The 56,240-nt window shown below is 39.1% G+C and carries 64 protein-coding genes, 3 pseudogenes and 2 riboswitches (1 of these 69 only partly in view); of the genes and pseudogenes, 53 read left to right on the forward strand and 14 right to left on the reverse strand.

Going from position 1 to position 56,240, the window contains the following annotated elements; all coding sequences use genetic code 11:
• A protein-coding gene (locus ACZ43M_RS04260) for an endonuclease/exonuclease/phosphatase family protein (RefSeq protein ID WP_464506199.1) crosses the window boundary here: on the reverse strand, positions 1–270 show its start. Its footprint begins 585 nt before the window's first position; only the first 270 of its 855 coding nucleotides appear in the window; its start codon is at positions 268–270; its stop codon lies beyond the left edge, outside the window.
• A 439-nt stretch (positions 271–709) separates the two neighbouring features.
• Here ACZ43M_RS04260 and ACZ43M_RS04265 point away from each other — a divergent pair, with 439 nt between their 5' ends.
• From ACZ43M_RS04265 to ACZ43M_RS04295, 7 genes are all read left to right on the forward strand, one after another.
• Complete coding sequence (locus ACZ43M_RS04265; protein WP_464506200.1) at positions 710–1,048, forward strand: hypothetical protein; 339 nt, start codon at positions 710–712, stop codon at positions 1,046–1,048.
• 33 nt (positions 1,049–1,081) lie between these two features.
• Positions 1,082–1,546 carry a hypothetical protein gene (locus ACZ43M_RS04270; RefSeq protein WP_464506201.1) on the forward strand — a complete coding sequence of 155 codons (465 nt, stop codon included), beginning with the start codon at positions 1,082–1,084 and terminating at the stop codon, positions 1,544–1,546.
• A gap of 73 nt (positions 1,547–1,619) precedes the next feature.
• Positions 1,620–1,748 carry a hypothetical protein gene (locus tag ACZ43M_RS04275; RefSeq protein ID WP_464506202.1) on the forward strand — a complete coding sequence of 43 codons (129 nt, stop codon included), beginning with the start codon at positions 1,620–1,622 and terminating at the stop codon, positions 1,746–1,748.
• Entirely contained in the window at positions 1,739–2,212 is a 474-nt protein-coding gene (locus ACZ43M_RS04280) for an HNH endonuclease (protein ID WP_464506203.1), read from the forward strand. Before ACZ43M_RS04275 ends, ACZ43M_RS04280 begins: the two co-directional genes overlap by 10 nt.
• 251 nt (positions 2,213–2,463) lie before the next feature.
• Positions 2,464–3,174, forward strand: coding sequence for a hypothetical protein (locus ACZ43M_RS04285; protein ID WP_464506204.1), 711 nt, complete (start codon positions 2,464–2,466; stop codon positions 3,172–3,174).
• 33 nt (positions 3,175–3,207) lie between these two features.
• The gene (locus ACZ43M_RS04290; protein ID WP_464506205.1) at positions 3,208–3,450 is read left to right on the forward strand and encodes a hypothetical protein; all 243 of its coding nucleotides are present in this window, start codon (positions 3,208–3,210) and stop codon (positions 3,448–3,450) included.
• 627 nt (positions 3,451–4,077) lie between these two features.
• Positions 4,078–4,656, forward strand: coding sequence for a biotin transporter BioY (locus ACZ43M_RS04295; RefSeq protein WP_464506206.1), 579 nt, complete (start codon positions 4,078–4,080; stop codon positions 4,654–4,656).
• 178 nt (positions 4,657–4,834) lie between these two features.
• On the opposite strand, the pseudogene ACZ43M_RS04300 reads toward ACZ43M_RS04295, so the two are convergent.
• Positions 4,835–5,610: pseudogene (locus tag ACZ43M_RS04300) on the reverse strand (tyrosine-type recombinase/integrase); the annotation flags it as partial.
• Between the two features lie 308 nt (positions 5,611–5,918).
• A riboswitch (PreQ1 riboswitch) is annotated at positions 5,919–5,961 on the forward strand.
• A gap of 49 nt (positions 5,962–6,010) precedes the next feature.
• Between ACZ43M_RS04300 and queC the strand changes: the two are divergent.
• From queC to ACZ43M_RS04330, 6 genes and pseudogenes are all read left to right on the forward strand, one after another.
• The gene (gene queC, locus ACZ43M_RS04305) at positions 6,011–6,676 is read left to right on the forward strand and encodes a 7-cyano-7-deazaguanine synthase QueC (protein ID WP_464506207.1); all 666 of its coding nucleotides are present in this window, start codon (positions 6,011–6,013) and stop codon (positions 6,674–6,676) included.
• A complete protein-coding gene (gene queD / locus ACZ43M_RS04310) occupies positions 6,676–7,158 on the forward strand; it encodes a 6-carboxytetrahydropterin synthase QueD (protein ID WP_464506208.1) in 483 nt (160 codons plus the stop codon). Before queC ends, queD begins: the two co-directional genes overlap by 1 nt.
• Positions 7,151–7,876 carry a 7-carboxy-7-deazaguanine synthase QueE gene (queE, locus tag ACZ43M_RS04315; protein ID WP_464506209.1) on the forward strand — a complete coding sequence of 242 codons (726 nt, stop codon included), beginning with the start codon at positions 7,151–7,153 and terminating at the stop codon, positions 7,874–7,876. Before queD ends, queE begins: the two co-directional genes overlap by 8 nt.
• Positions 7,877–7,950: 74 nt before the next feature.
• On the forward strand, positions 7,951–8,490 hold the full coding sequence (gene folE, locus ACZ43M_RS04320) for a GTP cyclohydrolase I FolE (RefSeq protein ID WP_464507948.1): 540 nt from the start codon (positions 7,951–7,953) through the stop codon (positions 8,488–8,490).
• Between the two features lie 178 nt (positions 8,491–8,668).
• The gene (locus ACZ43M_RS04325; protein WP_464506210.1) at positions 8,669–9,109 is read left to right on the forward strand and encodes a cell wall hydrolase; all 441 of its coding nucleotides are present in this window, start codon (positions 8,669–8,671) and stop codon (positions 9,107–9,109) included.
• Between the two features lie 62 nt (positions 9,110–9,171).
• Positions 9,172–9,899, forward strand: a pseudogene (locus ACZ43M_RS04330) (transposase); the annotation flags it as partial.
• Here the strand turns inward: ACZ43M_RS04330 and ACZ43M_RS04335 are convergent.
• Positions 9,833–10,117 (reverse strand): redoxin domain-containing protein, encoded by a 285-nt coding sequence (locus tag ACZ43M_RS04335; protein ID WP_464506212.1) that lies wholly within the window; start codon positions 10,115–10,117, stop codon positions 9,833–9,835. The pseudogene ACZ43M_RS04330 and the gene ACZ43M_RS04335 sit on opposite strands and share 67 nt — an antisense overlap.
• Positions 10,118–10,622: 505 nt before the next feature.
• Here ACZ43M_RS04335 and ACZ43M_RS04340 point away from each other — a divergent pair.
• Both ACZ43M_RS04340 and ACZ43M_RS04345 read left to right on the forward strand, forming a co-directional pair.
• Positions 10,623–11,096 (forward strand): CBO0543 family protein, encoded by a 474-nt coding sequence (locus ACZ43M_RS04340; RefSeq protein ID WP_464507949.1) that lies wholly within the window; start codon positions 10,623–10,625, stop codon positions 11,094–11,096.
• Entirely contained in the window at positions 11,086–11,547 is a 462-nt protein-coding gene (locus ACZ43M_RS04345; RefSeq protein ID WP_464506213.1) for a CBO0543 family protein, read from the forward strand. The genes ACZ43M_RS04340 and ACZ43M_RS04345 overlap by 11 nt, the downstream gene beginning before the upstream one ends.
• A gap of 211 nt (positions 11,548–11,758) precedes the next feature.
• On the opposite strand, the gene ACZ43M_RS04350 is transcribed toward ACZ43M_RS04345, so the two are convergent.
• Both ACZ43M_RS04350 and ACZ43M_RS04355 read right to left on the reverse strand, forming a co-directional pair.
• Complete coding sequence (locus ACZ43M_RS04350; RefSeq protein ID WP_464506214.1) at positions 11,759–12,694, reverse strand: sigma factor; 936 nt, start codon at positions 12,692–12,694, stop codon at positions 11,759–11,761.
• A 216-nt stretch (positions 12,695–12,910) separates the two neighbouring features.
• Positions 12,911–13,963, reverse strand: coding sequence for a M14 family zinc carboxypeptidase (locus tag ACZ43M_RS04355; RefSeq protein ID WP_464506215.1), 1,053 nt, complete (start codon positions 13,961–13,963; stop codon positions 12,911–12,913).
• Between the two features lie 363 nt (positions 13,964–14,326).
• Between ACZ43M_RS04355 and ACZ43M_RS04360 the strand changes: the two genes are divergently transcribed.
• The 9 genes from ACZ43M_RS04360 to ACZ43M_RS04400 all read left to right on the forward strand — a co-directional run bounded on the left by ACZ43M_RS04360 (position 14,327) and on the right by ACZ43M_RS04400 (position 22,694).
• Positions 14,327–14,971: a GntR family transcriptional regulator gene (locus ACZ43M_RS04360; protein ID WP_464506216.1), complete on the forward strand. Its 645-nt coding sequence runs from the start codon at positions 14,327–14,329 to the stop codon at positions 14,969–14,971.
• Positions 14,972–15,008: 37 nt separating this feature from the next.
• On the forward strand, positions 15,009–16,208 hold the full coding sequence (locus tag ACZ43M_RS04365; protein WP_464506217.1) for a CaiB/BaiF CoA transferase family protein: 1,200 nt from the start codon (positions 15,009–15,011) through the stop codon (positions 16,206–16,208).
• 55 nt (positions 16,209–16,263) lie between these two features.
• Positions 16,264–17,166 carry a hydroxymethylglutaryl-CoA lyase gene (locus ACZ43M_RS04370; protein WP_464506218.1) on the forward strand — a complete coding sequence of 301 codons (903 nt, stop codon included), beginning with the start codon at positions 16,264–16,266 and terminating at the stop codon, positions 17,164–17,166.
• Positions 17,167–17,306: 140 nt separating this feature from the next.
• Entirely contained in the window at positions 17,307–18,362 is a 1,056-nt protein-coding gene (locus ACZ43M_RS04375) for a TRAP transporter substrate-binding protein (RefSeq protein WP_464506219.1), read from the forward strand.
• 88 nt (positions 18,363–18,450) lie between these two features.
• The gene (locus ACZ43M_RS04380; protein ID WP_464506220.1) at positions 18,451–18,957 is read left to right on the forward strand and encodes a TRAP transporter small permease; all 507 of its coding nucleotides are present in this window, start codon (positions 18,451–18,453) and stop codon (positions 18,955–18,957) included.
• Positions 18,954–20,234: a TRAP transporter large permease gene (locus ACZ43M_RS04385; protein WP_464506221.1), complete on the forward strand. Its 1,281-nt coding sequence runs from the start codon at positions 18,954–18,956 to the stop codon at positions 20,232–20,234. Before ACZ43M_RS04380 ends, ACZ43M_RS04385 begins: the two co-directional genes overlap by 4 nt.
• Before the next feature lie 181 nt (positions 20,235–20,415).
• Positions 20,416–21,183, forward strand: a complete 768-nt coding sequence (locus ACZ43M_RS04390) for a SurA N-terminal domain-containing protein (RefSeq protein ID WP_464507950.1) — start codon at positions 20,416–20,418, stop codon at positions 21,181–21,183.
• A 282-nt stretch (positions 21,184–21,465) separates the two neighbouring features.
• Positions 21,466–22,026 carry a CBO0543 family protein gene (locus tag ACZ43M_RS04395; protein ID WP_464506223.1) on the forward strand — a complete coding sequence of 187 codons (561 nt, stop codon included), beginning with the start codon at positions 21,466–21,468 and terminating at the stop codon, positions 22,024–22,026.
• A gap of 278 nt (positions 22,027–22,304) precedes the next feature.
• Positions 22,305–22,694, forward strand: coding sequence for a CBO0543 family protein (locus ACZ43M_RS04400; RefSeq protein WP_464506224.1), 390 nt, complete (start codon positions 22,305–22,307; stop codon positions 22,692–22,694).
• A 39-nt stretch (positions 22,695–22,733) separates the two neighbouring features.
• Here ACZ43M_RS04400 and ACZ43M_RS04405 read toward each other — a convergent pair whose 3' ends face one another.
• Entirely contained in the window at positions 22,734–24,062 is a 1,329-nt protein-coding gene (locus ACZ43M_RS04405) for an IS3 family transposase (RefSeq protein ID WP_464505451.1), read from the reverse strand.
• A 496-nt stretch (positions 24,063–24,558) separates the two neighbouring features.
• Here ACZ43M_RS04405 and ACZ43M_RS04410 point away from each other — a divergent pair, with 496 nt between their 5' ends.
• The 6 genes from ACZ43M_RS04410 (at position 24,559) to ACZ43M_RS04435 (ending at position 27,612) form a co-directional block, all read left to right on the forward strand.
• Positions 24,559–24,804, forward strand: coding sequence for a spore gernimation protein GerQ (locus ACZ43M_RS04410; protein ID WP_066255762.1), 246 nt, complete (start codon positions 24,559–24,561; stop codon positions 24,802–24,804).
• 16 nt (positions 24,805–24,820) lie between these two features.
• Positions 24,821–25,189: a spore coat protein gene (locus tag ACZ43M_RS04415; RefSeq protein WP_335420585.1), complete on the forward strand. Its 369-nt coding sequence runs from the start codon at positions 24,821–24,823 to the stop codon at positions 25,187–25,189.
• An 18-nt stretch (positions 25,190–25,207) separates the two neighbouring features.
• Positions 25,208–26,344, forward strand: coding sequence for a zinc-dependent alcohol dehydrogenase (locus ACZ43M_RS04420; RefSeq protein ID WP_464506225.1), 1,137 nt, complete (start codon positions 25,208–25,210; stop codon positions 26,342–26,344).
• A gap of 17 nt (positions 26,345–26,361) precedes the next feature.
• Entirely contained in the window at positions 26,362–26,556 is a 195-nt protein-coding gene (locus ACZ43M_RS04425; protein ID WP_464506226.1) for a hypothetical protein, read from the forward strand.
• A gap of 18 nt (positions 26,557–26,574) precedes the next feature.
• A complete protein-coding gene (locus tag ACZ43M_RS04430) occupies positions 26,575–26,874 on the forward strand; it encodes a spore coat protein (protein WP_464506227.1) in 300 nt (99 codons plus the stop codon).
• Between the two features lie 303 nt (positions 26,875–27,177).
• Entirely contained in the window at positions 27,178–27,612 is a 435-nt protein-coding gene (locus ACZ43M_RS04435) for an ASCH domain-containing protein (protein ID WP_464506228.1), read from the forward strand.
• Between the two features lie 216 nt (positions 27,613–27,828).
• Here the strand turns inward: ACZ43M_RS04435 and ACZ43M_RS04440 are convergent, their stop codons facing one another.
• A complete protein-coding gene (locus tag ACZ43M_RS04440) occupies positions 27,829–28,923 on the reverse strand; it encodes an L-dopachrome tautomerase-related protein (protein ID WP_464506229.1) in 1,095 nt (364 codons plus the stop codon).
• Between the two features lie 45 nt (positions 28,924–28,968).
• The gene (locus ACZ43M_RS04445) at positions 28,969–29,097 is read right to left on the reverse strand and encodes a hypothetical protein (protein WP_464506230.1); all 129 of its coding nucleotides are present in this window, start codon (positions 29,095–29,097) and stop codon (positions 28,969–28,971) included.
• A gap of 201 nt (positions 29,098–29,298) precedes the next feature.
• Here ACZ43M_RS04445 and ACZ43M_RS04450 point away from each other — a divergent pair, with 201 nt between their 5' ends.
• From ACZ43M_RS04450 to ACZ43M_RS04475, 6 genes and pseudogenes are all read left to right on the forward strand, one after another.
• Positions 29,299–30,552: an ATP-binding protein gene (locus tag ACZ43M_RS04450; protein WP_464506231.1), complete on the forward strand. Its 1,254-nt coding sequence runs from the start codon at positions 29,299–29,301 to the stop codon at positions 30,550–30,552.
• Positions 30,553–31,082: 530 nt separating this feature from the next.
• Positions 31,083–31,472: a BlaI/MecI/CopY family transcriptional regulator gene (locus ACZ43M_RS04455; RefSeq protein ID WP_464506232.1), complete on the forward strand. Its 390-nt coding sequence runs from the start codon at positions 31,083–31,085 to the stop codon at positions 31,470–31,472.
• Positions 31,472–33,268 (forward strand): BlaR1 family beta-lactam sensor/signal transducer, encoded by a 1,797-nt coding sequence (locus tag ACZ43M_RS04460; protein ID WP_464506233.1) that lies wholly within the window; start codon positions 31,472–31,474, stop codon positions 33,266–33,268. Before ACZ43M_RS04455 ends, ACZ43M_RS04460 begins: the two co-directional genes overlap by 1 nt.
• Positions 33,269–33,324: 56 nt before the next feature.
• A pseudogene (locus tag ACZ43M_RS04465) lies at positions 33,325–33,411 on the forward strand (penicillin-binding transpeptidase domain-containing protein); the annotation flags it as partial.
• Positions 33,412–33,714: 303 nt separating this feature from the next.
• Entirely contained in the window at positions 33,715–34,620 is a 906-nt protein-coding gene (gene bla / locus ACZ43M_RS04470; RefSeq protein WP_464507951.1) for a class A beta-lactamase, read from the forward strand.
• A 263-nt stretch (positions 34,621–34,883) separates the two neighbouring features.
• Positions 34,884–35,273 (forward strand): VOC family protein, encoded by a 390-nt coding sequence (locus tag ACZ43M_RS04475; RefSeq protein WP_464506234.1) that lies wholly within the window; start codon positions 34,884–34,886, stop codon positions 35,271–35,273.
• A 100-nt stretch (positions 35,274–35,373) separates the two neighbouring features.
• Here the strand turns inward: ACZ43M_RS04475 and ACZ43M_RS04480 are convergent, their stop codons facing one another.
• Entirely contained in the window at positions 35,374–35,937 is a 564-nt protein-coding gene (locus ACZ43M_RS04480; protein WP_464506235.1) for a CBO0543 family protein, read from the reverse strand.
• Between the two features lie 285 nt (positions 35,938–36,222).
• Here ACZ43M_RS04480 and ACZ43M_RS04485 point away from each other — a divergent pair, with 285 nt between their 5' ends.
• From ACZ43M_RS04485 to ACZ43M_RS04500, 4 genes are all read left to right on the forward strand, one after another.
• A complete protein-coding gene (locus tag ACZ43M_RS04485; protein ID WP_464506236.1) occupies positions 36,223–36,702 on the forward strand; it encodes a DinB family protein in 480 nt (159 codons plus the stop codon).
• A 291-nt stretch (positions 36,703–36,993) separates the two neighbouring features.
• On the forward strand, positions 36,994–37,548 hold the full coding sequence (locus ACZ43M_RS04490) for a GNAT family N-acetyltransferase (RefSeq protein ID WP_464506237.1): 555 nt from the start codon (positions 36,994–36,996) through the stop codon (positions 37,546–37,548).
• Positions 37,549–37,611: 63 nt separating this feature from the next.
• Positions 37,612–37,917, forward strand: coding sequence for a hypothetical protein (locus ACZ43M_RS04495; protein ID WP_464506238.1), 306 nt, complete (start codon positions 37,612–37,614; stop codon positions 37,915–37,917).
• A gap of 84 nt (positions 37,918–38,001) precedes the next feature.
• A complete protein-coding gene (locus tag ACZ43M_RS04500) occupies positions 38,002–38,382 on the forward strand; it encodes a VOC family protein (RefSeq protein WP_464506239.1) in 381 nt (126 codons plus the stop codon).
• A 104-nt stretch (positions 38,383–38,486) separates the two neighbouring features.
• Here the strand turns inward: ACZ43M_RS04500 and ACZ43M_RS04505 are convergent, their stop codons facing one another.
• Positions 38,487–39,137 (reverse strand): YczE/YyaS/YitT family protein, encoded by a 651-nt coding sequence (locus tag ACZ43M_RS04505; RefSeq protein ID WP_464507952.1) that lies wholly within the window; start codon positions 39,135–39,137, stop codon positions 38,487–38,489.
• A 454-nt stretch (positions 39,138–39,591) separates the two neighbouring features.
• On the opposite strand from ACZ43M_RS04505, the gene ACZ43M_RS04510 reads away from it, so the two are divergent.
• The 4 genes from ACZ43M_RS04510 to ACZ43M_RS04525 all read left to right on the forward strand — a co-directional run bounded on the left by ACZ43M_RS04510 (position 39,592) and on the right by ACZ43M_RS04525 (position 41,583).
• Positions 39,592–40,080, forward strand: a complete 489-nt coding sequence (locus ACZ43M_RS04510) for a MarR family winged helix-turn-helix transcriptional regulator (RefSeq protein ID WP_464506240.1) — start codon at positions 39,592–39,594, stop codon at positions 40,078–40,080.
• A gap of 65 nt (positions 40,081–40,145) precedes the next feature.
• A complete protein-coding gene (locus tag ACZ43M_RS04515; RefSeq protein WP_464506241.1) occupies positions 40,146–40,622 on the forward strand; it encodes a hypothetical protein in 477 nt (158 codons plus the stop codon).
• A 116-nt stretch (positions 40,623–40,738) separates the two neighbouring features.
• The gene (locus ACZ43M_RS04520) at positions 40,739–40,921 is read left to right on the forward strand and encodes a DUF2187 family protein (protein ID WP_464506242.1); all 183 of its coding nucleotides are present in this window, start codon (positions 40,739–40,741) and stop codon (positions 40,919–40,921) included.
• A gap of 173 nt (positions 40,922–41,094) precedes the next feature.
• Entirely contained in the window at positions 41,095–41,583 is a 489-nt protein-coding gene (locus ACZ43M_RS04525; RefSeq protein WP_464506243.1) for a DinB family protein, read from the forward strand.
• Positions 41,584–41,971: 388 nt separating this feature from the next.
• Here the strand turns inward: ACZ43M_RS04525 and ACZ43M_RS04530 are convergent, their stop codons facing one another.
• Together ACZ43M_RS04530 and ACZ43M_RS04535 are read right to left on the reverse strand one after the other, a co-directional pair.
• Positions 41,972–42,934 (reverse strand): DUF4097 family beta strand repeat-containing protein, encoded by a 963-nt coding sequence (locus ACZ43M_RS04530; RefSeq protein WP_464506244.1) that lies wholly within the window; start codon positions 42,932–42,934, stop codon positions 41,972–41,974.
• 4 nt (positions 42,935–42,938) lie between these two features.
• Entirely contained in the window at positions 42,939–43,451 is a 513-nt protein-coding gene (locus tag ACZ43M_RS04535) for a DUF1700 domain-containing protein (RefSeq protein ID WP_464506245.1), read from the reverse strand.
• A gap of 201 nt (positions 43,452–43,652) precedes the next feature.
• On the opposite strand from ACZ43M_RS04535, the gene ACZ43M_RS04540 reads away from it, so the two are divergent.
• The 9 genes from ACZ43M_RS04540 (at position 43,653) to ACZ43M_RS04580 (ending at position 53,799) form a co-directional block, all read left to right on the forward strand.
• Positions 43,653–44,846 (forward strand): sensor histidine kinase, encoded by a 1,194-nt coding sequence (locus ACZ43M_RS04540; RefSeq protein ID WP_464506246.1) that lies wholly within the window; start codon positions 43,653–43,655, stop codon positions 44,844–44,846.
• A complete protein-coding gene (locus tag ACZ43M_RS04545) occupies positions 44,847–45,500 on the forward strand; it encodes a response regulator (protein ID WP_464506247.1) in 654 nt (217 codons plus the stop codon).
• A gap of 594 nt (positions 45,501–46,094) precedes the next feature.
• Positions 46,095–46,198, forward strand: a riboswitch (SAM riboswitch).
• A gap of 107 nt (positions 46,199–46,305) precedes the next feature.
• Positions 46,306–47,355, forward strand: coding sequence for an LLM class flavin-dependent oxidoreductase (locus tag ACZ43M_RS04550; RefSeq protein ID WP_464506248.1), 1,050 nt, complete (start codon positions 46,306–46,308; stop codon positions 47,353–47,355).
• Between the two features lie 18 nt (positions 47,356–47,373).
• The gene (locus ACZ43M_RS04555) at positions 47,374–48,330 is read left to right on the forward strand and encodes an ATP-grasp domain-containing protein (RefSeq protein ID WP_464506249.1); all 957 of its coding nucleotides are present in this window, start codon (positions 47,374–47,376) and stop codon (positions 48,328–48,330) included.
• A gap of 235 nt (positions 48,331–48,565) precedes the next feature.
• A complete protein-coding gene (locus ACZ43M_RS04560) occupies positions 48,566–49,927 on the forward strand; it encodes an MATE family efflux transporter (protein ID WP_464506250.1) in 1,362 nt (453 codons plus the stop codon).
• A gap of 267 nt (positions 49,928–50,194) precedes the next feature.
• Positions 50,195–50,644, forward strand: coding sequence for a C40 family peptidase (locus ACZ43M_RS04565; protein WP_464506251.1), 450 nt, complete (start codon positions 50,195–50,197; stop codon positions 50,642–50,644).
• A gap of 234 nt (positions 50,645–50,878) precedes the next feature.
• The gene (locus ACZ43M_RS04570) at positions 50,879–51,454 is read left to right on the forward strand and encodes a DeoR family transcriptional regulator (protein WP_464506252.1); all 576 of its coding nucleotides are present in this window, start codon (positions 50,879–50,881) and stop codon (positions 51,452–51,454) included.
• A gap of 13 nt (positions 51,455–51,467) precedes the next feature.
• A complete protein-coding gene (locus ACZ43M_RS04575) occupies positions 51,468–53,123 on the forward strand; it encodes a copper resistance CopC/CopD family protein (protein ID WP_464506253.1) in 1,656 nt (551 codons plus the stop codon).
• Between the two features lie 25 nt (positions 53,124–53,148).
• Positions 53,149–53,799, forward strand: a complete 651-nt coding sequence (locus ACZ43M_RS04580) for a YcnI family copper-binding membrane protein (protein ID WP_464507953.1) — start codon at positions 53,149–53,151, stop codon at positions 53,797–53,799.
• A gap of 210 nt (positions 53,800–54,009) precedes the next feature.
• Here ACZ43M_RS04580 and ACZ43M_RS04585 read toward each other — a convergent pair whose 3' ends face one another.
• Positions 54,010–54,660, reverse strand: coding sequence for a hypothetical protein (locus ACZ43M_RS04585; RefSeq protein ID WP_464506254.1), 651 nt, complete (start codon positions 54,658–54,660; stop codon positions 54,010–54,012).
• A gap of 15 nt (positions 54,661–54,675) precedes the next feature.
• Positions 54,676–56,055: a selenium-binding protein SBP56-related protein gene (locus ACZ43M_RS04590; protein ID WP_464506255.1), complete on the reverse strand. Its 1,380-nt coding sequence runs from the start codon at positions 56,053–56,055 to the stop codon at positions 54,676–54,678.
• Between the last annotated feature and the right edge of the window lie 185 nt (positions 56,056–56,240).

The raw sequence follows: 56,240 nt of genomic DNA on the forward strand, positions 1-56,240 counted from the left end.
ATCCTCGAAATTGCTGCGTGTGCCATAATGCCGATCCACTTCTTGGATTCCCACAACGTCAGCCTGTTTCTCGGTAATCAAGTCCGCAATTCTTTGAAGATCAAGGACATTATCGTCTCCTACTCCATGGTGGATATTGTACGACATTACCTTCAAGTTAACCTCGTTCCCCCTTGGAAACTCAGATTCAGATGCTTGTGCTGGAATGCTGCTAACGGTTAAGAACGCTAGCACGATGGCAGCAATAAAACTTGTGAAAATTTTCCTCATTTTTGTAATCCCCTTTACTAAGTATTTTGAACCAACTGTCACTGTTAATTGGAACCTGCTCTGTGATGCCTCCTTTCTGGGTAAATTCTCTAGGTGGATATCTCGGGGGAGTATATTGAAAAAGCATAAAGCTTCTCCAAGCGTAGTGTAGGAAAAGAAGGAACAACAAAAAGGCAGGGGAACACGATGAAAAGGCCAATCCTTTTCACGTGCCGCCCTGCCTGATCGAATCAGTAACATGCGCATAATGTTATTTATGGAAAATTATAACTATTAATAAAGGTTATTTAAAGAGGAAAACGGCCTATTTCAGGCTGGGGCTAGAGTGGGATGAGAAACGTGAATTTCTTTTTAAGTAGTTGATTTTTATGAAAATAATATACCAGTATTTGCTATAATATGACTAAATATGGTGGATTGTGTTTAAGGGAGTGGAAGAATGGAAGCAAAAGTATTATGGAGTAATCTGTTAAAACAAGCTCAGGCAACGGAATTTGAAATACATACAGTACCCAGGAATCAAAGTACGCCTTTATGGTTCCAAGTGGGAGTTCAAGGGCACTATTTAATCATTAGTAAAGCGAAAAGAAATAGCCCAAGTGTCAGGATTTCCAAAGAGAGAAAAATCAGCTACAAGGATTTTGAGTTTGTGTTTGGTTTCTATGATAGATGGTTAAAAGGGGAGGCTGGAGTCGGGCAAGTAGCAGCACAAAAATCTCAGAACACTGCTTATATCTTCGCCCTCATTTCTGCTGTGGCTAAACAGGTAAGAATATAATCACTTGAAAATGTAGGAATGGGGTCGTGTTTCATGGATAAATCGTCCTTTAAAACAAGATTTATGGATTTGCTCAAAGCAGATGTGGAGGTTCTCACACAAGAAAGCAAAATCAAGTATATGAAAAAGTGGCTGCGGGAAAATGAGCAGGACCAACAAAGTCATACTGAGGTATTAGATAAACAAGAAGGTTTAAAAGTAGGGATATTAGTAAATACAACCATCAAAAAATTAGTAGCTTCCCAATCTCTTTCTAACGAGATGATCGTTTTGCTGCAGGATGAAAGGTACAGTAAAAATACCTTTGATATTAATTTTCCTTTTTTGAAAAAAGTGAAATGGAGAACCTCATTATCTGAACAAAGAAAAGTAAATGGCTATAACCGATATTGGAAAGATGAACTCTTGATTAACGGTGAAAGATATTTTGTATGTAGCCAATGGTATGAACGAAATAAGCCTAGGTTTTTCAAATGGCTTAATAACTTTGAAGATTAATCCAAAAGAGTTTCAAGTATAAAACATCAGTGTGAAGAAATAATTTGCAGAACGTACATTAGGAGATTTGTAGATGAGTGTGTTAAAGGTTTTTCAAATGCCGAAGCAAGTAAATATAACTGCGAGAAGTTCTAGTATTACTAATTCATTTGTAAATGGGATTATCCATACATTTATCCGACTGAAGAAGAAGTGGAGCTAGCACTTCAAATCCTTGATTTAAGTGCTGACAACCTAAGGTGTGCCTACTGTGGAGATAAATCAACTGAATGGGATCATCTTCGTCCTATAGTGAAAGGTAAAAAGCCAACAGGATATATTTCTGATATTTATAATCTTGTACCCGCATGTGGGAAATGTAATCAATCCAAAGGAAATAAACCTTGGAAGGATTGGATGATAAGTAATGCGAAGTTGTCCCCAAAAACAAGAGGGGTGCGAGATTTAGAAGCGAGAATTGAGCAGCTTTCAAATTATGTAAAATGGGGAAATGTAAATCCGATAGATTTTGAGTCAATTGTGGATTCAAAAATGTGGGAAAAGCATTTGGAGAATTGTGAAAAGCTGCATCAAGATATGAAGCAAGCTCAGGAACTGGCTATGATCATTAAACATAAAATAAGCGATGCTCTTCAGACAAAGGGAAACGATTGGAACCTGTTTTAGTACTGGTCATTTCTGTACTAAGGGATCCGGGAGAAGCAGGAAATTTGACTATGGATGTCGAATTACTTGTACAAAAACTTTAAAACTTCCTGCTTACTCAGGCAATCAAAAATTTTGCGATAATTCCTTAGAAGTAATTCCTTTAGATTAAAATTCCGTTTACTTATAAAGTGCTTCGAAACTTGAGCAAAACTTCCGATTGCCTATATTAGAACCGTCCCCCTGGAGACATCATAATCTAGGTGAAAAATATGTTTGTGAAAGTTTATCAGTATCATATTCAAAAAGATAAAGTAGAAGAATTTCTGGATTTTCAGGAAAAGGCGGCAAAGATTTACGGCAGGTTTTTGGACTTCCATACGATGTATCTAAACAGCAAAGAAGATGAAACAAAATGGTTTGAGATTACAAGATATAAAGACGAAGCGGAATACAAAAGGAGCTTGGCTGTAATAAATGAACAGGAAGAAATCCAAGAGTTATTCGCAGCATTCCAATCCCTTTTAGTCTCTGAAAAGAGAGAGATTAGCGATGAGGATTTTAGCGTAGGGAAAGAAATTGTAACAGCCGGCTGTTCAGAAGGAAACAATGGGGAAGTCGTCACTCCACAAAGAATCCCGGAGGAATTGTTCGGAAGGATCATTCAGAAATTGGGAGTAACTCTCCCATACCACTGCCGTGGAATCAAGATTACAGATGAGCTGATTAAAGCGGCTGTAGAGTCTCTAAATGAAGCCCCAGCAAAATGGCTGCTGCAGAATAGTCGGAATGAGGTAAGAAGAAGAACCCCGGAAGGATTGGATTTAGAAATAAAGAAGAAAATGGACTTTGATCTTAGAACCGCAAATATTATTTCGGATATCCTAGCCGAGGCAGGTATTGTGAGGATTGCGGATGTGGTTAACCCTAAAACTGGGCGAAAGGTGAAAGCAACACAATTATTAGCAGAATGGACCTGGTAAGAAGCCGGAACGATAACGAACGGGAGTGATACTATGAACCACTATCAAGCTATTATTTTAGCATTGGATGCCTTAGGCGGAGAAGCTACCATTAGGGAAGTGAATGAGTGGATTAAAACCAAGTACCCGAATACATGGAAGGATGCAGGGACAAATCTGGCTGATATGGTTCCTGAATTGTTAGGTGGGAATAAGTCATCAAATGTAAGTGATGAATATCGGGTTTTGGAGAGGGTATCACCGGGGCGGTATCGGTTTTTTTCAAAAGGTAAATAATTGCGAGTGACAAGTATATTAATCAATTTGGCAGGAAGAAATACTTGAGTGAAAATAGGTATCCTGTTTAGTTTGTTGAATATTAACAATTATCAGTTAAAAAGGTTGCCCCCAAGGAAAATAGGAAGCCAAGGAGAGACCTTGGTTTAAAATTTGCTTTGCTTACTCCAGAAATTGCACTATATGCGGAGGATGGTGCAAACATTATGATTAGTCCGGTTGGATAGAGAACCACCTCAAAGTGATGACAGAGACCAATTAATAAAAGGGAAATAATCGTTAAACATCTTTAATTGAAGTTTAGACTTAATTACATACATTACAAATTTATTATTAAGAAAGGGTTACTGTGGCTATCGTTTTTTTCTTGTTGGACTAACGTGGGCATTACTGGAACAACGGTAATGCTTTTTCTTATTGAAGTAACGGGACAGTTTAGTTCAACAAGTTGGATGAAATGCCATTTCTTTTTATGTTTCATTTGAAAACCTCTCAAGATAATTCAAAATAAATCCTCGGAGGTGCACTGGCACCTCTTTTTTTGGGTTGACAAATTTTTTAAATATAAATATAGTTTAATTGTTAACCAAATACAAAAATTAGTTTACATTTGAAGGGGAGAATCAATTGACAAATCCACAATTGAAATTAAGAATGATGATTGTGACAGCACTTTTTGCTGCAATCATTGGCGTAATGGCTCAAATTACAATTCCACTTCCGCTCGTTCCAATTACAGGCCAAACCCTTGCCATTGGCTTAGCAGCAACAATCCTAGGTTCTCGTTATGGAACCTTATCGGTCATTTTATATTTAATTATTGGTTCTGCAGGAGTACCTGTATTCGCTGAATTTTCAGGTGGAGTTTCAAAGCTTATCGGACCCACTGGAGGTTATTTAATTGGCTTCCTTCCAGCTACCTTCCTAATCGGATGGTTTATGGAAAAAACAGCCTTCAACTTCAAGAATGCTGTGATTGCTAATAGTATTGGAATGCTAGTTACTTTGGCATTCGGCACTACTTGGCTAAAGATTGCTGCCGAGCTTTCTTGGCCAGCTGCTTTTGCAGGAGGATTTACTCCGTTTATCATTGTTGGATTAATCAAGGCTGCCCTTGCTTCGTGGATTGGTGTCTTAATTCGAAACCGATTAACTTCTGCTAGGCTATTGTTTTCAGAAAAAAAAGACCAAACAAAATCAGCCTAAAAAACTTTAATGTTTGTAGTTTATGCTTCAGATCCATCGCAGGGAAAGGCTAATAAACTCTTAATTCTGCCGTAAATGTGTTCCAATCAGTGCAAATAAAGCTTTATTATTTATGCAACTAACGAGTGCAATAGTGAAAAGGCAGCGGAATAATCCGTTGCCTTTTGCCAACTCATTACTAAAAGTATTTTTTATAAAATTCTCTTCTAATACTCCCACTTAGCTGAGCATATATCCGAGTGGCTTCGCTTTTTTCGTGCCCTAGTAAACTTTGAATAACATCAATGGGAGCTCCGTTGTTCAATAGGTGTGTGGCATAGCTATGGCGTAGTTGGTGTGGATGGATTTCTTTGTTGATTGCTGCACGACTTGATTTCTTTTAATGATATACCTCATCTGTCGAATACTCATTTTATGTGGGTGACGTTCAGTAACAAAAATAGCTGGGTCCGTATCCTGGCGGAGATCAAAATATCGTTTGAGCAAGATTTCACACCGTATATTAAAATAGACCTCCCTTTCCTTATCATCCTTTCCAAGGACAATGGCAGAATGATTTGACCAATGAATAGACTTCTTTTCTAGTGAAACTATTTCACCTATTCAACAACCTGTTGAAAACATAAATTCGAATAATGCTTTTTCCATTGGGGTAAAACAGGCTTCTCTCAAATGTTCAATGCTCTTTCCGTTGAAAATTTTGGAATCCGTTTTCCTTGTTTAGGTTCTTTGATTTTCGCAGCTGGATTTTTAATTATATATCCTTCCTCGTGTAACCAGCGAAATATGGATTTTAATGAAGTGAATTCGATGAGCTAAACTTGATGACTTTAGGTGTTCACTACATTTTGCTAGGTATTCCTTCAACTGTTCAGTCGTTACAGATTCAATATTCACATCGTTAAAGTGTTTGGTGAGCAGCTTAAATTGGAGCTTGTACGCTTTTAATGTCTTGTCTCAATCAGTTATACAATGGAGTGCCTTTATGGAGTTTTTAAATGAAACCCAGATTACTTAATGGTGATAATAATTTTCTGTATTTAAGGAGGGACATAAGAGAAAATATTGAAAGAGCAAAAATACGAATAAACAACCCATCTGGTGGTTTTTAGAAGATCTTAGCTGACAATTTACTCAAACATTCTTCGTGTTACCCTGGCTTTCATAAGTTTGACATATCGAATTTTGTCGAAAAATGAATGAAAAAATTCTTTGTATAGTTTATAATGGATTAATCATATATATTATAAATCCGTCTATGGACGGTAGAGGTTCTAGCTACCCTCTCAAAAAAACTAAGGAAACAGCACTGCTTCTTTAGGCGTGCTGTTTTTTTATTGGAAGGAGAAAAACAATGTTAAAGAAAGAAAAAGCGGTAGTGGTTTTTAGTGGGGGCCAGGACAGTACGACATGTCTGATTTGGGCTATGGAACAATTTGCTGAAGTTACGGCCGTTACGTTTGACTATAACCAAAGGCACATCATAGAAATTGAAAGTGCTAAAAATATAACAAAAGAGCTTGGCATCATACACCATATCCTAGATATGAGCTTGTTAAATCAGCTTGCCCCGAACGCGTTAACCCGGGACGACATCGAAGTGAAGGATGGGGAAGACGGAGGGTTGCCTTCGACCTTTGTACCGGGAAGGAACTTGCTCTTCATGTCCTTTGCAGGGGTACTGGCAAGCCAGATTGGCGCGAAGCATATCGTTACCGGTGTTTGTGAAACTGATTTTAGCGGATATCCTGATTGCCGTGATATTTTTGTAAAGTCGCTGAATGTCACTCTTAATCTATCGATGGACCAAAACTTTGTCATTCATACTCCATTAATGTGGCTTAATAAAGCTGAAACCTGGAAACTGGCAGATGAGCTTGGTGCATTTGATTTTGTTAGGGAAAAGACACTGACTTGCTATAACGGGATCATTGCTGACGGCTGCGGCGAATGCCCTTCCTGCAAGCTCAGAAAAAAAGGCCTGGATGATTATATGGCAGAACGGGATGGTTTGGTTTGATGTACGGGTTTAGGATTGTCGATAAGCTGCAAAAAATTGATGAAGATATTAAACGTGACCAATTGAGATATCATTTGAAACGGGTTTTGGTCAGCAAGGAATTTACCTTTGATGCTGCGCATCATTTACATGACTATGAGGGAAAGTGCAAAAACCTCCATGGGCATACTTACAAAGTCATTTTTGGAATCAGCGGGTTCGTGGATGAGCGAGGGCTGATGATTGATTTTGGCGAAATAAAGGAAATCTGGAAAACCGAGATTGAGGTTTTCCTAGATCATCGATATTTGAACGGAACACTCCCGCCGATGAATACAACCGCCGAAAATATGGTTGTCTGGATCTACGAAAAAATGGCTGAATTGCTCAATAGAGAGGATCGTGCCGAACAATATAAGGGAGCACGGGTGGAATTTGTACGGCTTTTTGAAACTCCTACAAGTTATGCCGAAGCAAGAAGGGAGTGGATGGAGGTTGAGTAAGATTCCTGTCATGGAGATATTCGGGCCCACTATCCAGGGCGAAGGGATGGTCATGGGCCGTAAGAGCATGTTTGTGCGGACTGCCGGATGCGATTACAAGTGTTCCTGGTGCGACTCCGCTTTTACGTGGGATGGTTCTGAAAAAGAACGGATCCGAATGATGTTACCCAGAGAGGTTTTTCAGGGGCTAAGGGAACTTGCAGGGGATAATTTCAACCATGTGACAATCACAGGCGGAAATCCGGCACTAATTGGGGAGGCAATGAAAGAGTTTATCGAACTCCTTCATCAATCCAATATTGAAGTTGGCTTGGAGACCCAGGGAAGCAAGTGGCAGGATTGGTTTTACCTTATAAATGATTTGACGCTTTCACCTAAACCGCCGAGCAGCGGCATGAAAACCAATCTTGAGCTTCTGGATGATATTATTCAAAAATTAAGGGACTCCAACTCTAATTTTTCGCTGAAAATAGTCGTGTTCGATGATGCGGATTTCGAATTTGCCAGAATGTTAAATATGCGGTACATGAAATTTAACATTCCATTCTTCCTTTCGGTTGGAAATAGCAACCCCGGCGAGGATGGGGATATATCAGGAAGGTTGCTCAAGTCGCTGGACTGGCTTTGGGGTAAGGTTATAAATGAACCAGAAATGAACAATGTACGTCCTTTGCCGCAGCTCCATTCTTTGGTTTGGGCAAACAAGCGAGGTGTTTAAAGTTGAACCTGTCATATGAAGAATCAAGAGAAACGAAAGTAAATCAACTCGACGATAAGAATAGAAAAGTCGCTATCGCCTACCATTTTAAAAAGATTATGGAAGAATTGGGACTTGACCTGTCCGACCCTTCTCTAGAGGATACTCCCAAAAGAGTGGCGAAGATGCTTGTGGATGAAACTTGCCATGGCTTGTTCTCGGAACCGCCAGCAGTAACTACCTTTCCATTGGATGAAAGCACGACAAGGGATCTGGTTATCATTCGAGACATCCCATTCAATTCATTGTGTGAACACCATTTCCAGCCGTTTATTGGTACGGCTACAATTGCATATCTGCCTGGCAATAGAATTATGGGACTGTCAAAAGCAGCCAGAGTAGTAGATTACTATGCCTCCCGTCCACAAGTCCAAGAGCGGCTCACCGGGCAAATCGCGGATTTTCTAATGGCTGAATTACAAGCAAACGGAGTATTGGTAATGGTCCAGGCAGAACATATGTGCATGTCTGTAAGAGGAGTTAAAAAACACGGTTCAACAACACTGACTACTGCCATTAGGGGAGACATTGAAAAACAGGAGGTTATTTCTTCTTTACAACTGGATAGGAGATAAGTCCTTGGACTCAGAGGTTAAGTTTAATTTATATTTAGTTGAATAAAGGTATGAAAAGAATGCAATAGTTTTCATTTTACTTATAAACTGAAAACATTAAAAACTAATCATTCTTATTATATAAACAATGACATGAATGTAGGCTGTTTTTCATACTATATTTTTTTGGGGTGGAAAAATGCCTAGAGTAAGTTACCGAAGTTCAGACGTTGACTTAATGGCAAGGATGATGAGAGCAGAAGCCGAAGGTGAAGGACAACAGGGAATGTTATATGTAGGAAATGTAATTGTGAATCGTCTTGTAGCAGATTGTATAGACTTTAAGGGTTTAAGAACAATTAACCAAGTTATTTTTCAAGTACAAGGAGGAAATTTCTCCTTTGAAGCAGTTCAAAAAGGGAATGTATTTTATCAGAGAGCGAGAACTGCTGAAAGAAGATTAGCCAAAAAGAATTTGGATTATTGGAGAGACCACCCAGCGAAATATGCTCTTTGGTATTTTAATCCACATGCTCCATGCCCTCCAACATGGTACGGTCAACCTCAATCTGGTCAATTTAAAGAACATTGTTTTTATGAACCAAAACCTGGAACATGTGATAGTGTTTATCGCGGTTAAGCTTACTCTTTAAGTAAGCTTTCAGACTGTCGACGAATTCGACTATAATCGGATTTGTCGACGGTCTTTTTTTGGGGGCAATTGTCACTCTAGGGAATATCCATGATAGCGTCATTTTAGAGCCACTGCTTGAGAAGGTAATTGAAAAACACGGGGAACCCGAAGCTGTTGCTGCTGATGCTGGATACAAAACACCTGCTATTGCTCAATACGTATTTGAAAATGTTATGACTCCTGCTTTACCATATACACGCCCTCGTACGAAAGAAGGCTATATGAAAAAACATGAGTATGTTTATGATGAATACTACGATTGATATATTTGTCCGCAAGGACAAATACTGAAATATGCAACGACGACGAAGAATGGAAAGCGTCAATACTTCTCTAATCCGCTTGAATGCCAAAATTGTCCATTGCTTTCAAAATCACACAGAATAAAGAAAATAAAAAATTGATTGAGCGGCATGTGTGGGAGCATTACATAGAAGAAACTGATCATCTTCGTCATACACCAGAGAATAAAAACATTTATGCAAGACGGAAAGAAACGATTGAACGTGTCTTTGCGGATGCTAAGGAAAAGCATGGTATGCGTTGGACAACCTTAAGAGGTTTAAAAAAATTGTCCATGCAAGCGATGCTTACTTTTGCTGCCATGAACTTGAAGAAGATGGCAAGCTGGACCTGGAAGGGTTCAGAAATGGAGTATTTATTAGAAAATTATTTTAGTTTTTTGTATTCCTTTTTGATTTCTTCTACCGTAGAATCAATCTGTTCTCCCCAATGATCGTTAATAGTTTTGAAGATTACCTTACCGTGCTGATCAATCATAGCGTATCCTCTGTATGCCACATCACCATTCTTCATCCCGATAAAATCAATTAATTCTAAGTTTGGGTCTGAAACAAAGGTAAGGCTTCGCCCATAATTATTTTCTAATTCTTTGTATAACAGTGGTTGTTCTTCGGGCAAATCTTTACTAAGCACGTAAGTTTCAACATCCATGCCTTCTAACTTATCAAGATTTTCATGCAACTGAACCAGTTGCTGATGGCAGAGTCCTCAGGTGTATGAGGTAATAAAAAAGAAAAGGTAAGGTAACGAACAATCAACAAATTCAATCAAGATCATCATTTCAATTGTGATTGTCCTGATTTTGGGCATTGGTTTATTCTTGCTCTTTGGAAGGAAAAAATAGATTGGATATTTTTTTCCGTTATTTGAAATCGGAAGTTATCTCGTTTTTTCGATTTTAATCGGACCTGTTGCTTGGTTTTCAAACGATCAACAAAAATGGCCCAAATTTCTACGGTGGTTCCCCCTTAAGGGTGTCACTTTTCCATTGATGAAGCCCCTTTTTATTGCATATTTGAGTAACAAAAAAAACGTCTGGATTACAATAAAAAATGAACTTTGGTGGATAATACTTATATTGGTATTAAAAAATTCGATGCTTTATCGGAAAGGGAATTTCTGAGCTATGCTGATGGAATATGTAATTTTGGTAGCAATGTGGTGGTTCGGAATTGTTGGCTTTATTTTGTTTATCCCACAAAAGGATCGGCGTAAGGGTTTGTTGGCATTCTTATTGTTTCAAGCAATCATTTGGATTTGTGATATGCCTTCTTTTACATATGGTTTGTTAAGTGCGCCTGTACGGCTTTTACCTAAAGCGACAGATCTTTCTGTTACTATCAATTACTTCTTTTATCCCGTATTGTTTTCCATCTATTACGTCCATAATAGAGCAAAACGTAGTCGATGGTCTCGATTTACCTATTTTTTTGTTTGGGTCTCTATCATCACCTTATATGATGTTGTTCTCGAGAGGTATACCGATTTATTAGAATATGGACGCATGACGTGGTTTGGGATGTGGCTTTACATTGGTTTTCTCTTTTACGTAAGTCAAGTCGGCTGTAATTGGTTCTATAAGGTAAAGCCTTGTTATAACTCACACGTTGGAGGAACTTATGAGGATTGAATGGTGGCTCTTGTTATTAATGTACGTAATAGCAACAAGTATTCTTTTTTTCATACCGAAAAATAAAATCCCACTAGCGGTAGTGGCATTTTTGTTCACACAGCTTATTACTTTTATTATAGGTCTAGTGGTCGTACAGTTGGGACTGCTTGAATACCCTGTTCGAACATTTGCGACAATCAATCGGGCAAGCTTCGACTATGAGTATTATTTCTTTCCAGTCACTTGTGCTGTCTTTAATGCAAGGTATCCAAATAATCGAGGTACTCTTATTCAATTGGGATATTATGTCGGTTTTAGTTCAGTGCTGACTTTGGCTGAAGTCATTATAGAAAAATACACCGAGCTCATTAAATACATACATTGGGAATGGTATACCACTTGGATAACGATTTCTATTTCATTTTTTATAGTGCGTTCATTTTGTGTTTGGTTTTTCTCAAAGGCTTGAACTTAATACTTGTGCTAAATGAGTATCGGCAACGCAGCTCTAAGCTAAAATTTATTTCATCACATTAACGTTAACTCAAACCGTTCTATCTTTCCTTATTAAGCTATCCTGCCTTTAGTTTAATTAGTACTACGAAAAAAGCGTTAATCCTTGATCAACGCTTAAATAAGATGGGATATGCATTTATTTCTTCAAATCATACCTTCTAGTACTAACTCCAATCTACAGGAGGTTTAACCATTTGTACTTTAAATCCAAGCTCTTTTCCAGCTGCCATAATGAACTCTTTTCTAAAAAAATAGCTTCTGCTGCTTACAATTTTTCCGTTTTCGACTTCATGCATCTGAATATCGTGAATTTCAGGGCCGTCGGCACCCTTGGTCAAAACGATGATAACCGGCTTATTCCATAGAATAAATTCTTCCGCAGTGTGTCCTGGCAATCCAAATCGTAGTGAACCATTACGTATTTCATTCTTATTAAATTCCTGAAAACCAAGAAAAGCCTCGTTATGTGCTTGTTCACTATATAGACTCAGCATACTATCTAAGTCACCATTATTAAATGCTTTTAAATAGGCTTGGATTGTTTCATCATTCGCTTTTTCTACAGTCGATCCTTGTTTCGGCTTTGCAAAATCAATGAGTTGAATTTTCTTCCTTACACGCTGAACGGTAGCATAGACCCCTCCTGGAGTACTCTTTACAATCCCGGCAATTTCATCAGCGTTAAAATGGAAGATATCAAATAAAAGGTACGCCATAGTCTGCTTAGGTCTAAAGTGTGCTTGAAATGAGGTTAATACTTCCTCTAATAGTAATCCATCTGAGAATTCAATACTTGGTTCCGTTATTTCTTCTAAACTTCCAATTTCTCTTTTTAGTTTTCTACACTGGTCCAGCCAAGTGTTTGTGGCAATCCTAAAGAGATAACTTTTTTTATCGATGACTTTATCCCATTGCTGTGGAAGTAATCCAAAGGATTTAATAAGAGTATCTTGAAAAAGGTCCTCTCCATCCCAAGTTGAGCCCGTAACATACCTGCAATAGTTCCAGAGATCTAAAGAATAAGGCTGAATCATTTCCTCATAATTATTTTTCAGTTTTCTTGTTTCTACAACGAGATCGCTATGTAAAGTTTCTTTCATTCTGCATCCCTCCCAATTGGTTTACATTAATAAGACGAATAACTATAGCAAAATTATACTTCTTCCTCCATTATTTATTTTAACTTTTTTCTTCAACTACCCATTTAGTTCAATAAAAAATGGCCACGGATGTCAAGCACCGTGGCCAGTCAGAAAACGAAGAAAGATATTACTTTTTCCTAATGCACATTGACTTTCATCGCTGATAGTAGGAGTTTATTCTGTTTCTTCTCCAGAAGGCCGAGTCGTTTGGGTTGGAAGGGTATCCCAAAAACTTGTATCCATATTTTCAATGGAACCATCAGCGATCGCTCTAGTTGCTGCATCAAGGGTGGTGATTGTTTGCTTAATTAAATAACCATTACTTTTTTGTCCAAGCGCGTAAGACTCATAGTAATGATCAGACATGCCGCGCATTTCAAAGAGAAGGGTGGAAATATCATATTGAACAGCGGCACCATTACGGCCAATTCTTTCCTCTGAACCGCCATTGTATTTACCAATATTACCCCATCCCTTGGAGTTAATGGCATTGAACACGACAGCTCCTAATTTTTTTGAACGTTCGAGGACCTCCGGCTTTACATTCGGGTTTGTCGGATAAAGAATCGACCCTGAAACATATTCACCGTTTATTTCACTTTGAGTTCCTTGGTGATGGAGATCAATCATATAATTGATGTTGTACTTACTTAAGACATTATTGTGCAATGCTTGAGTTTCTGGATATATTTTGGCAACATGGTCACGGTTTAAATCTGCACCAACAGCATTATAGCGAGTCAAATGCCTTCCGCCGTCAGCGACATAATCCTCAAGGGAAAAGTCGACATCACCCATTGCTCCGTCAGCGTTTAACATTGGTACGACGAGGATGTTTACATGATCAAGCACATCTTTCATTTTGTTCGTACCTAAGTGTTTGATAAATTCTAGAGCGCCTTCCGTCGTCAGTTGTTCATTGCCATGTTGTTGGGTTAAAAAGAGAATAGTAGGATTGCTAGGGTTAGTGATATATTTTGCGAGGTAAATATCACGGCCTTTTAAAGTTTGACCAATCACTTCTAGTTCCATTGCATTTTGTTTTGCATCTTGGGTTTTAAGAACGTCAACTAGTTCGTTGTATGTATGTAGGATAGAAGTCTGGATTGACTCATTTCCGCCATAATTCGGTCCTTCACCGACAGCCCCCACATAATGAGGAGCACTCACAAGTCCTCCTACTGCCATTAAACCAGATAAAGATAACGCAATGACTTTCTTTTTCATTTTATATCCTCCTTTTGGTATAAATGTAGAAATATTCAAAAATTTAACTACAAGGAAAATATTACAAATAAAGCGGGGGCTTGTACATAGTGATTAATGACTGACTTTGTCATCCTTCAATTTTCCTATATAGGGTTATTTTGGAATAATGCAGCGGCAGTATCTCCTACTTTAAAAAACCATCTCTCTAATTGCAAATGCAGGAATGTGGATAAGCTTTTGTAGGCTGATTTCTAGAATGAATCTTCCGAAAATACTAAACATACAGAATGTTAACCGTTGACAGTTAACATGAATTATCCTAATATTGAAAATATGTTGAGAAAATGCTTACGGAGTGGTTTAGAAAGGAGGGCGCTTTCATTGACATCGATTGTTAGAGATACACTTAATACTCAAATCTATCAAATATTGAAGAAACGTTTATTGGAAGGCGAATACATGCCTGGTGATAGATTGGTAGAAACAAAATTGGCGGAAGAATTCGGCACCAGCCGCGGACCGGTACGTGAAGCTTTAAAAATCCTTATTCAAGATGAGTTGCTTGTGCAACAGGGGAATGCCATACAGGTGTACAGCCCTTCTACATCCGATATGATTGATATTTATCAAGTTCGGCAGCAAATGGAATCGCTTGCAGCTAGATTAGCTGCTCTAAGAATTGATTCTTCCGAATTAGAAATGCTGGAAAAGATTGTGGAAGAAACAAAAATTGCCTGGTTAAACCAGGATAAAAATCAAGTAGTAGAATTGAGTATCAAATTTCATGAGATTATCCTGAATTCATCTGGTAACCGCCAGTTAATTTCATTAACGAATATGATTCGGGATAAAGTGACCTATCTAAGGAACAGTGTTGTGAAGGAAGCCATGCAAGATGAGAGTCCTATCGAGGAACATTCACGCATCCTTTCAGCACTGAAAGAAAGGGATGGAGATAAAGCCGCCAAGATCATGCTTGAACACATTGAGCATGATTTATCGGCACTTATATCACTTAATAAGTAGAAATTTTCACGGTGAGACTATAGGGGGATACACACATATGGGAAAAAAAGCGTTGGAAGGTTTAAAAGTGCTGGAAATGGGACAGCTCATTGCCGGTCCATTTGCCTCCCGGTTATTAGCCGAATTTGGTGCTGAGGTGATAAAAGTCGAACCTCCCGCTAAGGGTGATCCAATCCGAACATGGCGGGTGATGGAAAACGGAACAAGTCTATGGTGGTATGTTCAATCCAGAAATAAAAAATCAATTACGATCGACCTGAAGCATCATGAAGGACAAGAGCTGATCCGCGGGCTAGTGAAGGAAATTGATATTTTAATAGAAAATTTTCGCCCTGGAACATTGGAAAAATGGGGTCTTGGCTACGAGGACTTAAAGAAAATTAACCCAGGTCTGGTGATGATTCGGGTGTCCGGGTATGGTCAGGATGGTCCGTACAAAGATAGACCGGGTTTTGGATCGATTGGGGAAGCGATGGGAGGCCTTCGCTATATCACGGGATATCCAGACCGGCCGCCGGTACGAGTAGGGGTAAGCCTTGGAGATTCGTTGTCATCGCTGTATGCGGTAATCGGTGCCTTAATGGCTGTTTACCATCGTGATGTGAATGGTACAGGTGAGGGACAGGTCATTGACGTTGCCCTATATGAATCGGTGTTTAGTTTAATGGAAAGCGTTTTGCCCGAATATGACCGTGCAGGCTTGATTCGGGAAAGGTCGGGAAGTATGCTGCCGGGCATTACACCTTCGAATACATATGTTTGTTCTGATGGCACGTATATCGTGATTGGGGCGAATGGCGATGCCATTTTTAAAAGGCTTATGTACGCAATGGGACGAGATGACATTGCTGAAGATCCACGCTATGACAACAATGCCAAACGCTCTGAACATGCTGCCTTCTTAGACGGTCTTATCGAAGATTGGGCGAAAAGTTTGCCATTTGAGGCAGTGAAGGAAGCATTAGATAAAGCGGGGGTCCCGGCAGGTTCGATTTATTCGGTGGAGGATATCGTCAATGACCCGCATTACCAAGCCAGGAAAATGATTCAGGAAGTAGCCGTTGATGGTCTTGGTATGTTGAAGATGCCTGGAGTTGTACCAAAGATGAGTGAAACTCCTGGTGAAATCGAGTGGGCAGGACCCGCATTGGGGCAGCACACCGATGACGTTCTGGGCGGTAAGCTGGGTCTGACGGAAGAGCAAATGAATGCTCTAAAAGCAAAAGGGGTTATCTAGATTCTAACCAATTCTTAAAGCGTGGGATTTCTTACAATTAAAGAGGGGATGTCGTATGAACCTTCCGGATAAGGTAGAAATAATTGAAGTAGGGCCAAGGGACGGAATTCAGAATGAACCTAACTTTATCCCGACTGAAAAGAAAATTGAGCTGATCAATGCACTTAGCAAAACAGGAATCAACCGGATGGAAGCCGTTTCCTTCGTCCATCCCACATATGTGCCGCAAATGAAGGATGCAAAGGAAGTGCTTAACGGCCTAGAAAAGAACCCTTCCGTTCAATATATGGCGCTGATTCCTAATGAGAAGGGGTATGATCGGGCGATAGAAAGCGGTGTCGATTCACTAACACTGGTAGTAGGAGCAAGTGACAGCTTTAATTTAAAAAATGTAAAAATGAGCCGGGAGCAATCGATGACGAAGCTAGCAGCGGTAATCGAAAAAGCAAAAGCAAATGATATTTTTGTCCGCTATAGTATTGCTACTTCCTTTTGGTGCCCGTTTGAGGGAAAAGTAGATGCCGGCCTGGTTCTCAAAATGGTTGAAGAAGCAGAAATGCTCGGTGCCGATGAAATTGTTCTTGCCGACACGATTGGCAGAGCAAATCCAAAGCAGGTTTTTGACTTATTTCAGGCTGTTGCTTCATTAAAAACAAAGGCCAGTATTTCTGCTCATTTTCATGATACGTATGGCATGGCACTGGCAAATGTCATGGCTGCCTTGGAGGCGGGAATCACTCGGTTTGATGCTTCGATCGGCGGTCTTGGCGGCTGTCCATTTGCGCCTGGCGCAGCTGGTAATGCGGCTACAGAGGATCTTGTTTTCATGATGCATGAAATGGGCATTGATACAGGAATTGACTTCGGGCAGCTTCTAGCCTGCGTCGAATTACTGAAGCCATTTACCAATCGGGAATTGACGGGTCATCTTCATAAAGTAAAAGGCTGCCAATCCTAAATAAAGGAACATCATAGAGTTGTTTTAGCAAGTGTAGGAGGGGTGCCGGATCGTGAGTCGTTTAATTGTTTAATAGGATACTCTATCGAATACGGCAGGTTTGCAGAAATGAAAAATAGTTGAGGGGGAAGGGATATAAAATGAAGAAGGTAATTTCAAGTTTTCTAGCCTTAGTTTTATTAATGGGAATTTTGGCAGCTTGCGGGGGAAAGGCAACAAATCAATCTGCTCCGGATAACGGAGACAAAGCTGAAGGCAGCAGCGGAGATGGATACGAAGAAGCAACCATTCGTTTAGCGTACAATCTTCCTCAAGACCATCATATTTCTGTTGGAGTTGAACAATTTGCCAAGAATGTTACCGAAAAATCCGGTGGTAAGGTAAAAGTACAAGTATATCCAGCGGGGCAGTTATTAAGTGATAAGGAAATGAACCAGTCGATCCTGACAGGCGGGGTAGAGATGGGATTAAACTCGGCAACACTTTGGGCTTCGACCGTTCCGGCCATGGGGATCTTTGACGTCCCTTATGTGTTCCATGATTATGAAGCTGCTGGTAAGGCGCTTTCAGGTGACATGGGTGACAAACTAAAGTCTGCTATGGAAGAAAAAGGGGCAAAGGTATTATTATTTGCTGACTATGGTTTCGCTCAATTTGCTAATAATGTGAGACCGCTTAAAGCGCCTAAAGACTTTAAAGGCTTAAAGATTAGAAGTATTGGTGACATTCCATCTGAACTGATTAAATCCTATGGAGCTTCTCCAGTGTTTATGGGCGCCGGGGAAGTGTATATGGCTTTACAGCGTAATACCGTTGATGGTGCAACCTCTGGAACTACTGCGATGCTGCAAAGAAAATATGATGAAGTGGTAAAATACTTAACCATTAACAATTACGCTTATTTAGAGTTTATTTTAGCTGTCAATAAAGCTTATTGGGATAAGCTTCCTGCCAAAACACAAAAGTTAATTGAAGAAACGGCCGCGGAAACTGAGCAATGGATCCGTGAACAAGCAAAGGCTGAAGATACTAGAACCGCTAAAGAACTTGAAAACAAGGGTGTGGAAGTTTACGTTGTTCCAAAAGAGGATCTAAAAGTTTGGAAGAACGAGGCTAAACCAGTCTATGATATTTTTGAAAAACAAGCGGGAGACCTTGGTAAGGAACTTCTCGACATTGCTGAAACGCAAAACTAAACAAGTGGTTTTATTGAATCACCTGGGAGCACATGTCTCTCAGGTGAATTTTAAATCATGTCCTTTCTGACATAGTTTGGAGGCAAAAATGGATTTCTTTAAGACGCTTTATAAATTCACCGATAGAATCATTCATCTTGGAGGAATCATTTCAGGCATATTCGTAGTGCTTATGACAGGAATGATCTTTTATGAGATAGTGTCTCGTGCTATTTTCAATTCACCAACCATATTTGCGACAGAATTATCCATCTACTCGTTGATTGGAAGCTGTTTTTTCGGAAGCGGATACGCGTTACGAACCTATTCCCATATTACAGTCGATCTTTTAACAAATGCTGTACCAGTAAAAGTAAAAAATATTTTGGAGGTAATCTCCAATATGTTAGGACTCCTGTTTAGTGTTATTTTCACCTATTACTCGGTCCTGCATGTACTAGGCACTTATACCATTGGAACAACCTCTTCTTCACTATTAAGGGTGCCGATGTATATACCGGAGATGCTGCTGCCGATTGGCGGGGTATTGCTTTGCCTGGCATTTATTTTACAAATCATTGATGTTTTGGGACGGAAAGGAGAGGCTGCCGCATGAATATATTTTTCCTTGGAGGCATGGGGACTCTCCTATTAATTGGTCTGCCCGTTGCCTTCACGCTAGGCTTACTAACGATCGGCGGAATGTATTTCTTTAATGGGGGGACGCTGGCGTTCAATCAAATACCGATTATTTCATATAAGGCATTGGATTCCTTTGAGCTAACGGCTCTCCCGTTATATGTACTAATGAGCCAGATCTTATTAGTTTGTGGTGTGGGCAAAGATTTATATGAAATGGCAAGCAAATGGTTCAGACATTTACCTGGCGGGCTTGCGATTGGAACGATTTTCTGCTGTGCCATCTTTGCTGCGATTTCAGGTTCAAGCGTGGCGACGGCTATAACCGTTGGTTCAGTGGCAATTCCAGAAATGGTTCAACGAGGCTATACGAAAAAGTATGTTTTGGGCTTAGTAGCAGCAGGCGGTACATTAGGGATTTTGATCCCGCCCAGCGTTCCGATGATTCTTTATGGAAATATCACGGGAGAATCGGTAGGCAGACTTTTCATTGCAGGGATTGTTCCTGGTATACTCCTTACCATACTTTTCACCATTTTTGCCTCTTGGCAGACAAGACATATAAAGGACAAGCCTGCTACATGGGGGGAAAGGTTCGAAGCATCGAAAAAGGCTATATGGGGGTTAATCCTGCCCGTTATCATTATCGGCGGTATTTATTCAGGACTGTTTACACCAACTGAAGCGGCGGCAGTGGGGGTAGTCTTTAGCTTATTAGTTGCTGGATTAGCCTATAAAAATCTAACGATTAAAAATATGAAAGAAATCTTATTTTCAACCGTTCAAACAAATGCCATGATTCTTTTCATTATTGTTGGTGCGATGCTGCTTGGATTTATTTTAACGGTTCTGAGAATACCGCAAACCGTTACGGAAATGGCGACATCATGGGATGTATCCCCTTGGGTTATTTTTATATTAATCAATATCATCTTGTTGATCCTAGGGTGTTTCCTGGAGACGGTGTCTATTATCGTGATTACTGTTCCTATTTTATATCCAATTATTACTTCTTTAGGTTTCGATCCAATCTGGTTCGCTATTATTTTGGTTATTAATATGGAATTAGCCTTAATTACACCACCTCTCGGATTAAATTTATTCGTATTAAAGGGAGTAGACAAATCCTCCTCCATGTCACTGATTGTCCGGGGTGTTATTCCCTATGCGATTATCATGTTATTATTCATGGGACTGCTTGCGATATTCCCGGAAATCGTTACATTTCTTACGAATACAAGCAATATAAAATAGCAGAAAGCACGTGGCCGGCATCTTTAGGGTGCCGGCTTTTGTGCGTCGATTATACCAAATGTTTCAATCCTATTAAAAAAGCACGCATACTATATCTTTTTTATAAGATTAACTTTATAATTCGCACTAGATGACTTTTTTAGGGAATTTATACTTCTAGCTTAAGAAGGGAGATTTAATGATGAAAAAATTGATGTATACATTAATAGCCGGCCTAATGGTCTTTGTTTTAGCAGCATGCGGCGGAAACGAAGAAGGTAAAGAAGCCAAAAAAGATGAGAAGGCAAAAACTGCAGAAACTGCCCAGCAGAAGGAACAGCAAAAGCAAATGGCAGAAATGCAGAAGAAATTAAAAGCCCAGCAAATTGATGAAAAGAAAACAGTTGCTGTCGTGAATGATAAAGAAATCTTTGGAAGCGACTATAATAGCCTTTTATCATCTATACAAGGACAAATGATGCAAATGGGACAAGATCCGACTTCTAAAGAAGCGGCCGAGCAAGCGAAAAACCAAACCATTGACAACTTAGTCGGACAAACGCTTCTTCTTCAAGAGGCAGATAAACAAAACTATACAGTTTCAGAGGATGATATTAATAAGCGTCTGGACGAAGTGAAAAAACAGTTTAAAACGAAAAAAGAATTCGAAGCCGCCCTTCAGAAATCCGGCATGGATTTAAAAACCTTCAAAACACAAATAGCTGACGATATTAAACTTAATCAATATGTTGAGAAAGAAATGCCGGCTGGTGAAGTATCCGATGAAGAAATTCAAAAAGCGTATGATCAATATGCGGAACAAGGAAAGAGTGCGGGGCAAGAAGTTCCAAAGTTTGAAGACGTAAAGCCGCAAATTCAACAATCTCTTCAACAGCAAAAACAACAGGAAAAACTTGCTAAACAGGTGGCAGAATTAAAGAAGAATGCAAAGATTGATATTAAGATTTAATAGCTTATACACAAAAATGAATAACACAGAGGGCTGTTAACAAATGCCCCTTCAAAATAAAAAGAAGATGAATCCCTTCAATACGATAGGTCGGGGTCATCTTCTTTTTATTTAAGCAAAAAAGACCGCCGCAACTTTTCTTCTTGAACTCTTGCCTCCGTTAACTTAAGTACATTTCTTCGAAATATAATCGAAATGCATCTTCTTTATTTAAACACTAATAAACTAAATATATTAGGTTATTCTAACTGTATATTTAGCAAATATTGGGGAGGAAGTTTAATGGAACGTTTACAAGAATTTGACAAGATTCTATACGGTAGAAAAGAGAATACCGATTCTTTAATTAATTATTGGACAGACTATTCTAATCCTTCTACGTGGCAGTTTTGGGTTTTAATCGCTATTCTTTTAGTCCCATTGGTTCTTCTTTATATTAAAATTGACCGAAGTAAAGTATTTCTAATTGGTTTTTATGGATATAACGTTCATGTTTTTTTTACATTTATCGATTTATACGGTATAAATAGAGGGTATTGGCATTACCCTTATCAGGTTATCCCAGCTCTGCCAAGCATCTCATTGGATACTTCCCTGGTCCCTGTGGCTTTCATGCTCATTTACCAATGGACATTAAATAATCATAAAAATTATTACCTATATGCTATAATAACTGCTGCTATATTTGCATTTATTTTAAAGCCTATTTTAGTAAGTACTGGTCTTTTTAGAATGTACGGTGGAATTAATTATTTTCACATATTTTTTGGATACGTATTTGTACTTTTAATAGCAAAAGTTATAACCTGGTTATTTCATAAATTACATAAACCTAAATTCTGAGTAGACAATAGTAAAGTACTCATAAAATATGGGTGCTTTTTCTACAATCAACTTTCTTTTCTTCTATCATCAATCAATGGACTGTAAGTTCAACAAAAAAGGCGTTAATCCTTCTGGGATCAACGCACACGTTTGTTTAAGTGAAAACGTTCACCATTAGGAAACAATTTTATATCAAAATAGAGCCTTGTTTATTCATTGTTTACTTATCAAATTTTCGAATGTCCTAGGTATAACCACTTGCATAAGAGATAACCTATATTATGGAGGCGCTAAACATGGGTCGAAAATTTGAAAAAAAACTTATAATATGGCTATATTTCTTTGGTATTAGTTCCTTTATTTACTTAATTAAAAAACCACTTGCAAAGGACTGGCTCCTTGTTTTCTTTATAAAAAGTTATTATGCATCATTGGTCGATCAACTGGTTGTAAATAAAGGCTATGTTAAATATCCCATCCGATTTCCAAAACAAATTAAAACAAGTGTTGTGTTTGACTACATACTTTTCCCAATTTCTTGTGTCTTTTATAATCAACTGACAAAGGATTCTCGCATCCTTCAGTGCCTTTTAAAAGTTCTGTATTTCAGTGTACCGATGACTATTACTGAGCTATGGCTAGAAAAAAATACACAGCTTGTTAAATATAAAAAGGGGTGGAATTGATAATCTGGCACCCATGTCAAGGACACATGAAAAAAAGAGTTATGAAGCTAAAAGATGATTCCTATATTGAATAGGGGTCATCTTTTCTAAATTCCATTGATATCGATAATTGTTATAGTAAACCATGTAATGATTTATTTTCGCCTCCAGTTCATCTAATGTTTTACAAGACTGGTAGTCTACCTCATCCTTTAAATGCCCAAAGAAAGACTCCATCGGGGCATTGTCCCAACAGTTTCCTCTCCGAGACATTGACTGGTCTAAACCATGTCTTTTTAACAATTTCTGATATCTTGGGCTTGTGTAATGGCTCCCTTGATCAGAATGGATAAATGCCTCCGAATGTAAACTAATTTTCTTATTTTTCATTAATTTATCGATGGTCTTTGTTGCGATATCTAAAGTGATACGATCTGAAATATGATAAGCTAATAACTCATTGGTGGAGGCGTCTTTTATGGTTGACAAATAGGCCATACTACTTCCGTTATATGGTAAATATGTAATATCCGTTAATAATACTTTCCCTGGTACACCTTGCTTAAATTCCCTGTTTAACTTATTTGGTACGACCTGATGCTCCTTTGTTGCTTTGGCGATTCTTTTATATGGATTTGGCTTTCTGTGAGGACAGACAATTCCATATTTCCTCATTATTCTCCGGATTTTTTTACGGCTGAAGTTAACATCAAACTCATTCTTCAAAATCATTTTGATGGAGCGTGAACCTTTCTTATATCCTCTTCGGTCAAAAGCCTTTAAAATGAGTTCCTTCGCTTCGAGGTCTAACTTCTCCCTTGCTTCACGAACAGAGGCAGCCTTCATGTAACTATAGTATCCAGACCGGGAAACACCCAGAAGCTCACAAAAGTACCTAGTCATTCCCTTAAATCCGTTTTGCTCAAGCGTCTCCTGGATCAATTGATATGCCTTATTTGGATTTAGATTCTCGCTTGCGTTTAGCAGCCTCCTTTCGGTCGTTTCTAGCTTTTTTAACAGCTCTACCTGCCCTTCCAATAGCTCAATTCTGGCTCTTTGTCTCTCAATTACTTCGGAGGGTGTAAGCTCCCGTTTTAAAGGTCTGCCGGAGGATGTTTTTCTTGTATCTGTAAGCCCGATCAAGCCATTCATTTCATAGGCTTTTTTCCACCTACAGGCCGACTGTTCAATTCGTTTTATGCCAATGACGTCCGCATCAAATCCATTCTCCTCAAAAATTTGACGTGGGAGTTTGCCGACTTGGTATTCATCGATAAATCTATTTTTAAATTCTTCTGTATAGGTAATGGATTTTTCGCTGACACGCTGTACATTTGGATTTTTTTGTAGTGTATTTATCTCTTTAGATGAAAAAGTTATTTTACTCATGTTGTCCCCTAATCCCCATATTCTGAAATTCAAGTATATAAAAAATACCTGCAGGTTGAACACTCTTTTTTACAAGTGTCCTACCTACAGGTACCATTCTATGAAAAACACTTTTTATTCGCTTTCTTTTTCCTTTTTATTGGTCAGATTTTCAATGTCTGTTATAAGACGTCTTTTCAATAATAAATACGATTTTTCTTAGCTGGAGTGGAGGTTCTTAATCAACAACAAGAGTAAAAAGGATGAGGCATTTTTCTTCCTTTCGTATTATAAGTTCAACCAGATTTTCTGGTTGAACATTTTTTAGCTACAAGAAAACAAGACCGCCGCAGAAATCATCCTCAACCATCACAAAAAAAAGAATTTCCCCTACTTTATGAATACTCCAACCATTTAAGATAATTTACCAAATAAAAAAAATCTTAAAGAATGTTTCCCTCCTATTTTTGGAACAATACAATTGCATTGTATTAAAGAATAAGGAGGTTAATAAAAAATGGATAATCAAAAATTAGCCGATCATGAATCATTGGATTTACATGAAGTTATAAATTTCAAAACCCTTTGCTTAGCGAAATCAAAACTAATGCAAGGCTTGGTATTTGATCATGATTTGAGAGCATTAATGCAAAAAGATGTTGAACAATCCATGCAAGCACTTGGAGAATTACAGGCAATTTATCAACGTGCACCTTTTGAAGCGCCTGTTCCTCAAAACCGGCCAACACCAATAATAAATTGAAAGGAAGGCAAATTCATTGAACAATGACTATTTAGACCCAATAAACTCGCTACACGTACCAGAGCTAGCAGATACCACATTTGCGATGGATTTACTTCTTCGTGCCAAAGAAGGTGTGCGCAATATTGCGGTTGCATTAACGGAGTCCGCATCACCTGATGTTAGAACGCTCTTACGAAACCAGTTAATGCAAGGGATTGCCATGCACCAAGAAATTACAGAACTAATGATTAGTAAAAAATGGTTCCATCCATACGAACTAAGTGAACAGTATAAACTAGATCAACTCTCTGCCAACAATACATTGATGATTGGCAAAATGAATCTATTCCCTGTTGAGACCAATAGAAAAGGTATGTTTGACCGGACACCTGATGAACACTAACACTGGAGGCTGTAACCAATGAAGGCGGTAACGTATCAAGGGATTAAAAATGTTGTAGTCAAAGAAGTTCCAGATCCAAAGATTGAAAAACCAGATGATATGATTATTAAAGTAACGAGTACAGCGATATGTGGGTCTGATTTACATTTAATTCATGGCATGATTCCTAACCTGCAAGAAAACTATGTTATTGGCCATGAACCAATGGGAATCGTCGAAGAAGTTGGTCCAAGTGTGACTAAGCTAAAAAAGGGAGATCGGGTCATTATCCCCTTTAATATAGCATGCGGTGAATGCCAATACTGTAAAAACCATTTGGAAAGCCAATGTGATAATTCTAATGATAATGGTGATATGGGTGCCTATTTCGGATATTCTGGCACCACTGGGGGCTATCCAGGTGGGCAAGCTGAATATTTAAGAGTGCCATTTGCCAACTTTACTCATTTCAAAATTCCAGAGACTTGTGAAGAACCAGATGAAAAGTTAGCCGTTATTGCCGATGCGATGACTACTGGTTTTTGGAGTGTTGACAATGCAGGCGTAAAGGATGGAGATACCGTTATTGTTTTTGGCTGTGGTCCAGTTGGTCTTTTCGCTCAAAAATTCTGTTGGCTAAAAGGGGCAAAGCGTGTCATTGCCGTTGATTATGTCAATTATCGCCTGCAGCACGCCAAGCGCACAAACAAAGTTGAAATTGTTAACTTTGAGGACCATGAGAATGTAGGAAGTTACCTGAAGGAAATTACCAAAGGCGGCGCTGATGTTGTCATTGATGCAGTTGGTATGGACGGTAAAATGACTGATTTGGAGTTCCTTGCAAGCGGAATGAAGCTTCAGGGCGGAGCATTAAGTGCGTTTATCATGGCTTCACAAGCGGTGCGTAAAGGCGGGACAATTCAAGTTACTGGCGTTTACGGCGGCAGATATAATGGTTTCCCTCTTGGAGATATTATGCAGCGAAATATCAATATCCGCTCCGGTCAAGCACCTGTCATCCACTATATGCCATATATGTTTGAATTAGTTACGACCGGGAAAATTGATCCAGGAGATGTCGTAAGTCATGTACTTCCACTTAGTGAAGCAAAGCGTGGCTATGAGATTTTTGACACAAAAATGGATGATTGTATAAAAGTCGTGTTGAAACCTTGAGGAAGGAGATATAAAAAATGAACTACGCCTTACATGAAGTTCTTGAGGTCCATGAGATGGCTGCATTTAAGACCACTTGTTTAACTAAATCCAAAACGATGAAAGCGTTAGTTACAGATCCGCTATTACAAGATATTATGCAGCAAGACATTGATGTATGTACTAGACAATTACAAGAATATGCTTCTATCCTTTCCAACGCTAAGCAGTAAATTAGGAGATGAATGAACATGAATCCAATCATTGAAACTTTAACGGGCATGGACGCACTTTCGGATCAAGTCGTTGCAATGGATCTACTCATTTCAGCTAAAAGTGGAGTTAGAAATTATGCCATGGCAGCTACGGAGGCAGGAACACCGGAAATTAAAGAAATGCTCACTCGCCATTTAGTGGAAGCTCTTGATATGCATGAACAAATATCCGCATATATGGTAGAAAAAGGATGGTACCATGCCTGGGATACAAACGAACAGATCAGTTTGGATTTAAATAATATCAATACAGCATTAAACTTACCGACATTATAAAAATTTCCAGGAACAGTTTAACACTCACCAAATAAACTGTTCCTACGCTTTTAAAACATACATTAACAAAAAAACCGGCGATTTCTATTTAAGAAAGGCCGGTTAAATTTTGATTGTTTATCCCACTCATAACGAGCAGTAAGACCCCCACAGATTCTAAGGAACCCGAAGAAGATAGTGGGGAATCAACTGACCGTAAAGGTCTATTGGTGCACCTTACCATCATTGTAAACGAAGCAAGTGTTTACTTTCCTTCGGTAAGGGAACCCTAGTTATACATTTTTCTGATTGGGGACGGGGTAAATGAAAATTCTATCAATGATTCAGCCCTGGGCTAGTTTGTTTGTCCTTGGCGAGTCCAAATATGAAACGAGGACATGGAGGACCAACTATCGAGGTCCATTAGCGATTCATACGAGTAAAAAACCCGACAAGGCCGCCTGCGGCTACCCGAAGGTCCAGGAGCTGCTTCAAAAACACGGATATTCAGGAGAAGACCTCCCGACAGGTGTGATAATTGGCGTTTGTGAACTGAAAAATTGCATAAGAGTGATTGAAAACAATGAAACTTGGGCGGTCCTGGAAGATGGGCGAGTTGTTTCCGGTATGGAATTTTTGTTAGGTGATTATCGGGTAGGCGGTTACGCCTGGGAAGTGGAAAGGATGCGCACGTTAGAGGTGTCTATTCCGGCAAAAGGGCAGCTTGGTCTGTGGGAGTATCCCGGAATAATTCTTTAAAAACACGTCTTGGTTAAGTCAGCATGGTGATGTCCTTTGGAAGAATTTTGCACTCTGCCAGAATAAACTCCCGTTCTTTCCAGGATTTTTATGATAATGCCGCCTTTTCTTACCGTTTCCACGACGAAAAGGCGCCTCTGTCAATGCAGAGACGACCCGTGTCAAGCTGAATAACATCTAAAAGGCTACTGCTGTGAAGGAAGTAGACCATCATTATTAAAAGGCTGGAGCAGGTAATTCGCCAAGTTTCATACGAAGTAAACTATAAGGTTTTTCTCGTAAATCTCTTCCATAATGAAATCTGGCCTGCCGATGTAATTGGTTTACAATGACATATAAGTATCCATCAGGGCCAATTGAAAAAGTATCAGGCCATAGTATTCTTGGATCATGTGCAATGGTTTCCATTACTCCATTCGGCAATATCTTTCGAATACTGTTGTTTTCATAATCTCCAGCATAAACAGTTCCCTTTGCATCGGTGATCATTCCATCAGACGCACCTTTTTCCCCCCAATACTCCACATGATAAGGTAAATCCATGTCCGGTATATTTCTGTCTCTCAGGGCTTCTGTCGAAATGGAGAACAGATGACGACTTGTTAGTGGACAAAAAAATAATACCTTTCCATCAGGTGAAATCGCAATACCATCAGACGCCAATCTAAATGGAGAAGTCTCGCCATCTTTATTTCGATTCATCAACACTTTTCCTTCTACTTTCGGTATAAAATAGGGATCGGGTGAAGTTGAATTTGCTCCATTTAACCGTCTAAACGCGTTTCCATTTTGTAAATCTACGACGATAATAGCTCCTGGTCCTTTGGAAGAAGAATCGGTTATATAGGCATATCCTGCTTTTCCAACACGGAAATCAAAACGGACATCATTCAGGTAAGTTGTTGGCAGGACAACATCTTCTGTAAAGGTATATACTTTTCTTATTGTATTGGTTTCTAAATCAACAGCGACTAATTTTGCCCCCCCTTTAATAGGTTCAGAAAAATTGGGTGCCGCTGTATCTAATATCCAAAGCGTTCCCCTTCCATCAGCCACTACACTTTGGACACTGATGAAAGTCATTGTGATATTCTCGGGGTTAACCACATTGGTTTGTAAATTAGGATAAGGCTGCAATTTATTCTCAACAATTTCCGCCACCGTAAATTTAACATCGTCTCCCCATTTCGGAAAACAAATGAAAATACGACCGGTTTCTGAAACAGTAACACCTGTAGGCATAGCCCCATAAAATGCATAAACTAGTTCAAACTTTCCGAAATATTTTTCACTAGGTAACATAGGTTTCATAATATCCTCCTCAAGAATTCAAACGGGATATCACCTATATATGATTTATATTTTTTCAAGTGCATGTTTCTTAATAAGTTTTTCTATATGAAAAGATGATTGAATGGATTGTTTTCGACATTTAATAAGTCTGTCAGAAGATGCCTTATTTGAGAATAATTCATCTTCTGACATATCACCATCTCCTACTTTCACTTTAACATATTAGACTTTATTTGTTTGGAAAAGAGTTAGGTAAAAAGGGATGCGCTAACAAAATTTAAAAAATTCATAATGCTCAAACAAAATGTATTTTTAAATATGGTAACTTTAACGTTATAATAAGAATTAATCATATAAACCTGATTCTCGTCCAGAATATGAAAGGGAACGTAGATGAGTATAATAAAGGATTTTTTACTGCAGCTAACACTTATTGTCATACCCATATTTATTTACTATACATTTATTGCAGAAAGGGTAAATAGTGAAAAAAATAGAAAAGTGATTATGACCATTTTGTGGGGAATATCCATATTTTTTTGCATGTCATTTCCGGTGAGCTTTGGTGAAAATGCTCGTTTGGATTTAAGAATTATTCCTCTCTTATTTGGGAGTCTATACGGCGGATTTGGTGCAGCCATCTCCCTATCAGCTTTTATCATACTTTATCGACTTTATTTTGGGATCAGTATAGGCGTTTATAGTACTCTCCTTGTCTTATTATTATCACTGCCTGTTATCCTTTTTTTTCAGAAAGCCTTTGCAAATTCAACCAAAGATAAAAGAGTTAAAATTGCGGTTCGTCTTTCCTTTTACTATTGTCTAATTGGGCTAGCTTCTTTTAGTATTTTAAGAGGATTTTCCATAGATTATTTTAAAGTGCAAATGATTCAGCTTATTTTTGTAGTAGTGGTTACTTGGTTCTTTACCATCTTAATTGAAAAGATCAGGGATATTCACCGACTGCGATTAGACTTGCTAAATTCGGAGAAATTACGGGTTATAAGTGAGTTAACAAGTGTTTTCGCACATGAAATTAGAAATCCGATGCAAGTTACTCGTGGCTTTCTGCAACTTCTGAACGAGCCTGATTTGTCCAATGAGAAGAAGGAGTATATTCAACTATCCATTGATGAATTGGATCGTGCAAATGAAATCATTAATGATTTTTTATCTTTTGGAAAACCCTCCACCATTAGCAACAAAAGAATCGAAGTCGGTTCTCAGTTACAACGTTTAGTAAAAATGATTCAAAGTTACAGCCTGAGCCATAATGTTGAGATTCAAACAGATTTTCCTGAAGACTGTTGGATTTATGGAGATTCTCAAAAATTGAACCAGTGTTTAATTAATATATTGAAAAATGCTATAGAGTCTATGCCGAATGGTGGAATTGTTTGGATTACATGTACTTCGACTAGTGATGGATATATAAAGATTACCTTTAAGGACCAAGGAATTGGTATGACAAAAAAGCAAATAGATAGGCTAGGAACACCGTTTTATTCCTTAAAGGAAAATGGGACAGGACTAGGTATGATGGTAAGTTTCCAAATTGTCCGTTCTTTCAAAGGTAAAGTACAGGTAAACAGTGAAAAGAATGTGGGGACAGAATTTATTATTCTTTTACCTCAGTTGAATTCATAAATATTTGCTGGCCTTTCTATGGAATAAGGAAGCGGCAAGATGAGAGTTTACCCCAATTCAGCCTTCTACATATTGATTTCGTGTAGGAATGAGATTTCAATAGGCGGAGAATTTCCGGTTAATGTAAATAAGGAAGGCTTAGGAAGCGTATATAGGCGGAGATTTTCCGATTAACTGCTCAAAATAAGGCAAAATTCACCGATTTGGATAAGATAAACGGAAATATTCCCCTTATTTTTATGGAAATATCGTTATTTCCCACTTTAGCCGGAATTTGTCCGCTTATTTCATACACCGTGAAATATACACATTCAGTTTTTAACAGAGCCTTACGGAAGACAAACCAAGGATTTATAAGCTTGTCTTCCGTTTTAGACATTCCTACTAACAAAAACCCGAAAAAGTGGTCGAATATAATATGTTTATGGATGATTCTGACCCAAGCCATAGGTTATTGGCACACTATTCTTTATATCCTTGGACCTTCTTGCTATAATAAATACTACAATTGTAAAAGTAGGAGGGGGACCATGAGGGAGATTCCACAAATATCAGAAGCAGAATATGAAGTGATGAAGATTATATGGAACCATGAGCCGATTTCGACTCCTGAGATAGTGGAGAAATTATCGAAAAAGAGTGATTGGAAGCCAAATACCATTCACACCATGCTAGCGCGCTTAGTCAAGAAAAGCGCTTTGCACGCAAGAAAAAATGGCCGAATGTTTATTTATACTTCACTTGTTGAAAAGCACGAATATGTTGAGCAAAAAAGTAAATCCTTTCTGAAGCAGTTTTTCGGCGGTACCTTAAATTCAATGGTATTAAATTTTATTGAAAATGATCAGTTATCAAATGAAGATATTACGGAATTAAAGAGAATATTGTCGATGAGGGATAAGAAAGAAGGGGAGAAATAATGGATACCCTTCTGCTGCGGATTTTAGTAAGTACAATCGTGGTATCCCTCCTTATTTTCATCATTCAATTAATCAAAAAGCTATTAAACAATCATATGACAGTGAAAGCACATTATCATATTTGGTTTTTACTATCCATTCCAATGCTTGCAGCCTTTTTACCTTGGAATTATTCTCGCCTTGGAGAAGGAACTCAGTATATTAAAAGCTTACTTTTTTTTCATAGAGATGCGCCTTCGAAGAGTGAAAGGATCAATGGAGTGGATGCCTCTCAGGCGCCAAACACCGATATATTACATGATTTTGCGGTATCAGTAAACAAGTCAACACCCGATTTTGTCTACCAAGGCTTTTTTACAGTTTGGGTCATGGGAATGGTTCTTTTTGTTGGGGCTGCTGTTTATTCAACTTATCAAATCTATCAAATGAAAAAGTCAGCTGTGGTTGTTCATAATCAAAAGTTAAACAAACTATTAGAAGAATGCAAAAAGATGGTTGGGGTGAAAAGAAACATAAGACTGAAGGAGACCTCTCTTATTTCCTCGCCGATCACGTTTGGGATTTTTCAACCTTATATTTTTTTACCAAGCAAAACGCGGGAAGAGATCTCTTTAAATGAACTAAAATACGTGTTTTTGCACGAACTGCACCACCATAAAAGCAAAGATCTGTTCGTGAATTACATCATGTGGATGTTTCAGATTATTTATTGGTTCAACCCGGTTGTCTGGTATGCTTCAAAAAGGATTCGAATGGATCGGGAATTGGCCTGTGATGCATCCGTTTTACATCTCTTAGATGAGAGCGGATATATTGAATATGGGTATACCCTTATTCGCTTTGCAGATAAAAAGTATGATCGTACCCTTAAACAGATTGCTCCAGGAATAGGTGGGACAAAAAGACAAATCAAACAAAGAATCCAGTTCATTGCTAGCTTCTCTAGAGATTCTCTATTATTGAAATGGAAAAGCAAGGTCATCTGTGCTGTTTTAGGAATGGTTGTGCTATCCCTTGCTCCCATGACTACCGTAATTGCGAGCCCCGAGGATGTGTATCAATTTAGCGGGAAGAATGTGGTCTATGAAGATCTAAGCTCCTATTTTAAGGGCTACAGGGGCAGCTTTGTTTTATTTGATCCCTCTAAAAACCAATATCAAATATATAATCGAGAAATGAGTGAACAGAGGATTTCTCCTGATAGCACCTATAAAATATATTCCGCCTTATTTGCATTGGAATCCAATGTGATTTCCGTAAATAACAATAAACAAGTTTGGGATGGGGAAATTTATCCGTTTCCAGAATGGAATCAAAATCAAAATTTAGCGACTGCTTTAAGCCGTTCCGTGAATTGGTATTTCCAGAATACCGATCGAGAAGTAGGGAGAAAGCCGCTGCAAGATTATTTTCACAAGATAAGATACGGGAATGAGGATCTTTCAGGGAATTTGGATAGTTACTGGATGGAATCTTCCCTAAAAATATCACCCATTGAACAAGTCCAATTATTATACCAATTAGATGAAAATCGGTGGGGTTTTAAAGCGGAAAATATCAAATCGGTAAAAAAGGCCATTTTAATAGACGTTCAAAAGAATGGGCGGTTATATGGTAAAACGGGAACCGGCATGGTGAATGGAAAGAATGTAAATGGCTGGTTTATTGGCTTTGTCGATAAAGGTGATGACCGTTTTTATTTTGCCATTAATATTCAAAATAAAGAGGGACAGGCCCAAGGAAGTAAGGCAGCGGAGATTGCCAAGCAAATCCTGCATCATAAAAAGATATATTAATAAGGAACCCCAGAAAGGATTTCACTTCCTTTTTGGGACTTTCTTAGATTAAATACTATACACCGATGCAAATTGCCCAGTATATTGCAACGATTGCCAATGGAGGATACCGGATGAAGCCTCAATTGGTGAAGGAGATGCGGCATATTTGATCTGAACAAAGAAGGACAGCAAACTACAAAATGATTGACATTAATTTATTACAAGTGTAGTATTAAGCACGAAACAAATACTACAAGTGTAGTATTTGTTTCGTAATCTATTATTCGTATGTAATCAATTGAAGAAAGGAGGAAATTTCCCCGGCATTTTTAGGATCTGCTGATTACGAGCCAATCGGTTTTAATCTAAAAATAATGATTAAACCCGCTGATTCTATTTTCAGGACATCTAAATATTAATAGAAAGAGGTTATAATCTTGAAGAAGACACGTAATATTTTCAGAATGAACAAATTTATATATGCCCTGCTGGTGCTAGTGATTGCAATTGTACCTCTCGCCGGCTGGTCGATGAACACACATAACCTATCTGACAAGCCCGAAAAGGCAGTCGCGAAAACGCCAGCATCCCATATAAACCGTGAGTTAGCAAAACTCGAGAATAAATATGACGCCCGGCTTGGAGTCTACGCTATCGATACAGGTACAAATCAGAAAGTCTCCTATCGGCCTAATGAACGGTTCGCTTACGCTTCTACTTACAAAGCTTTAGCCGCAGGTGCAATTTTGCAGCATCACTCAATTGATCAACTCAACGAGTTAGTCACATACGATAGTGAGGACATCGTTTCATATTCACCCGTCACACAGCTTCACGTTGATACCGGGATGACCCTTCGGGAAGTTATTGAGGCTGCTGTTCGCTATAGCGACAACACTGCAGGGAACCTTTTATTAGAGAAACTGGGAGGCCCTGAGGGATTTGAAACAGCCCTGAGGAAGATTGGCGATCATGTTACCCAAGTTGATCGCTACGAGACGGATTTGAACTCAGCTATTCCTGGAGATAAACGGGACACAAGCACAGCAAAAGCGCTTGCAACAAGCCTCCAGGCTTTTGCTGTCAGCGACTTGCTCCCAACTGAAAAACGGACAATCCTGACAGATTGGATGCGGGGAAATACCACTGGTGATGCATTGATCCGGGCAGGTGCACCGACTGGCTGGGAAGTCGATGATAAAAGCGGGGCAGGAAGCTATGGAACGCGGAATGACATTGCGATTGTTTGGCCGCCGAATAGAGCTCCTATTGTCATCGCAATTCTATCAAGCCGCGATACACAGAATGCCACCTACGACAATGCTCTAATCGCACAAGCGGCAAAGGTTGTACTTAACGCTCTGAAGTGAACATAAACGTAGCTTAATAATGAGCTAGGATTGGGCCGCAAAAATGAGCAAGCAATCGCTAAATTTGGTAAAATAACGGTCATTTAATTTAAGTAAGCTGCCATAATTGGCAGCTTGTTTTGTTTATTCGCAGCATAACTATTTCAACAAACACAGGATACATTCCTGTCACGACAGCTCTTTTACTAGAAATCATTAAAGAACCCTCTATGCAAGCATCTCTATGTTATAGTAAAATTATGGAATAAAAATCAAAAGGTGGTATGTTTGTGACTTCAATTGCTTCTCCAATCGCCTGTAAGGTGAACAACGTTTTTATCCATGTTAGTGACCTCAAAAAGTCAGTAGAATGGTATTGTAACTTACTTGGAATTCCTTTTAACGGGGATCAGGTGGAATCTCCCGTTCATAATATCCCTGTTACCTCTGAAACCGGACTAACCTTGGATGATCACACTTTTGACCCGGGTTTTACGTTAAACCCTTCTAATCATGTGCTGTTTAATTTATTCGTCAAGGATATTGATGAAGCGTACCAATTTGTAAAAGATAGAGGAATCACCATTGTGAGAGAAATAGAGCGGATTGGGGATTTTGCCTATTTTAACTTTAAAGATTTGGATGGCAATGTGTTAATGATTTGTAATTGCTAGCAGCAATACATTCAAAAAATAGCTTGGATGCTGCCAAGCTATTTTTTTGACATTTAGAATGAATCCAGCGTATTAGCTGTCTCGTTTATAAAAAAATTATTCATGTGTCTTTATACAATGGGGAAAACTTAGTCCGCTGGCTTAACCAGTATGCACTCATAAAAAGAAAAATCTGAATCGGGACAGAATAACTATAATGCCAGGAAGTCGGCTCATAAATGCCCAGCCAGTCAAAAAATGGTTCTGCGATATAGGAAGTTAATAGTGCAAAAAATATCGCTTTTAACCATGGATTAATTTTTGGGAGGAATTGCAAGAGAAGCATTACCGATACAGGCATAAGCGTAATATCCCAGGGGAAATAGGTAGGTAATGTTGGGATTACATGAAACCGATAATACCAAATTCCTATTTGGTCTCCTAATATATCAAGGAGGGTTGAAATTACCATAATATAAAAGCCAACATACATTATTCGATCTGAGCTTTGTTTTTTTCTGATAATAAACCAGATAATCCAAGGGATAATGGAGAGGGCAACTCCAAACCACCATAAGCCAGAAAAGAGAACATGTTCATGCCAAATTTCAATCTTTTGGTCAATTAACTCTTCTGTCAATTGGAAATTTTTATCTTGTATCGAGATGATTTCTTTCCTTGTCAAAATTAACACCCTCTTAATTCCAAGAACATTGCCTTAGGTTTAGTAATATTATCAAAAATATGCATCTATAAGTAAATCACAAACCATATTGTGAAGAAATGTTATTACCAAATACAATAAAAACATCAACACAACCTGATACATAAACAGTGAATAGTTTTTTCTAAACATCAGAATAGAAAAGAATATCAATTAATTAATTTTTATATGGTATAGTTAAAATATGGAATATTTGTGTTGTGGGAAAATTGCGTTCTTACATAATCTCGAGGGAGGGAACACGTTTTGCAGGAAAAACAACAGTTGTTAGATGAATTTTCTACACTTATTTCGTTTGTCCAATCTTTAAGAGAGTTACAAGATGAGATTTGGGTGACGCCAATCGCGGAAGGGAAATGGACACCAAGAGATATTGTGGCTCATATCATGCGTTGGGATCAATATTTCTTAGAAGAAGGAATTCGAAAAATGGCCAGCGGGCAGCCAGTGACGATTCAACAGCTCGATTTTAATGAGTTTAACCGAAAAGCCGTTAAATACGCAGAACAGACAAGTAAACAGGAAATCATCGATCAGACGATATCCTACCGAAACGAACTCCTTCGTCATTTAGAAAGCCTGTCGGATGTAACTTTTACAGCAGAGCATATCGATGGGGATGGGAATCCATTTTCAGCGCAAACCTATCTATTGGATTTTATTCAGCATGATTTCCATCATATCAATCAGTTAAAAGCTTTCTTTTCTAAGGTTCAAATTGGTTGAAAGAAGACCAGGGCACCAAGAGAGCACCAAGGGGGCACCAAGGGGACGGTTCTAATTTAGGCAATCGGAAGTTTTGCTCAAGTTTCGAAGCACTTTATAAGTAAACGGAATTTTAATCTAAAGGAATTACTTCTAAGGAATTATCGCAAAATTTTTGATTGCCTGAGTAAGCAGGAAGTTTTAAAGTTTTTGTACAAGTAATTCGACATCCATAGTCAAATTTCCTGCTTCTACTGGTGCTGGTGGCACCAGTAGAACCGTCCCCTCGGTGCCAAAAATGAGGTGTTCTATTTGAGCAAGTTTGACTATAGTACTGAGACAGACAGATTAGTAATAAGGCCGTATAACAAAGAGGATTATTGGAATTGGCTGACTCAGTTTAACAATCGAATGCCATCCCAATACAAATACGACGATGGAAAAATTGATATGAGTATGTGTACTGAGGAGTGGTTTGGAGAATTGGTGGATTACCACCAGCAAATGGCTTTAGGAGACAAATTGTATGTATTTGGGGTTTTTCGTAAAGCGGATCATGCTCATTTGGGGTCCATCGATTTCTCTACGATTATGAGGGAAGAGTTTCAATGGGCTAGATTTGGATATTCGTTACATAACCAATTTTGGAGACAGGGTTATGGTAAGGAGGCTGTAAAGGCGGCCATCCGTCTTGCTTTTGAAGTGTTCCATTATCATCGTATCGAAGCGCATATTAATCTCGATAATACGCCTTCTATCAAATTAGCCGAGAGTGTTGGAATGGAATTCGAATGTGTGAGAAAAGGATTTATTTACGAATTTGACGAATGGACGGATCATCTCATTTATTTTGTTAATTCAAGATAGTAGTAAGGGATTTTGAGAAAGACGAAATCTATTAAACATGTTTCCTAAAAAGGGGTAATACTATTGGAACTAATACTTTTGGTTTTACTATCGGCTATCGTCTATACCATTTTAAGTTCTGTAAAAAACGGTTTTCTAAAACGTTCGCGTTTATTGAAAGGCAATGGGAGATCTAAACATATTTACCTTAGTGCGTTGCTGGAGGCTGTCAATTCTTCTATTGGCTTATTGGCAGCGGTACTGATTGTCAATTCGTTTACAGAGACAGCTCTTTCCGATCTACTGACATTTGGATTAGGAGCCTTTGCCTGCTTCTACCTAGTGAGATTATTGGTATTCAAATCTCAGCAAAAACCGGCAGCTAAGTAACACATATGGAAATTTTAATTAAAAGCTTCCCTATCTTATAATGGTATAGGATAACAAATATATTGGCCAGAGGAGTAAAGACAGATGAAAATCGAGCATGTGGCCATTTGGGTCAAAGATTTAGAAGGAATGAAGACGTTTTATGAAACGTACTTTAATGGCAAGGCAAACGAGAAATATCATAATCAAGTGAAGGAATTTGAATCGTATTTTCTTACGTTTGAAGAGGGAGCACGGTTAGAAATCATGCGGAAGGCAGGAGTTGATCAGCAGGATCGGGACGATCGAATTGGCTGGGCTCATATTGCTCTTTCCCTTGGGAGCAGGGAGGCTGTCGATGGGCTGACTCAACGCTTACAAAATGATGGCTACCGGCTTGTGAATGGTCCCCGTGTCACCGGCGACGGCTATTATGAGAGTGTATTCAAAGATCCGGAAGGCAATCTATTGGAATTGACCGTTTAACCATTTAGCACCACAGGTAGCACCACAGGGACGGTTCTCATGGTTCCCGATGAGGTATATGCCACTCGAGCACCAGCAGAACCGTCCCCCTGGTCCTATCATTCTTACATGCTTTGATTGATATTTTCGGCGGCTGGTGCATAGGACTTTATTACTCGATCTACGAAGCGCCGGCATTGAGGTAATGCGAGCCCCGTTACGTGCCCGATTGTGATGCAAAAGATGATTGTACCGATAAAAATAGGGCCATCTAGTAGCCAACCGACTAGAAGAACGACCATTTCCATAACCAGCCGAATCCATTGTACTTTGATTCCAGTCATGTTCATTAAGGCAATCATCAGACTATCTCGCGGTCCAGTTCCACAATCTGCTGCAATATAAATCCCCATTCCATATCCGATTACGACTATACCCATTATGAGCATAATGATTTGAGACACTAATGAATGAGGTGTCTGCAAATATGGTATTAACATATACATATCAATAAAAATTCCCACAAGCAGCATATTTAGAAACGCCCCTATTTGTGGCAAAGACTTAGACAGCAATGAAGATGACCCCAGTACAATGAAACCCACGATAATGGACCACGTTCCAATCGATAAACCAATGTGATTATATAACCCGATATGTAGGACATCCCAAGGGGCGCTTCCTAAGTCCGCCTTAATCATCAGAACAATTCCAAAAGACATGATTATTAATCCGGCCAAAAAAAAGAACCATTGCAGCGGATGTCTCTTTTTCATACTCCATTTACTCACGAAAATCCCTCTTTCTAAGCTCAGTAAATTACATTTATGTTTTGAGGTGTTTTATACCATTCTAACGGTGAAATAAGTTAAATAAAATGGGAAATTACTCATGCCCCTTTTTTTGATGCGAGTGTGGCTATATATCTAAAACCGTTCACCTGTCTTCTTCTCTAATATTTTAAATGGAACATAAGCTAATCGGCAGCGCAATAAACAAAAGGCACATCCAGTGCCTTACTTAACTTAGTTTATCATGATTAAAAGATGACTAATAGAAAAACAATTATAAATGTCAATAGAGCCTACAATACGGAAGTACGGCATAAAAACTTGCGTATTGTAGGCTGCTTATTGTTGTGAAGCAAATACCTATTTTGAATAATATGTTGTTTTTTAAAAATAATATTACTTGTATTAACAGTTGTATCTACAAGCGAGGAGATCATGAGTGAATTTTTTGATCAAACAAAAGATGGTAGTGATTATAAGAGCATTATATTTCTGTATGGAAGAGCACTGGGCAAAGATAGGGCAAGAACACAATGTTTCCCCTGCCCAGCAGCACATTTTATTTTTACTCTCCATAAACCCAGCACTTACCCCGACACAAATTAGCGAGTTGGGTTGTTGGCATACTTCTACAGTAACAAGGCTGCTTAAGCCAATGGAAAACAGCAGCCTTATTAACGTATCCCCTGATATACATCATCGGAGATATAAGATTGTATCTATTACGAAAAAGGGCAAAGATTTAGTTCGAAAAATAGTGAATTCAATACAAGAAGCGGAGCACTTCCCATTTCCAATGGATCATTTATCCGAGAGAGAAATAGTAAGCTTTTTAGATTATGGACAAAGGTTTCTTGATGTCATGAAAGGCGAAAGTTTTGGGAACAAGGTCATTAACGCGAAAATGGAGGGCGTTGACTATGTTTGATGGAAAAAAATGATAATTAGCTGCCTTGATTGTTATGTAAGATGGATGAAACAGGAGGTGCGTGAATGAAGCATTTGAAGTATTCCAAATCATTGTTGCTATTGTTGATGATTCTTCCTTGGTTCAGCGTTCCGTTGTTAGGGAAGGATGCCTTCAAGCGGTTTCTCCCAGCCGGTTTATTTATTTCTCTGGTGGTGAGGATCGTGAACTTCGTTGCCAAAAAGCGTAGATGGTGGTGGTGGTACGAAACACTCCATCCTAAGATGTCAGGGGTCATACCGTTTATGTGGGGGCCATTTTTGATTGGTACACTTTGGATATTAAAGTGGACGTACGGAAAGTTTTTACGATACATAACTTTGAATATAATCGTCGATGGGGCATTTACATATGGTTTGGTGTATTACTTACAAAAATTCGGGATCGCATCACTGGTTCGAATGAAAAAAACCCCATTAATGTTCATTTTTATGGTGGAAGCATTGCTGTTATATGGTTTTCAATTTTTTAAGGAAAAGCTATTTAAACCAAATACACGGTAATAATAATATCTTAAACCAAACTGAAGAGCATGGGCACTAAAACTAGAATGTGCTCTATTTTAATTGTTTCTGCATTTTTTTATCTTTGCTGAAAATAATAAGTTCGGGGTGATAAAATGGCGACTGCTAAAATCGGGGACACTATTTCATTTAATCGAGAAGGGGAAAGCTATGAAGGGATTGTTAAGGTTGTTAGAGACAATTCCGTTATTGTGGAGTACGGATTCAATAAACAAAAAAACGAACCGCTTACTACTATCGTCAATCATAAAAATTATAAAATTACCAAGTCAACTTAGTAACGAGGCAAGAGAAAAATTTAGCAACGCAATCGCGTTGCTTATTTTATTGCTATAAATACTTCCTATATAAAAATGGTCTTTTTTTATTAATAAATGAATAGTCAGTAAAGAAAGGTTTTTCTATACATGTATAGAATAAGTAGTTATATCTGTTAAAGGTGGGTGTTTGGATGCTTCAAAACGAATATGGATGGGTCCGACAGACTAGGGGGACTCTGTTAGATTTTTGTGGGAAATTAGATTCTAATCATTTTACTGATTCCAATGGTTTCGGTTGGCAAAGTGTAAGAAATACATTGGTTCATATAGCAGATTGCTATGTTGCCTGGCTTGGCTCATTTGTTTTGCTGAAGACAAATAAACCACTTACTCCAAAGGATGAAATACATAATATCAGTTTAGAGCAAATAATAGCACGCTTTGAGCAAGTGGATTCAATCGTAAATGAATTATTAGAACAACATGGACATAGTTTAAACGAGCTAATTGAAAGAGAAATCCCTTGGAGATCAGCACCTGAACTATTATCAATTACTCCCCGCAAGTTGCTAATACACACCATCACTCACGAGTTTCATCATAAGGGACAAATAGCAGCCATGCTCCGTCAGATGGGGTATGAGCCACCGAATACAGATGTTCTAGGGACAGATGATTAATATATTTAAGAAGTATTTTGGCAATGTTTACTGGACATTGCCTTTTTCGTTGAGTAAGTTTTATTTGAGATATATTACTATATGCAGCTAGTATTGGGGCTGGCACCATTTGAAATAGCTAAGCCGAAAACATACAAGTTTTTGTTCATTACTTGTATGTTTTCGGCTTTTGGGGGAACCAGTAGAAGCAGGAAATTTGACTATGGATGTCGAATTACTTGTACAAAAACTTTAAAACTTCCTGCTTACTCAGGCAATCAAAAATTTTGCGATAATTCCTTAGAAGTAATTCCTTTAGATTAAAATTCCGTTTACTTATAAAGTGCTTCGAAACTTGAGCAAAACTTCCGATTGCCTATATTAGAACCGTCCCCATGGTTCCGTTGGTTCAGTCTTTCACGTTAAAATCGCCTGAGCTGGTTCGTGCGGTTAGTTTGAATTTGCCTTCTCCGCTTTGGCCAAGAATGCGGTGTTCTGATTTTTCTGAGTAGTTCATTTCATCGAGGTCCGCCGTGGCGTCGCCTGAGCTGCTTTTGAAATCGAGTTTCACGGAAGTGGCTGGTTGGGCAAAGCTTACGTCAATATCGCCGCTGCTGCTTTCTAACATTATATTTCCTGTCATTTCTTCCACTGTTACCACCATATCACCGGAGGATGTATTCATTTTGATGTTTTCCGAGACCAGACCATCTGAAAGTATTTCACCACTGCTGGTGTAGACGTCAGTTGCCTTGGCCACGTTATCTTTTATCTCGACATCCCCACTGCTTGATTCGATGTCCAGTGTATTGGAAGAGTTGCCATTAGCGGTAATATCCCCACTAGAAGCCTGTAGGGTAAGCGCACCCTCTGCCGCAGCATCGCTGACTTTTATATCACCTGATTCTGTTACAACTGATAATTCCTTTGCCTTTATTTCTTTTAAGGCAATATCGCCAGATGCTGCAGTTATTTCAATCGAGTCATAAACCTGTTGAGGCACTTTGACATTCAGGCTTACTTTTGTAAAGTTAAACATCATAAACTGAAACTTATCTTCTTTTTCCATAGTAATTCTAACAGTATCACCGTCTTTATCCAGATCCAGCTTATATAAATCTTTACTCTTTTTCCCTACCTGACCGGAAAAATCAGCTTCGATTTTATCGCCGTTGCCTGGCTGAAGTTTTACATCGACAGTGGGCGAGTCGATGACGATATTGCTGACCCCTTTTGCTGAGACTTCTTTTGTTTCATGCACATCTACTGAACTGAATGTAAAAGCTTCAACACCGGAAGTGTTGATTGACATAATTACACCAATGACTCCAATGACCACAAGTCCTAACGCCCCGTACATAATTTTTCTCATTTTTTTAATCCCCTTTGATTAATTTCATATTCCAATTTACGTATCTGCTAAACGTCTTATATAACCATTTGCCTGCTTTGACCATGCCTGCCCCGAGCGCAATGCCAATTCCGCACAGAATGAGCGATAGAAATAACTCGAAGGTTGTAAACCCGCCGTTCAATACCTGTGTAACGACAAAAAGGGGAGATATCACAAAGCTTGCACTCACGACCCAAAGTGACAGATAAACAGAAAATATCGCAATCACTGGACCTAGCATAAAAATAAGGTTGAAGAAAAATAAACTAATCGATGCAAGGATGATTCGACCTAAATTGCGATAAGAATCAGTTTCCGTATTAATCGGCAATGGGTAGTTATCAGTTAACCCACCAGGTGAATTTGTACTAACTTTCCGATTTTCAGAAGCGACCTCTATAAGGTCCTTATACAAATCGAGTAATTTCTCCCGATCCTCCGTTGGCAGGCCTTTTAATCGATCCTCCAACTCCTGCAGCATTTCTTCATTTTTCATGTTCCTCGTTCCCTTCTGTAACCCTATGACCTTATCATACAAAGAAAAAGTCATATGACCGTAGTGAAGTTAGTCATGAAATGAAAAAGACCTCATTATGCCATCTGAATTTTTTATTTATAAGACTGTTAGAATTAACCAAATTCTTGTAAGATAGGTAAGGATAGGAAAAAAGTAGCAGGGTGGAGGCGCGAAGCTGGAATGAAGAAAGCCGCATTTGAGTGGGTTGGAGTAGACTGGTTTATTTTTTTCTTGAGATTGTGCTGGTACCTTGCTGGTGTCCTTACCCTATTTATCGATGTGAAAGGTGAGAGTGTACTTACGTATGTATCCTTTGTCGGTATATTAACCGTTTATTATTTAGTCCCCCTCATTTTTTGGAGACCTGGGTATAAAAACCCGGTTCTTTATCCGATTGCCGAGCTCATCATAGGAGGCGGAGCTTCCGTCTATTTTAATATATTTGAACACTTTAACCTTGGTCCCGCCATGATCCTCATGTCCATCTTGATGGTTGGTTACCTTGCGACAAAGAAGTCGGCCAGATGGACCTTGCCAGTGTTTTTAATTTTGTACCCGCTCCCTACTCTGTGGACTATGGACACCGTCACTTATTTTCTTCAGTACATCGATATCTTCATCTTCCTAGGCTTTGGCGCCTGCTTTAACTATGTCATTCATTCGCAGCAGAAGACAAAACGAATCATCGAAGAAAATAATAAACAATATCAGTTAATTCAAGAGCAGTATCGGGTGCTTCAGCAATATGCGGAGCAGATCGAGAAGGTAACGCTGCTCCAAGAACGGAACCGGCTTGCAAAAGAACTGCATGATACGATTGGCCATCACTTTACTTCTGTAACCATGGGGCTTGACGCCGTTTCTTATTTGCTGGAAAAGGATGTTGATCGAGCGAAACAAAAGGTTGAAGCCCTTGCTAATGTTTCTCGTAAAGGCTTGGAGGACATTCGAAGACATATCCACCAAATAGCCCCGTCAGAAAATGAACAGCCATTGTCGGAGCTTTTACATAAAATCGTTGATAGTTTTAAAGAAAATACCGATACCGATGTTCAGTTTAATAGGCAAGGGAGAGAAATCCCCATTTCTAAGAATATTAAACTCGCATTCATTCGCTGTCTTCAAGAGGCGTTGACAAATGCGAAACGACATGGCGGTGCTTCAGAAATTTTGGTTGATTACTTATTTACGGACTATGAGATTGTGTTATCTATTGAAAATAACGGAAGCCCCATTGATGCTTTGCAGCCTGGTTTTGGTCTCACCGCGATGAAGGAACGGATTGGGGAATTGCATGGGAATCTTGATATTACAAGTGGAACACACCATGGGGTAAAGCTGACGATTACTGTACCGATAAAAGGGGTGGCCTAAATGAGCGGCATTAAATTAGTCATAGCGGATGATCAAGAGTTGATTCGGGAGAGCTTGTCCATCGTGTTAGATATGGATGATGAAATTGAAGTAGTTGGTTTGGCGGAAAATGGGGCTGAAGCCGTTGCGTTATGCCAGCAGCATCAACCGGACACGATCTTGATGGATATTAACATGCCGGAAATGGATGGAATTTCTGCAACAAAAATGATCAAACAACGCTGGCCGGACATCAAGGTGATTATCTTAACCACCTTCCAAGAAATTAATTACGTGATTGACGCGTTAGCCATTGGGGCAGAAGGCTACTTGCTGAAAGCCATTCATCCAAAAGACTTGCTCGCAGGCATTAAACTGATTCATAAAGGCGGGACCCTGCTCCCGCAGGATTTGGCCAAGCTGCTAGTTCAGCAAATAAACAGTCATGAAACATCAACCCAGCAGGAAAACAAGAATAACTACGACTTAACAGAACGTGAAGAAGAAGTGCTGCAATGCATTGCAGTAGGACTAAGCAATAAACACATCGCAGAAAAACTATTTCTATCCGAGGGAACAGTCAAGAACTATATCTCCAGCATCTACCACAAACTAGATGTAAAAGATAGGTTTCAAGCCGCCTTCAAGGCAAAGCAGGAAGGGTTAACGAGGTAAAACGTTATCAATTAACTAAAAGACCAATGTCTGATGACGCGTTTGAGTGGATTATCCTCTTAGAAACGTCATGGTAGGAGGTTTCATGACGCGTTTGAGTGAATTTTCCTCTTAGAAACGTCATGGAAGGATGTTTCATGACTCATTTGATTGGATTGTCCTCTCAGAAATGTCATGAAAGGATGTTTCATGACTCATTTGATTGGATTATCCTCTCAGAAACGTCATGAAAGGAAGTTTCATGACGCGTTTGATTGGATTATCCTCTCAGAAATGTCATGAAAGGAAATCTCATGACGAGCCTGAGTGAATTTTCCTCTCAGAAATGTCATGAAAGGAAGTCTCATGGCGCGTTTGAGTGAATTTTCCTCTCAGAAATGTCATGAAAGGAAATCTCATGATGCGTTTGAGTGGATATTCCTTTCATAAACATCATAAACTACTTTAACAATCGTTCTTTTAAATATCAGAAGGATGGTCCTAATCTCTGCTGTGAAAATATGCCCTGAGCACTGTCCCGTGGTGAATATTTGATTGACAATTGACTGAATTTAAATTATTATCGCTATATTAATAGATTTAAAAATATTTTTCTTCTTATCCAGAGAGGTGGAGGGACTGGCCCTTTGAAGCCTCGGCAGCAGGTTCGTATGAATACTGTGCCAATTCCATCAAGCGTATGGCTTGAAAGATGAGAAGGGGGTTATTAGGCTCTCTTCTTTGAAGAGAGTTTTTTGTTTTTTTATAAATCCAACTTAGCGAATAAGAAAACTAGAGAATGAGAACAGCAGAGGAGAGAACAGAGATGAAATATGGTTTTTGGTTACCGATTTTTGGAGGCTGGCTGCGGAATGTAGATGACGAGAATATGCCACCAACCTTTGACTATGCGAAAAAAGTCATACAGTCAGCTGAAGACTGGGGATACTCAACGACACTGATTGCTGAATTATATTTAAATGATATTAAAGGACCGGAGCATGATTCTCTTGAAGCCTGGTCCACCGCAGCGGCACTTGCTGCCGTGACAGAGAAAATAGAAATCATGACCGCGATTCGCCCAGGTTTTCATAATCCTGCTGTGACAGCAAAAATGGCCGCCAATATTGACCGTATCAGCAACGGCCGTTTTACGCTTAATGTTGTTTCGGGTTGGTGGGCAGAAGAAGCGCGTCAATATGGCGGCATTTTCACCGAGCACGATGAGCGTTATGCTCGAACCGAGGAATTTATTGATGTGCTAAAAGGGTTATGGACAGAAGAAACCTTTAATTATGCGGGCCAGTTTTACGACTTAAAAGACACGAAGCTTGCTCCGAAACCAGTTCAACGACCGAACCCGATTCTTTATGCAGGCGGTGAAAGCGAAAAAGGTAAGCAAACGATTGCCGAAAAATGCGACGCTTACGTGATGCACGGTGGAACAATAGAAGAGATTGAGCAAAAAATTGCTGAAATGAAGGCACGCCGTGAACAAACTAACAATGAACCATTTAAATCTTTCGGAATGGCAGCCTATGTCATTTGCCGTGAAAGTGAAGAAGAGGCTTTTGCTGAGCTTGAAAAAATCACGACGGTGAAGGAGTCTAGCGCGTATGCCGGCTTTAAAGACTTCACAACCAAATCACAATTAGAGCAGCAGATCCAATTACAGGATTACTCGGTTTCCAATCGCGGTCTGCGGCCAAACCTGGTAGGAACACCGGAGCAGATAGCCAATCGAATTTTACAATATGAAGAAACCGGCTTAGACTTATTGTTATTACAATTTTCCCCGCAACTGGAGGAAATGGAGCGCTTCGCAAAGCAGGTTATGCCGTTAGTGGAACAAAAACGCAGTTTAATAAACAACTAGAAACAGGAGGCCGTAAACATGAGCAAAGTATATGTCATCCATGAAAATAGTGAGTGGACCGTCCATTTAACAAAGAGATTAGAGGAGCTTGGTGTTCCTTATGAAGAATGGCATTTAGATGAGGGTACATTAGATTTATCGGCACAACCTCCCGAAGGAATCTTCTATAGCCGCATGAGTGCTTCTTCCCATACACGTGATCATCGTTTTGCCGCTGAATTTACTGGACAGGTATTAGCTTGGCTAGAAGCGCATGGCCGCACGGTATTAAATGGAACGAGTGCTCTAAAGCTGGAAGTGAGCAAGGTTTTACAATACTTAGAGTTAAATAAATATGGTGTGAAGACGCCAAAAACGATTGCCGCAGTTGGCAAGCAAAACATTTTAAAGGCAGCGGAAAGCTTTTCTGGACAGCCCTTTATTACAAAACATAACCGTGCCGGAAAAGGTTTAGGTGTGCAATTGTTCCAAAGTATCGAAGCGTTAAAAGCGTATGTGGAAGGACCAACGTTCGAAGAACCGGTCGATGGCATTACACTGATCCAGGAATACATTGTATCTCCTGAAAGCTACATCACCCGCTGTGAGTTTGTCGGAGGAAACTTTGTATATGCCGTCAAGGTGGATACTTCGGAAGGATTCCAGCTTTGCCCGGCGGACGCCTGCCAAATTGGCGATTTATTCTGTCCGGTAGGAGAAGAAGTGGAAGAGAAGCCAAAGTTCCAAATCATTGACGGGTTTGACGACGAAATTTTAGAAAAATATAAAAAGGTGTTAGCTGGTAATGGGGTTCAAGTGGCTGGAATCGAATTTATCCGAAATGCTGACGGTGATATTTATACGTACGATATTAATACCAATACCAACTACAATTCTGATGCAGAAGCAAAAGCCGGCAAATTCGGCATGCTCGAAGTTGCTTTATTTTTAAAAAAGACATTGGAAGAAAAGTACGCAGCCACAGCAACGGTGTAATTTGGTTGAACTAAATATAGATTAAATGTAAAACTGAGCTGCCATAATCGGCGGCTTATTTTTGTTTACAGCATAAAATTTATTTTTGAAATGGTAGATGCTTACTATCGTCAGTTCACTAGAATATATTATTATATATGTACATCCTGATTCTCCACTAAGTAAGGGCATAAATAGAGTTTTGTTTTTTCTTAATAAGATTAGTAAATTAAAAGAGACCATAGGAGATTACTAAATGTTTAAAGAATGGAAAAAGATATTACTGCTTGCTATACCTTCGATTGCATCATTTGCTTCATCGACACTGACAGGAACCATTAATCTCATATTAGTCGGCCAATTAGGGGCTCTTGCGATTGCAATCGTAGGTGTTTCCAACATTATCATGTACAATGCCTGGGCCTTATTTTCAGGAATCGGGCATACCACCAATTACCTGGTGGCACAAAATTACGGCTCCAACACCATGAAAAAAGGGGTTGAACGCACTTATATCGCTTTTTATCTTTGTATAGTGGCGGCAGCATTGGTCTTATTAGTTGGTTTATTGTTTCCAGAAGCCATTTTTAAGTTGTTGGGAAGCTCGCCTGAAATGATTCGTGAAGGGAAAGGTTATTTAGAATTTCGTTTCTTTGCGATGGTCTTTTCCATCTTCACCTTTGTTATTCATGGATTTCTCCGTGGGATTGGGGATACCAAAACACCGATGATCAGTACGATATTAGGCGGAGCCTTCATGATTTTTCTTACCTTTGGATTAACCTATGGACATTTTGGTCTTCCTGAATTAGGTCTGGTGGGGGCAGGTATTGCATTTTTTACAGGTGAGTTGGTTACGTTTCTATTTTGCGCTTACATTTATTTCATAAAATTACATCCAACCTATGAAACACGCAAAAGAATTGCTTTCAACCCTGCAGAATCAAAATTAATTTTTGGAGAAAGTGCAAAGTTAGGCATACAGGAATTTTCGATGGCCATGGCCATGTTTGTCTTTACCGCATTTGTTACGAGATTAGGAACCAGTGCGTTGGCAGCAAACGAAGTGGCCTTAAGTGTCATGAGTCTCGGATTCATGCCCGCTTTTGCATTTGGATCCACCGCAACGATTCTTGTCGGACAAGAAGTCGGACGAGGTAAACCTGTATTAGGAAGGAAGGCAGGGACGAATACTGCCATTTTAGGATGTATTTTTCTATTGATTTTGGGTGTGATTGAATTTTTTTGGGCAGAGCCAATTGCAAAGATTTATACCCACGATGTCCAAGTGTATAAAATAGCCGCAGAATTAGTGATGATTTCGGCATTTTTGCAATTGTTTGATGGCCTATTAAATTTTTACGCCGGCGGCCTTAGAGGCATTGGCGACACAACCTTTTTATTAAAAATCTCACTGTTATTAGGGTGGTTATTCTTTGTTCCACTTAGTTATGTGCTTACTTTTATGTTAGATTGGGGCAGTGTAGGCGCGTGGGTCTCCTTATACTCCTATCTCGCGGTGTTTGGAATCAGTGTCATGGTTCGCTTTTATCGAACCGATTGGGATACCATTCAGTTAAAATCGGTTGAACATGAATTGCAGGACCATGTTGTCTAAAAATGGAACGATCGAACAAAGGGAAGCACAGGTGTACTTTTAACTTTGATGGGGAAAATGGGGGGCGATTGTTGAAAGACAATTCGGTACTTAGAATAGCATTTGTACTTAATATCCCAGTCAAATTTCATTCTGATGTGTATACACTTAGTGATTTTAAAATTATTTTAGAATAACTTTGTAATGAAATTAACATATGGCTGTGATGAGTCTGTTATCCCTTTCTAGTATAGTGAAGTTATCAAATCACACTAGGAGGAAACAATCATGCTAAAGAAACTCATCATCGCTTTCACTATTTTTGCTTCTTGTGGCACTTTGTTCGCCGCCAAGGGTGATAAAGCGGAAGCGGCATATTATCATACAAAAGCAATCTCTGTTGCAAAAGCAAATATGGGGGTTCCCTATAAATGGGGCGGGATTTCGCCGAGCGGTTTTGACTGTTCAGGTCTTGTGAAGTATTCATACGGAAAAGCGGGCAAAACACTAAATCGCACTGCTGCTCAAATGTACTATGGAAACGGATATCGACCATCTAACTTGAATATCGGTGATTTATTGTTCTATGCACCGAATAAAGCAAGTGCCCCAACTCATGTTGCCATCTATATCGGATACGGAAAAATGATCATGGCATCTTCCTCAAAAGGGGTCATTGTAACAAATACAAGCAATCCATATTGGCATGCTAGATATATTGGAGTAAAGCGAGTATAAAGATCATCATAGCGATGGTCTTTTTTATTTTTAAAAAAATATTAGTGAAAAAAAAGCTACTTACTTTGGAGTCACTGGTGAACAAATAACAGAACCGCTGCAACTGTGTTAGAAAATGTTATTATTTGATGATTTTTCACATATTTTTCACATTTTAAACTTGTAAAGGTTAATATAGTATTTTAAAATTTTTGTATTAAGGGCACTTTTACTGCTATTAAGGGAGGTCCAAATATGTTACCAATTGAACGCCAGCAACAATTGTTAGAATGGTTAAATACTGAAGTCACTTTATCTATTACAGAGATAAGTAAGCGTCTTAATGTATCCGAAATGACCGTTTACCGGGACATAAAGCCTCTGGTAGAGGAAAAAAAAGTTATCAAAACTTCAGGTGGAATAAGTTTAGGGAAAATAGGAAAAGTTTCTTCAACAGCATGTACATATTGCTTCAAGGAATCAAATAATCGGCACCCTGTTCAAATAATTACTCATGATTTAAGGGTAGAACAACTATGCTGCCCACACTGTGGTTTATTAAGATACAAAGATATTGAAAAAGATGTCTCACAAATCATTTGCCGGGATTTCCTTCATGATACGACCATCAGTGCTAAAATGGCATATTTTTTAATGGACGCAGATTTTAATTTAAGTTGCTGCCAACCACAAGTATTATCTTTTGATTTATTAAAGCATGCTGAGCAATTTCAAATCGGATTCGGTGGAATCCTTCTTCGTTTCGACGAGGCCATTGAAGAGATACAAAAAAGAATGGATGGACTCACGGGTTGTGGGTGTAATAAATGAGAGGTTTAGTAGAATGAAAGTAGCAAAAAGCCTCTTAATACTAATGGCCGTAATATCTGTGTTTGTTCTTTCATACCCTACTTTCCCTTCAGCTCATGCTTATATAGTAAAATCGAGTCCGTCCGAAAACGAAATACTTAGTCAACCGCCCAAGAAGGTTTCCATACAGTTTGATGAAACGATTCAACCTTCTTTTAATTCAATTCAAGTGTTTGATTCAAATGGTAAACAAGTGGACATGAAGAATGGGCGGATTAATCCCAATAATCAATCTATTATTGAAACTGACTTAAATGGAAACCTTCCAAACGGCACATATGTCATACAGTGGAAAGTTGTTTCAGGTGATGGGCATCCAGTTGAAGGGGTTATTCCATTTCAAATTGGAAACGGAAATAACAAAGAAAGTAGTCCGTTAAACGTTCAGAAGTCAAAAGGATACATGCCTGGGTTGGATTTAATTAGTATACGTTGGCTTCAATATATTAGTAATGCATGTTTTATTGGAATACTATTCTTTTCCCTTTTTGTCTTACCGAAAGAATTGGGACAAGAAATAAGGGTAAAAAATACCTTTGGTAGATTAATCATGTATTCGTTCGCAGCCCTATGTTTTAGTATAATTATAAGTTTGCCTTTGCAAGCTACTATTGAATCAGGCTTACCCTGGACCAAGGTTATCAATACCGAAGTCCTAGGGGATATGCTCACGAATAGTGTATTTGGTAAAGCATGGTCTACCCAGATTATTATGATGTTAATTCTTTGGCTGCCAACTTTCCTAATATGTTATAAGCCATTTGATACAAAAATATGGGTTTGGATTTCCTTTATAATTGCAATTGGGATTTTGAAGACCAAGACATTAACTAGCCATGCCGCTTCATCAGAAAATGGTATCCTTGCCAGAGGTATGGATTTATTTCATTTGCTTTCTGCTTCCATTTGGATTGGAAGCATAATCGCTCTGATTGCTTTGATTCCCTTAAGTAGAAAAGATGAAACAAAGAAATTTTATATGGATGCAGTACGAAGGTTTTCAAAATGGGGAATTATTATCGTTGTAGTTTTATCTGCCACAGGGGTTTACGGAAGTTTGTTATATATTCCAAACTTTCGCTCGCTTTTATTTACGGATTATGGAAGGGCTTTGTCTGGTAAGATTATTCTCCTAGTGATTATGATGGCATTCGCTGCCATTAATTTTATAAAAGGGAAACGAAATAGTGAGGGTGGAATTGCACGTTCTCTGTGGGGAGAATTAATGACTGGAATAATTGTTCTTGTTCTTTCTGTTATATTAACTAATTTACCAACGGCAATGGCTTCCCCTGGACCAATAAAGGAAGCTAAAAACGTTGAACATGGTAATAGGATTACATTTGAAGCAACTCCGAACGTTATAGGTAATAATACATTTCAAGTGACACTACAAGACCACAATGGTCGTCTCATTAAAGATATAGAACAGGTAACACTTACCTTTACGTCCCTTGAGATGGATATGGGTGACGACACCATAACATTAAAAAAAGTCAAAGAAGGCATTTATGAATCCCAAGGGATGAATTTCAATATGGCGGGTCAATGGCAGGTGAAAGTTCACGTCCTGACCCAAGATTTAGAAACCCTGGATACTACTTTTAAAGTTTTTGTAGGTAGTATTTAAATGAATGATAGAGGAGAAATGAATGATGAAGCTTACAATTAATAAGATATCTAAAGTGTTTTTACCAACTGTTTTAGGGTTATTTTTATTTTCAAGTGTCGTAAGTGCCCATGTTACAGTTGTACCACAGACTTCAACAACGGGTGCATGGGAAACTTATACGGTTAAGGTTCCTGTTGAAAAGAACGTAGCAACAACGAAGGTTACGATTAAAGCGCCTGCCGGGGTAGAAATAAAGTCTTATCAGCCTGTTCCGGGATGGAAATATAGTGATGAAAAAGATGCTAATGGAATCGTAAAATCATTTACATTTGAGGCAACAGGAGAAGGGATTTTGCCTGGTCAATTTCAACAATTCACGTTTGTTGGGAAAAACCCGGAAAATGCTGCAAAAGCAGCTTGGGATGCCTTCCAATACTATAAGGATGGCAGTGTAGTAGAATGGACAGGTGATGAAGGAACTGATTCGCCTCATTCTATTACTGAAATCGTTGCTGGAACATCAACAGACGGTCATGATGATACAGCTAAAACGGAAGAAACTAAAAAAGAAGAACCAAAAACAGAGGTTGCAAATTCTGATACTGATAAATCAGATTCTCTTCCAATAATCTTATCCGCAGTTGCAGTATTACTTTCATTAGGTGCCTTTGTTCGTACATTCCGTAGAAAGTAATCAGTTAAAAAAATGACCTATTCATAAACATGAATAAGTCATTTTCTTTTTTGCTGAGGGAAATCAACAAGTGCAATTTTTATTATCTCTGTGAAGGATTGTACTTATACAGGGGAGTTGATTCCACGAAGGGTTAACGCTTCTTCTTTAAGTTGAACTTTATTGAGCGAAGCAGGATAGTTAAACAATCGGAGGCCGCTCCTCCTATTGTTAATGGATATGATGATGCATATTGCTAGGTGGTCCACCCCCGAAACTTCCATTCATGAATAATAAAATAACCCCGACAGCGATTAATAGAACCGCCCAGATTAAATCAAAGTTGACGAAGTATTTTCGTATTTTTATCAGACCGATATGATAAACCAGCACAGAAACAATCACCATTACGGCCAGCATGGAAAGTTCATGAAAAATGTAGAGAGGGATAATGTCAGCGATACTATCCGCCCCTAAAATGAACGGTGACAACAGCAGGCCAGAACCATGGGTCGAAGAGGCCAAGAACGACCATAGTATGAGCTGTACGTACCCTACCTTCAAGCCGCCCTTCCACTTAAAATGCCGAAAATACCGAAACAAACGGTATATCCCATAGCCTAACACGATACAGGCCATGGCAAGATGAACGTAGCGCAACGGAAACTGAAACCGTGCATAGGTCTGCAATAGGACAATGACGCCGTCCCCCAGTATTTGGCCCAAACCAATTGGGGCAGCAGCGTAAAACAACACCCGGCGGTCTCCCCGTTGGACCGCAAGGAATACTGCAAACAGCCAGCCCATGGCCGGATTAAGTCCGTGAAAGGCACCAAGCAGGGCTGCTAGCAGGATTTGACTTCCTTCAGAAAAAGCTTCCATGTCCCTAACCTCCTATCACGGATAACAGAAAGTATCAGTAGAGCAATCCCCGCCCTCAAGCCTGATTTGATGTGCTCTCCCATCATCTAGCTGCAGGAGAAAGTTAGGATCAATTTCCATTCCTCCGTTAGGATGAATATCCACTTTTACTACAGCACCACTGATGCCATCCGGGTAAAATTGATCGTCCCAGGTGCTATAGAGAGAATTGGTAAAATAGAGTCGTTTTCCGTCACGGCTTAGTTCGACCATCTGCGGACCGCCAGTCATCCATTTTCCGTTTGGATGTGGTTTTGGATTGACGATTCCTCCAATGTTAACGGTACCAGTCAGTTTTGGGTTGAACGGATCACTGACGTCATATTGTCTCAGCTCTCCGGCAGCCCAGCAAGGAACATAAAGAAACCGGTCATCAAGCGAGAGTACGATATCCGTCACTAAAGGAGGTACGGCCCCAACTCCTTTCAGTGCCGGCGGCAGCTGGTCTGGATCGGCTGGAACTGCCGGAATTTCAATGATTTTCTTTGCCTTCCATTCACCGGCCTCTTGGTACCAAGTCCAAATCGAGCTGGCCAGATTGGTCACATCAATCACTACGCTGGCAAACCCATAGGTCTTTTTCGGATTATGAGCGGGACGAAGCTCCAGCACCATTTGATGCTGATCGCCAAAATCGATCTCGCCGATATGCTTTCTGGAGCGACTGTCAAAGAAATGGATACGATGACCATATTTACGGTCTAATAAGGCCTGCAGATCAAGGCCGTCTTCAAAAAGATCAGGTGTGGCCCATTCGCTGGTTATCGTGACGTCATGGGCAATATGCCACCAAAAATCATAGGCAAAATGCTGTGGCCCGCGATCGATTTCCCAAGCCCCTAATACATTAAAATTAAAATGGTCTAACATAAGGATTCCGCCAGGGCCGCCATTACCTTCGCCAGAACCAAGAGCACTGATGAAAATGCCTTCCGGTCCGCAATGGACGGTATGCAAACGGCTATAGCCGGTGCGCTCCTTGATCTCCTCAGGCTCGATCGTCCTCGCGATTGTTGGATTCTTCGGGTCCGGTTTTGTATCGATGATATAAATCCGGGAGGAGCGGATACCAGGTACAATTAAATAACGCCGTTCCAGTTGAGGATGAAAGGCGGTCGGACATAGGGCCGAACTGCAGGCATTCCACCCGAAATGATGTAATTCGTCCTCCTCTTCGCCAGGCAGGACTAATTTATTTATTAACTGGCCATATGTGGCCGAATCTAGGTCCAAATCAATCACACCAATAGCATCCGGCTTCAATAAGGCGACATAAGCAAGTTTCTCAGGAGGTGCCTCCATCGCGGACTTCGCTGATGGATAAAAAGACTGATCCGTACCAAACCATTTTGACATGTACATTTCTCCCCTCATAATCTAAAAAATCCCAAGCCCAAACAGGTGACACAAGAAAATAGGACTAAACATTGCCAAACCGCCACCTCTTTCTAATCATATTTCTCCCATTAAAATAGTATGAAATAAATTTGAAAAAGGACCAGGGGGACGGTTCTTATAGGGGACAATCGGAAGTTTTGCGC

This window comes from Neobacillus sp. B24, assembly GCF_055381825.1.

Coding starts and splice junctions, on each gene's coding strand:
- ACZ43M_RS04265 (WP_464506200.1), top strand. CDS start 710: ATGGAAGCAAAAGTATTATGGAGTAATCTGTTAAAACAAGCTCAGGCA.
- ACZ43M_RS04270 (WP_464506201.1), top strand. CDS start 1,082: ATGGATAAATCGTCCTTTAAAACAAGATTTATGGATTTGCTCAAAGCA.
- ACZ43M_RS04275 (WP_464506202.1), top strand. CDS start 1,620: ATGAGTGTGTTAAAGGTTTTTCAAATGCCGAAGCAAGTAAATATAACT.
- ACZ43M_RS04285 (WP_464506204.1), top strand. CDS start 2,464: ATGTTTGTGAAAGTTTATCAGTATCATATTCAAAAAGATAAAGTAGAA.
- ACZ43M_RS04290 (WP_464506205.1), top strand. CDS start 3,208: ATGAACCACTATCAAGCTATTATTTTAGCATTGGATGCCTTAGGCGGA.
- queC (WP_464506207.1), top strand. CDS start 6,011: ATGTTAAAGAAAGAAAAAGCGGTAGTGGTTTTTAGTGGGGGCCAGGAC.
- queD (WP_464506208.1), top strand. CDS start 6,676: ATGTACGGGTTTAGGATTGTCGATAAGCTGCAAAAAATTGATGAAGAT.
- ACZ43M_RS04325 (WP_464506210.1), top strand. CDS start 8,669: ATGCCTAGAGTAAGTTACCGAAGTTCAGACGTTGACTTAATGGCAAGG.
- ACZ43M_RS04335 (WP_464506212.1), bottom strand. CDS start 10,117: ATGGATGTTGAAACTTACGTGCTTAGTAAAGATTTGCCCGAAGAACAA.
- ACZ43M_RS04340 (WP_464507949.1), top strand. CDS start 10,623: ATGTGGTGGTTCGGAATTGTTGGCTTTATTTTGTTTATCCCACAAAAG.
- ACZ43M_RS04345 (WP_464506213.1), top strand. CDS start 11,086: ATGAGGATTGAATGGTGGCTCTTGTTATTAATGTACGTAATAGCAACA.
- ACZ43M_RS04350 (WP_464506214.1), bottom strand. CDS start 12,694: ATGAAAGAAACTTTACATAGCGATCTCGTTGTAGAAACAAGAAAACTG.
- ACZ43M_RS04355 (WP_464506215.1), bottom strand. CDS start 13,963: ATGAAAAAGAAAGTCATTGCGTTATCTTTATCTGGTTTAATGGCAGTA.
- ACZ43M_RS04365 (WP_464506217.1), top strand. CDS start 15,009: ATGGGAAAAAAAGCGTTGGAAGGTTTAAAAGTGCTGGAAATGGGACAG.
- ACZ43M_RS04370 (WP_464506218.1), top strand. CDS start 16,264: ATGAACCTTCCGGATAAGGTAGAAATAATTGAAGTAGGGCCAAGGGAC.
- ACZ43M_RS04375 (WP_464506219.1), top strand. CDS start 17,307: ATGAAGAAGGTAATTTCAAGTTTTCTAGCCTTAGTTTTATTAATGGGA.
- ACZ43M_RS04380 (WP_464506220.1), top strand. CDS start 18,451: ATGGATTTCTTTAAGACGCTTTATAAATTCACCGATAGAATCATTCAT.
- ACZ43M_RS04385 (WP_464506221.1), top strand. CDS start 18,954: ATGAATATATTTTTCCTTGGAGGCATGGGGACTCTCCTATTAATTGGT.
- ACZ43M_RS04390 (WP_464507950.1), top strand. CDS start 20,416: ATGAAAAAATTGATGTATACATTAATAGCCGGCCTAATGGTCTTTGTT.
- ACZ43M_RS04395 (WP_464506223.1), top strand. CDS start 21,466: ATGGAACGTTTACAAGAATTTGACAAGATTCTATACGGTAGAAAAGAG.
- ACZ43M_RS04400 (WP_464506224.1), top strand. CDS start 22,305: ATGGGTCGAAAATTTGAAAAAAAACTTATAATATGGCTATATTTCTTT.
- ACZ43M_RS04405 (WP_464505451.1), bottom strand. CDS start 24,062: ATGAGTAAAATAACTTTTTCATCTAAAGAGATAAATACACTACAAAAA.
- ACZ43M_RS04410 (WP_066255762.1), top strand. CDS start 24,559: ATGGATAATCAAAAATTAGCCGATCATGAATCATTGGATTTACATGAA.
- ACZ43M_RS04420 (WP_464506225.1), top strand. CDS start 25,208: ATGAAGGCGGTAACGTATCAAGGGATTAAAAATGTTGTAGTCAAAGAA.
- ACZ43M_RS04425 (WP_464506226.1), top strand. CDS start 26,362: ATGAACTACGCCTTACATGAAGTTCTTGAGGTCCATGAGATGGCTGCA.
- ACZ43M_RS04430 (WP_464506227.1), top strand. CDS start 26,575: ATGAATCCAATCATTGAAACTTTAACGGGCATGGACGCACTTTCGGAT.
- ACZ43M_RS04435 (WP_464506228.1), top strand. CDS start 27,178: ATGAAAATTCTATCAATGATTCAGCCCTGGGCTAGTTTGTTTGTCCTT.
- ACZ43M_RS04440 (WP_464506229.1), bottom strand. CDS start 28,923: ATGAAACCTATGTTACCTAGTGAAAAATATTTCGGAAAGTTTGAACTA.
- ACZ43M_RS04445 (WP_464506230.1), bottom strand. CDS start 29,097: ATGTCAGAAGATGAATTATTCTCAAATAAGGCATCTTCTGACAGACTT.
- ACZ43M_RS04450 (WP_464506231.1), top strand. CDS start 29,299: ATGAGTATAATAAAGGATTTTTTACTGCAGCTAACACTTATTGTCATA.
- ACZ43M_RS04455 (WP_464506232.1), top strand. CDS start 31,083: ATGAGGGAGATTCCACAAATATCAGAAGCAGAATATGAAGTGATGAAG.
- ACZ43M_RS04460 (WP_464506233.1), top strand. CDS start 31,472: ATGGATACCCTTCTGCTGCGGATTTTAGTAAGTACAATCGTGGTATCC.
- bla (WP_464507951.1), top strand. CDS start 33,715: ATGAACAAATTTATATATGCCCTGCTGGTGCTAGTGATTGCAATTGTA.
- ACZ43M_RS04475 (WP_464506234.1), top strand. CDS start 34,884: ATGTTTGTGACTTCAATTGCTTCTCCAATCGCCTGTAAGGTGAACAAC.
- ACZ43M_RS04500 (WP_464506239.1), top strand. CDS start 38,002: ATGAAAATCGAGCATGTGGCCATTTGGGTCAAAGATTTAGAAGGAATG.
- ACZ43M_RS04505 (WP_464507952.1), bottom strand. CDS start 39,137: ATGAAAAAGAGACATCCGCTGCAATGGTTCTTTTTTTTGGCCGGATTA.
- ACZ43M_RS04515 (WP_464506241.1), top strand. CDS start 40,146: ATGAAGCATTTGAAGTATTCCAAATCATTGTTGCTATTGTTGATGATT.
- ACZ43M_RS04520 (WP_464506242.1), top strand. CDS start 40,739: ATGGCGACTGCTAAAATCGGGGACACTATTTCATTTAATCGAGAAGGG.
- ACZ43M_RS04525 (WP_464506243.1), top strand. CDS start 41,095: ATGCTTCAAAACGAATATGGATGGGTCCGACAGACTAGGGGGACTCTG.
- ACZ43M_RS04530 (WP_464506244.1), bottom strand. CDS start 42,934: ATGAGAAAAATTATGTACGGGGCGTTAGGACTTGTGGTCATTGGAGTC.
- ACZ43M_RS04535 (WP_464506245.1), bottom strand. CDS start 43,451: ATGAAAAATGAAGAAATGCTGCAGGAGTTGGAGGATCGATTAAAAGGC.
- ACZ43M_RS04540 (WP_464506246.1), top strand. CDS start 43,653: ATGAAGAAAGCCGCATTTGAGTGGGTTGGAGTAGACTGGTTTATTTTT.
- ACZ43M_RS04545 (WP_464506247.1), top strand. CDS start 44,847: ATGAGCGGCATTAAATTAGTCATAGCGGATGATCAAGAGTTGATTCGG.
- ACZ43M_RS04550 (WP_464506248.1), top strand. CDS start 46,306: ATGAAATATGGTTTTTGGTTACCGATTTTTGGAGGCTGGCTGCGGAAT.
- ACZ43M_RS04555 (WP_464506249.1), top strand. CDS start 47,374: ATGAGCAAAGTATATGTCATCCATGAAAATAGTGAGTGGACCGTCCAT.
- ACZ43M_RS04560 (WP_464506250.1), top strand. CDS start 48,566: ATGTTTAAAGAATGGAAAAAGATATTACTGCTTGCTATACCTTCGATT.
- ACZ43M_RS04565 (WP_464506251.1), top strand. CDS start 50,195: ATGCTAAAGAAACTCATCATCGCTTTCACTATTTTTGCTTCTTGTGGC.
- ACZ43M_RS04570 (WP_464506252.1), top strand. CDS start 50,879: ATGTTACCAATTGAACGCCAGCAACAATTGTTAGAATGGTTAAATACT.
- ACZ43M_RS04575 (WP_464506253.1), top strand. CDS start 51,468: ATGAAAGTAGCAAAAAGCCTCTTAATACTAATGGCCGTAATATCTGTG.
- ACZ43M_RS04580 (WP_464507953.1), top strand. CDS start 53,149: ATGAAGCTTACAATTAATAAGATATCTAAAGTGTTTTTACCAACTGTT.
- ACZ43M_RS04585 (WP_464506254.1), bottom strand. CDS start 54,660: ATGGAAGCTTTTTCTGAAGGAAGTCAAATCCTGCTAGCAGCCCTGCTT.
- ACZ43M_RS04590 (WP_464506255.1), bottom strand. CDS start 56,055: ATGTCAAAATGGTTTGGTACGGATCAGTCTTTTTATCCATCAGCGAAG.